Annotated in this window: 48 protein-coding genes and 1 pseudogene (1 of these 49 only partly in view); 32 read left to right on the forward strand and 17 right to left on the reverse strand. The window is 46.0% G+C overall.

Annotated elements, in window-relative coordinates:
• Nucleotides 1-108: 108 nt before the first annotated feature.
• Nucleotides 109-453, reverse strand: a complete 345-nt coding sequence (locus JOE49_RS07275) for a DUF805 domain-containing protein (protein ID WP_209940816.1) — start codon at nucleotides 451-453, stop codon at nucleotides 109-111.
• Nucleotides 454-882: 429 nt separating this feature from the next.
• Here JOE49_RS07275 and abnB point away from each other — a divergent pair, with 429 nt between their 5' ends.
• From abnB to JOE49_RS07290, 3 genes are all read left to right on the forward strand, one after another.
• Nucleotides 883-3318 carry an arabinan endo-1,5-alpha-L-arabinosidase AbnB gene (gene abnB / locus JOE49_RS07280; RefSeq protein WP_209940817.1) on the forward strand — a complete coding sequence of 812 codons (2436 nt, stop codon included), beginning with the start codon at nucleotides 883-885 and terminating at the stop codon, nucleotides 3316-3318.
• A 395-nt stretch (nucleotides 3319-3713) separates the two neighbouring features.
• A complete protein-coding gene (locus JOE49_RS07285; protein ID WP_007428290.1) occupies nucleotides 3714-3914 on the forward strand; it encodes a cold-shock protein in 201 nt (66 codons plus the stop codon).
• Between the two features lie 131 nt (nucleotides 3915-4045).
• A complete protein-coding gene (locus tag JOE49_RS07290) occupies nucleotides 4046-4261 on the forward strand; it encodes a cold-shock protein (RefSeq protein WP_013308357.1) in 216 nt (71 codons plus the stop codon).
• A 109-nt stretch (nucleotides 4262-4370) separates the two neighbouring features.
• On the opposite strand, the gene JOE49_RS07295 is transcribed toward JOE49_RS07290, so the two are convergent.
• Nucleotides 4371-5189: an alpha/beta fold hydrolase gene (locus tag JOE49_RS07295; protein WP_023986607.1), complete on the reverse strand. Its 819-nt coding sequence runs from the start codon at nucleotides 5187-5189 to the stop codon at nucleotides 4371-4373.
• Nucleotides 5190-5376: 187 nt separating this feature from the next.
• On the opposite strand from JOE49_RS07295, the gene JOE49_RS07300 reads away from it, so the two are divergent.
• Nucleotides 5377-5709 carry a hypothetical protein gene (locus tag JOE49_RS07300; RefSeq protein ID WP_013308359.1) on the forward strand — a complete coding sequence of 111 codons (333 nt, stop codon included), beginning with the start codon at nucleotides 5377-5379 and terminating at the stop codon, nucleotides 5707-5709.
• 51 nt (nucleotides 5710-5760) lie between these two features.
• Here the strand turns inward: JOE49_RS07300 and JOE49_RS07305 are convergent, their stop codons facing one another.
• Together JOE49_RS07305 and JOE49_RS07310 are read right to left on the reverse strand one after the other, a co-directional pair.
• Complete coding sequence (locus JOE49_RS07305; protein WP_071559460.1) at nucleotides 5761-6306, reverse strand: GNAT family N-acetyltransferase; 546 nt, start codon at nucleotides 6304-6306, stop codon at nucleotides 5761-5763.
• 260 nt (nucleotides 6307-6566) lie between these two features.
• The gene (locus tag JOE49_RS07310; RefSeq protein WP_209940818.1) at nucleotides 6567-7112 is read right to left on the reverse strand and encodes a hypothetical protein; all 546 of its coding nucleotides are present in this window, start codon (nucleotides 7110-7112) and stop codon (nucleotides 6567-6569) included.
• 213 nt (nucleotides 7113-7325) lie between these two features.
• Between JOE49_RS07310 and JOE49_RS07315 the strand changes: the two genes are divergently transcribed.
• From JOE49_RS07315 to JOE49_RS07340, 6 genes are all read left to right on the forward strand, one after another.
• A complete protein-coding gene (locus JOE49_RS07315; protein WP_028541952.1) occupies nucleotides 7326-7739 on the forward strand; it encodes a GntR family transcriptional regulator in 414 nt (137 codons plus the stop codon).
• Complete coding sequence (locus tag JOE49_RS07320) at nucleotides 7736-8449, forward strand: ABC transporter ATP-binding protein (RefSeq protein WP_023986611.1); 714 nt, start codon at nucleotides 7736-7738, stop codon at nucleotides 8447-8449. Before JOE49_RS07315 ends, JOE49_RS07320 begins: the two co-directional genes overlap by 4 nt.
• A complete protein-coding gene (locus tag JOE49_RS07325; protein ID WP_209940819.1) occupies nucleotides 8446-9213 on the forward strand; it encodes an ABC transporter permease subunit in 768 nt (255 codons plus the stop codon). The genes JOE49_RS07320 and JOE49_RS07325 overlap by 4 nt, the downstream gene beginning before the upstream one ends.
• 40 nt (nucleotides 9214-9253) lie before the next feature.
• Nucleotides 9254-9739 (forward strand): CcdC protein domain-containing protein, encoded by a 486-nt coding sequence (locus JOE49_RS07330; protein ID WP_209940820.1) that lies wholly within the window; start codon nucleotides 9254-9256, stop codon nucleotides 9737-9739.
• Nucleotides 9740-10074: 335 nt separating this feature from the next.
• Nucleotides 10075-11295, forward strand: a complete 1221-nt coding sequence (locus JOE49_RS07335) for a stalk domain-containing protein (protein ID WP_209940821.1) — start codon at nucleotides 10075-10077, stop codon at nucleotides 11293-11295.
• A 94-nt stretch (nucleotides 11296-11389) separates the two neighbouring features.
• Nucleotides 11390-12067: a hypothetical protein gene (locus tag JOE49_RS07340; protein ID WP_209940822.1), complete on the forward strand. Its 678-nt coding sequence runs from the start codon at nucleotides 11390-11392 to the stop codon at nucleotides 12065-12067.
• A gap of 93 nt (nucleotides 12068-12160) precedes the next feature.
• On the opposite strand, the gene JOE49_RS07345 is transcribed toward JOE49_RS07340, so the two are convergent.
• The 3 genes from JOE49_RS07345 to JOE49_RS07355 all read right to left on the reverse strand — a co-directional run bounded on the left by JOE49_RS07345 (nucleotide 12161) and on the right by JOE49_RS07355 (nucleotide 18956).
• Nucleotides 12161-13165 (reverse strand): LacI family DNA-binding transcriptional regulator, encoded by a 1005-nt coding sequence (locus JOE49_RS07345; RefSeq protein WP_209940823.1) that lies wholly within the window; start codon nucleotides 13163-13165, stop codon nucleotides 12161-12163.
• 162 nt (nucleotides 13166-13327) lie between these two features.
• On the reverse strand, nucleotides 13328-16768 hold the full coding sequence (locus JOE49_RS07350; RefSeq protein WP_209943554.1) for a GH36-type glycosyl hydrolase domain-containing protein: 3441 nt from the start codon (nucleotides 16766-16768) through the stop codon (nucleotides 13328-13330).
• Between the two features lie 25 nt (nucleotides 16769-16793).
• Nucleotides 16794-18956, reverse strand: a complete 2163-nt coding sequence (locus tag JOE49_RS07355) for a glycoside hydrolase family 3 N-terminal domain-containing protein (RefSeq protein WP_209943556.1) — start codon at nucleotides 18954-18956, stop codon at nucleotides 16794-16796.
• A gap of 602 nt (nucleotides 18957-19558) precedes the next feature.
• On the opposite strand from JOE49_RS07355, the gene JOE49_RS07360 reads away from it, so the two are divergent.
• From JOE49_RS07360 to JOE49_RS07370, 3 genes are read left to right on the forward strand one after another with little or no spacing between them, the layout of a single operon-like run.
• Entirely contained in the window at nucleotides 19559-20812 is a 1254-nt protein-coding gene (locus JOE49_RS07360; RefSeq protein WP_160789038.1) for a sugar ABC transporter substrate-binding protein, read from the forward strand.
• Nucleotides 20813-20848: 36 nt separating this feature from the next.
• On the forward strand, nucleotides 20849-21733 hold the full coding sequence (locus tag JOE49_RS07365) for a carbohydrate ABC transporter permease (protein WP_209940824.1): 885 nt from the start codon (nucleotides 20849-20851) through the stop codon (nucleotides 21731-21733).
• Nucleotides 21734-21751: 18 nt separating this feature from the next.
• Nucleotides 21752-22606, forward strand: coding sequence for a carbohydrate ABC transporter permease (locus JOE49_RS07370; protein WP_023986622.1), 855 nt, complete (start codon nucleotides 21752-21754; stop codon nucleotides 22604-22606).
• A 96-nt stretch (nucleotides 22607-22702) separates the two neighbouring features.
• Here the strand turns inward: JOE49_RS07370 and JOE49_RS07375 are convergent, their stop codons facing one another.
• The gene (locus JOE49_RS07375) at nucleotides 22703-23290 is read right to left on the reverse strand and encodes an RNA polymerase sigma factor (protein ID WP_209940825.1); all 588 of its coding nucleotides are present in this window, start codon (nucleotides 23288-23290) and stop codon (nucleotides 22703-22705) included.
• A gap of 216 nt (nucleotides 23291-23506) precedes the next feature.
• Between JOE49_RS07375 and JOE49_RS07380 the strand changes: the two genes are divergently transcribed.
• The 11 genes from JOE49_RS07380 (at nucleotide 23507) to JOE49_RS07430 (ending at nucleotide 37187) form a co-directional block, all read left to right on the forward strand.
• A complete protein-coding gene (locus tag JOE49_RS07380) occupies nucleotides 23507-25249 on the forward strand; it encodes an ABC transporter ATP-binding protein (RefSeq protein ID WP_209940826.1) in 1743 nt (580 codons plus the stop codon).
• 104 nt (nucleotides 25250-25353) lie between these two features.
• The gene (locus JOE49_RS07385; protein ID WP_080561119.1) at nucleotides 25354-25539 is read left to right on the forward strand and encodes a CLI_3235 family bacteriocin precursor; all 186 of its coding nucleotides are present in this window, start codon (nucleotides 25354-25356) and stop codon (nucleotides 25537-25539) included.
• Nucleotides 25540-25610: 71 nt separating this feature from the next.
• Nucleotides 25611-27065, forward strand: coding sequence for a Cys-rich peptide radical SAM maturase CcpM (gene ccpM / locus JOE49_RS07390; protein ID WP_245248351.1), 1455 nt, complete (start codon nucleotides 25611-25613; stop codon nucleotides 27063-27065).
• 11 nt (nucleotides 27066-27076) lie between these two features.
• Nucleotides 27077-28201, forward strand: a complete 1125-nt coding sequence (locus JOE49_RS07395; protein WP_028541962.1) for a TIGR04066 family peptide maturation system protein — start codon at nucleotides 27077-27079, stop codon at nucleotides 28199-28201.
• Between the two features lie 13 nt (nucleotides 28202-28214).
• Entirely contained in the window at nucleotides 28215-28490 is a 276-nt protein-coding gene (locus JOE49_RS07400; protein WP_023986627.1) for a peptide maturation system acyl carrier-related protein, read from the forward strand.
• A gap of 122 nt (nucleotides 28491-28612) precedes the next feature.
• Nucleotides 28613-29395 carry a muscle M-line assembly protein unc-89 Uncoordinated protein 89 gene (locus tag JOE49_RS07405; RefSeq protein WP_209940827.1) on the forward strand — a complete coding sequence of 261 codons (783 nt, stop codon included), beginning with the start codon at nucleotides 28613-28615 and terminating at the stop codon, nucleotides 29393-29395.
• 148 nt (nucleotides 29396-29543) lie between these two features.
• A complete protein-coding gene (locus tag JOE49_RS07410; protein ID WP_209940828.1) occupies nucleotides 29544-31130 on the forward strand; it encodes a S8 family serine peptidase in 1587 nt (528 codons plus the stop codon).
• 305 nt (nucleotides 31131-31435) lie between these two features.
• On the forward strand, nucleotides 31436-32950 hold the full coding sequence (arfA, locus tag JOE49_RS07415; protein WP_023986630.1) for an arabinosylfuranosidase ArfA: 1515 nt from the start codon (nucleotides 31436-31438) through the stop codon (nucleotides 32948-32950).
• Between the two features lie 420 nt (nucleotides 32951-33370).
• Nucleotides 33371-35266 carry an HSP90 family protein gene (locus tag JOE49_RS07420; RefSeq protein ID WP_209940829.1) on the forward strand — a complete coding sequence of 632 codons (1896 nt, stop codon included), beginning with the start codon at nucleotides 33371-33373 and terminating at the stop codon, nucleotides 35264-35266.
• A 24-nt stretch (nucleotides 35267-35290) separates the two neighbouring features.
• Entirely contained in the window at nucleotides 35291-36352 is a 1062-nt protein-coding gene (locus JOE49_RS07425) for a hypothetical protein (protein WP_160789031.1), read from the forward strand.
• An 88-nt stretch (nucleotides 36353-36440) separates the two neighbouring features.
• Nucleotides 36441-37187, forward strand: a complete 747-nt coding sequence (locus tag JOE49_RS07430) for a glycerophosphodiester phosphodiesterase family protein (protein ID WP_160789030.1) — start codon at nucleotides 36441-36443, stop codon at nucleotides 37185-37187.
• A gap of 167 nt (nucleotides 37188-37354) precedes the next feature.
• On the opposite strand, the gene JOE49_RS07435 is transcribed toward JOE49_RS07430, so the two are convergent.
• The 5 genes from JOE49_RS07435 to JOE49_RS07455 all read right to left on the reverse strand — a co-directional run bounded on the left by JOE49_RS07435 (nucleotide 37355) and on the right by JOE49_RS07455 (nucleotide 43088).
• Nucleotides 37355-38182, reverse strand: coding sequence for a class I SAM-dependent methyltransferase (locus tag JOE49_RS07435; RefSeq protein WP_209940830.1), 828 nt, complete (start codon nucleotides 38180-38182; stop codon nucleotides 37355-37357).
• 144 nt (nucleotides 38183-38326) lie between these two features.
• Complete coding sequence (gene galU, locus JOE49_RS07440) at nucleotides 38327-39208, reverse strand: UTP--glucose-1-phosphate uridylyltransferase GalU (protein ID WP_023986636.1); 882 nt, start codon at nucleotides 39206-39208, stop codon at nucleotides 38327-38329.
• On the reverse strand, nucleotides 39205-39627 hold the full coding sequence (locus tag JOE49_RS07445) for a GtrA family protein (RefSeq protein ID WP_209940831.1): 423 nt from the start codon (nucleotides 39625-39627) through the stop codon (nucleotides 39205-39207). The genes galU and JOE49_RS07445 overlap by 4 nt, the downstream gene beginning before the upstream one ends.
• A gap of 3 nt (nucleotides 39628-39630) precedes the next feature.
• Nucleotides 39631-40722 (reverse strand): glycosyltransferase family 2 protein, encoded by a 1092-nt coding sequence (locus JOE49_RS07450; protein ID WP_209940832.1) that lies wholly within the window; start codon nucleotides 40720-40722, stop codon nucleotides 39631-39633.
• A gap of 17 nt (nucleotides 40723-40739) precedes the next feature.
• Nucleotides 40740-43088, reverse strand: coding sequence for a glycosyltransferase family 39 protein (locus tag JOE49_RS07455; protein ID WP_028541970.1), 2349 nt, complete (start codon nucleotides 43086-43088; stop codon nucleotides 40740-40742).
• Between the two features lie 287 nt (nucleotides 43089-43375).
• Between JOE49_RS07455 and JOE49_RS07460 the strand changes: the two genes are divergently transcribed.
• Together JOE49_RS07460 and JOE49_RS07465 are read left to right on the forward strand one after the other, a co-directional pair.
• Nucleotides 43376-44062, forward strand: coding sequence for a response regulator transcription factor (locus JOE49_RS07460; RefSeq protein WP_069080764.1), 687 nt, complete (start codon nucleotides 43376-43378; stop codon nucleotides 44060-44062).
• Entirely contained in the window at nucleotides 44059-45549 is a 1491-nt protein-coding gene (locus JOE49_RS07465; protein ID WP_209940833.1) for a sensor histidine kinase, read from the forward strand. The genes JOE49_RS07460 and JOE49_RS07465 overlap by 4 nt, the downstream gene beginning before the upstream one ends.
• Nucleotides 45550-45632: 83 nt before the next feature.
• Here JOE49_RS07465 and JOE49_RS07470 read toward each other — a convergent pair.
• A pseudogene (locus JOE49_RS07470) lies at nucleotides 45633-49926 on the reverse strand (S8 family serine peptidase).
• 362 nt (nucleotides 49927-50288) lie between these two features.
• Between JOE49_RS07470 and JOE49_RS07475 the strand changes: the two are divergent.
• On the forward strand, nucleotides 50289-51224 hold the full coding sequence (locus tag JOE49_RS07475) for a manganese-dependent inorganic pyrophosphatase (RefSeq protein ID WP_269321404.1): 936 nt from the start codon (nucleotides 50289-50291) through the stop codon (nucleotides 51222-51224).
• Nucleotides 51225-51284: 60 nt separating this feature from the next.
• Here the strand turns inward: JOE49_RS07475 and JOE49_RS07480 are convergent, their stop codons facing one another.
• From JOE49_RS07480 to JOE49_RS07490, 3 genes are all read right to left on the reverse strand, one after another.
• Nucleotides 51285-52208, reverse strand: a complete 924-nt coding sequence (locus JOE49_RS07480) for an alpha/beta hydrolase (protein WP_209940834.1) — start codon at nucleotides 52206-52208, stop codon at nucleotides 51285-51287.
• On the reverse strand, nucleotides 52193-52735 hold the full coding sequence (locus JOE49_RS07485; protein ID WP_023986644.1) for a MarR family winged helix-turn-helix transcriptional regulator: 543 nt from the start codon (nucleotides 52733-52735) through the stop codon (nucleotides 52193-52195). Before JOE49_RS07485 ends, JOE49_RS07480 begins: the two co-directional genes overlap by 16 nt.
• A gap of 110 nt (nucleotides 52736-52845) precedes the next feature.
• Entirely contained in the window at nucleotides 52846-53808 is a 963-nt protein-coding gene (locus tag JOE49_RS07490; RefSeq protein ID WP_209940835.1) for an ATP-dependent DNA ligase, read from the reverse strand.
• A 315-nt stretch (nucleotides 53809-54123) separates the two neighbouring features.
• Between JOE49_RS07490 and JOE49_RS07495 the strand changes: the two genes are divergently transcribed.
• The 5 genes from JOE49_RS07495 to JOE49_RS07515 all read left to right on the forward strand — a co-directional run.
• Nucleotides 54124-54399: a GNAT family N-acetyltransferase gene (locus tag JOE49_RS07495; RefSeq protein WP_013308402.1), complete on the forward strand. Its 276-nt coding sequence runs from the start codon at nucleotides 54124-54126 to the stop codon at nucleotides 54397-54399.
• Nucleotides 54400-54689: 290 nt separating this feature from the next.
• Nucleotides 54690-55256: a DUF420 domain-containing protein gene (locus JOE49_RS07500; protein WP_013308403.1), complete on the forward strand. Its 567-nt coding sequence runs from the start codon at nucleotides 54690-54692 to the stop codon at nucleotides 55254-55256.
• Nucleotides 55257-55439: 183 nt separating this feature from the next.
• Nucleotides 55440-56714 carry an extracellular solute-binding protein gene (locus JOE49_RS07505; RefSeq protein ID WP_160788959.1) on the forward strand — a complete coding sequence of 425 codons (1275 nt, stop codon included), beginning with the start codon at nucleotides 55440-55442 and terminating at the stop codon, nucleotides 56712-56714.
• Between the two features lie 63 nt (nucleotides 56715-56777).
• Nucleotides 56778-57659, forward strand: a complete 882-nt coding sequence (locus tag JOE49_RS07510; protein ID WP_013308405.1) for a carbohydrate ABC transporter permease — start codon at nucleotides 56778-56780, stop codon at nucleotides 57657-57659.
• Nucleotides 57659-57671, forward strand: partial view of a carbohydrate ABC transporter permease gene (locus JOE49_RS07515; RefSeq protein WP_023986649.1) — the beginning only. Its footprint extends 878 nt past the window's final position; only the first 13 of its 891 coding nucleotides appear in the window; it begins with the start codon at nucleotides 57659-57661; its stop codon lies off the right edge, out of view. Before JOE49_RS07510 ends, JOE49_RS07515 begins: the two co-directional genes overlap by 1 nt.

Consider the following 57671-nt stretch of genomic DNA (forward strand, 5'->3'; position numbering starts at 1 on the left):
GCAGGGGTCTCCAGATAAACTTACTGCTGAAATTTCGATGGGGGAGATACAGATATGAAAAAAAACCTCTTTCACTTTTGTGAAAGAGGTTTTAGACATCTACAACCATTACAATTTAGGGTTTTTCCCATACTTATTGTCGCCAGGCTGACTGTCTTGGCAGAAGAATACAATCAAAATAATTGACCCTACCAGAGGAATCAGACTGATTAGAATCCACCATCCGCTTCTACCTGTGTCATGCAGTCTACGGGCCATAACGGCCAAGGATGGCAACAGGACAGCAAGAGAATAAATCAAAGTCAATATCGGAGTTAAACCCAAAAGACTATCGATCAGACTGATTACAAAGCTAACGATTGCACTAAATAGAACAAACATCCAATATTCTGTACGTCTTGCTCTACCTTGGAATCCTACATAGTTTTTTAATGCATTTAAATACCATTGCATATATTTTTCACCTCCTTATAAAATCTAAACGGTTCTAAACAGTATCCGTAAAATTGTCCTTTTAGGTATATCGGCAGGAAACATATAAAATTTTACTTGTAAAATTATAACTTTAAACTAGAAATTTACGCAATACATTTATTAATGTTAATAATTCGATGAATAATTTATAAAAATATAAAATTACATATTGAATTTTCCATATCCATTGAATAATATAGAGGTACGGTTAACCGCCAGGTTTGAAACGTCCTTCTTAACAGAAGGTGATTTTATTTTCAAATCAAGTGAAAGCGCTTTAATGATGAATAGGAGGGATGAGCAACATTAAATTCGAGGCTGAAGAAGTTAATACAAACATAATCCTGACCGCTTTCTCAATATTTTTTTATGTTATCAGGGATGTTCAAAACGAGAGGAGATTGATTTATGAAGCAATCATTTGTTCGTAAAGTAACGGCAGCTTCACTGGCAGGTGCGCTGTTGTTGCCTGCTTCTTTGGTAGGCGCCGAGCAAACACTCAATTCAGATACAGATGGAATTCAAAATGTGGGGCAAACTTCCCTTCAAGCTCAAGACCTAGAAAACTTTTCAATTCAAAGTAAAAAGGCTGTCTCTTTCAAGGAGACTTCCGTACATGATCCATCCATCCTGAAAGTGAAAGACACATTTTACATTTTCGGCTCACATCTGGCGGCTGCCAAGTCCAAAGACCTCATGAATTGGGATACGATTGCTACAGGAGTGGCGAATGGTAATACATTGATTCCCAACGTCAAAGAAGAATTAAAGGAAGCACTGGATTGGGCACAGACAGACACCCTGTGGGCAGCTGATGTCATTCAACTGGCAGATGGCAAGTTCTATATGTATTATAACGCTTGCAAGGGTGACTCACCGCGTTCAGCAATGGGCCTAGCAGTTGCTGATAAAATTGAAGGGCCTTATAAGAATAAAGGCATTTTTCTAAAATCCGGCATGTGGGACCAACCGAGTGAGGATGGGACGATCTATGACGCAACCAAGCATCCAAATGCCGTAGACCCGGACACCTTTTATGATAAGAACGGCAAACTGTGGATGGTATATGGCTCTTACTCAGGAGGCATCTTCATTATGCAGATGGATGAAAAAACAGGGAAGCCGCTCCCTGGTCAAGGCTACGGTAAAAAGCTGACAGGCGGTAATCATGCTCGTATGGAAGGGCCGTACATACAATACAGTCCGCAAACGGACTACTATTACTTGTTCCTGTCCTATGGTGGATTGTCAGCGGATGGCGGATACAACTTGCGGGTGGCTCGGTCCAAAACACCGGATGGTCCTTTCTACGATGCTGAAGGCAATGATATGATCAAGGTCAAGGCGAATCCGGATAAACCACTTTTTGATGACGCTTCCATTGAACCATATGGTGTCAAACTGATAGGTAATTACCTGATTCCAAGAGAAATTGGTGATCCGGGTACTGGACTGGGTGCAGGTTATGTGTCACCCGGACACAACTCGGCTTATTATGATCCCAAGACGAAAAAGCATTTTGTCATTTTCCATTCCCGTTTCCCGGGGAGAGGCGAACAGTTTGAAGTGCGGGTACATGAAATGTTCATGAACGCTGACGGTTGGCCTGTGGTTGCTCCTTATCGTTATTCGGGAGATGAAGATTCACTGAAAAAGCTGTCAGAAAAGGATGTCCTCGGTCAATATTCGTATGTAAATCACGGGAAGGAAATTTCGGCAAATATTAAGCAAGCCGTTAACGTCAGTCTGGATAGTGGCGGCAAGCTGTCTGGTGGAGTGAACGGTACATGGAAGTTGGGGGCAGGCAATCAGTTGGAAATTACAGCAGAGGGCACGAAGTACAAAGGTGTATTCCTGCGGCACCGTGATCCAGACACAGGTGCCAAGACGCTTGCTTTTACCGCGTTGTCCTCCAAGGGGGTTGCGGTATGGGGTTCGCTAAAGCCTGACCTGAAGGCCAGCAAGATTGTAGCTGCTGTGCAGAAGGATCTGAGCCTGGGCGATACGAGCAATGTTCTTTATAATCTGACGCTACCTACTCAAGCAGCACAAGATACCACTATTTCATGGGAATCCACCCACCCGGAGAATATTTCTGTGACAGGTGAAGTATACCGTCCAGAAGCCGGTTCTCAGCCAGTAACAGTTACATTGACAGCGACCATCAAAAAGGACAAAGCCACAGCTAAGAAAAACTTTACAGCCATTGTTCCCGGGCAGGCCCGAGGTCCTCAGCTCGCACGCTATTCGTGGAGTGAAGATCAAGGAACTTCGGTTGTCGACAGCACATACAATCAATTCGATGGTAAGACCTATGGTGGTGCTGCATGGGATAAAGACGGGAAGTTTGGCGGTGCGCTTGTCCTAAACGGTAAGGATGGTTACGTGCAACTACCAAATACAGTAACAGATGCGAAGGATTTTACCTTTTCCGCTTGGGTGAACTGGAAGGGCGGTGCAGCTTGGCAACGGATTTTTGACTTCGGCAACGGCCAAGCCCGGCATATGTTTCTTACCCCTTCCCAAGGAAACGGTGTGCTCCAGTTTACAATCCATGAGGGTACGGATCAAAGCTTGCTTTCCAAATCATCATTACCTCTAAACCAGTGGACGCATGTAGCGGTTACACTGGAAGGGAATACAGGAAAGCTGTATGTAAATGGTGAGGAAGTAGCCGTTAATGACAGCATTACCTTTAATCCCAATGAGTTGCTGACGAGTGAGGCTTATCTCGGCAAAAGCCGTTTTGCCGCCGATGCTTACTTTAACGGCAGCCTGGATGAAGTTCAATTGTATAACAAAGCGCTGACAGCAGAGGAAATTAAAGCACTGGCGGAGTTGTAATTCAAATGAACTAAAATGAGCAAATAAACGCAGGAGATGGGCTTTTAGTAAGAAGTTCGTCTCCTGCGCAATGTTTTGTATATTTATTTCTTGATTGCTGGTATAATAGGAAGCAACTGCGGATATAATGTTTTAAGTAGGCGTTAATGACTCACTCCCGCCGAATGAACACAGCTTTGAAGCAGCAATAGAAGACATAAGCACTCTGCATAAATTAAATTCACCAGTGCTTGCGTTTTCAATACACTTATGGTAATATGAGTATATTGAAATTGTGACCTGAGATTCACATATTGTAGAGGGTTATTGTTTTAGGTTGAAATAACCTTGTGCAATATGTGAATTTTTATTTGTCAAAAATAAAGGTCATATAAATACATTTTGGAGGTAATTCCATGCAAACAGGTACAGTTAAATGGTTTAACGCAGAAAAAGGTTTCGGTTTCATCGAGGTTGAAGGTGGAAGCGACGTATTCGTACATTTCTCCGCAATCCAAGGCGAAGGTTTCAAATCTTTGGACGAAGGCCAACGCGTAGAATTCAACGTAGTTGAAGGAAACCGTGGACCACAAGCTGAGAACGTTGTAAAACTGTAATTTAAAATTACAGCCTACTTCAGATGCCCCGAACATAGCGTTTGGGGCATTTGTTTTTATCTGTTCACAAGACCGTTTTTGAACTGATTACATCTTATCGCTTTATAAATCATGAAGAAAGAGGGATGTTTATGTACAATTCACGGAAAAAGCCAATGGATGAGATTCCTGAGGAAATTACAACTGTCTGGAATTGCGCCAGCGATACATGTAACGGCTGGATGCGGGATAACTTCGCTTTTTCTGTCGAGCCGACATGCCCCATTTGCGGTTCTGCCATGGTGAAGGGCGAGAAAAAGCTGGCTGTTTTAAATAATACGAGCTTTAATCATACCAAACAATCCTAAACGGATAAATGTTTGTAGTGAAAGATGCCCCATAGCCATTAACGGCGCTGAGGCGTCTTTTTTGTTTTTTATAAATATGAATTATACATAAGAATGAACAGGTTTTCAATTATGGTGTGGAGGATGGGGCTAGTATGCTCAGTAAGATAGAATTAAATTCGGGTAGCGCTTCGTAAAATACACCGTGCCCGCTTCGTTCGAAAGGAATAAGCTTTGATCCGGCAATTCCTTTTTGAGTTTGGACAGCCAGGGGGAAAGGACAGACCCGATCCAGCTTGCCGTGTAGAATCCAAGTAGGCACGTGTATACATGGTAGGTCAGCGCGCAAATCAGAGTCACGCAGTGAATACAAAGTACAAGCCATGCTATGAACTGTAGCCGCGAAACCCTGATCACGTAACCAATCGCGTAAGCTCTGGCTAACGGGATTAGCAAACAACATCTCGCCAAAAGAAGTTACCAGTTGTGGACGATCTGTATAGGCTTGTTTGATGAGTTTATCTACCTCTGTGACAGGAGTACCGTAAGGGAAGTCGCTGGTTGGGGTGAATCGGGGCGTAGCTGCTCCGATCAAGATCAATTGATTGACGCCAAATCCCCGGTGCCTGCTCATGTAGCGTGTGACCACAGCTCCCCCCATCGAAAAACCGATCAGCCGTACCTGGTTTAACTGAAGCGCCTGCATAACAGCCAGCAGATCGTCCGCCAATCGATCATAATTGTATCCATGCCATGGTCGATCAGACTTGCCGAACCCCCTAAGATCAACCTGAATACAGCGATACCCGTAAGCAGGCAACAAGGCGGCCTGATATTCGTACATTCGGTGATCCAGCGGCCAGCCGTGAACCATCAGAACAGGGATGCCTTCTCCAATATCCTCGACATACAGCTTCACGCCGCGTTCCACCTCAATATAATATCCCATCGTGTTCACCCCTTTAGAAATCACGAAATTTCATTCTCTCTCACATATATGTAGCCAGGGCTTAGCTCATTCGAAAAAGGGATGAGACTGTCACGATATAAGCATATATTATGTTAAAAAATGTATGTCATCCTAGATAGGGATGGGATATAATTATGGAATGAAACAGCATCGGGAGAGTGGAACAATGACACCATCAAAAACATTAAAATGGATTACAGGCGGATTGGAGCTGTTTTTAGCTATTCCCGTTTTGGGCGGGCTGCTCGTCGTAAATTCCGCGTATACTATATTGTTCTTTATGCTGATTTTCCACATTGTTACGTTGGTGCTATCGGTGACGAATAGAGAGTCTTATTATGGATCTATTTTAGGGATCGTGACCTCGGTTATTGGATGGATTCCGATTGTGGGCTGGTTGATGCATTTGATCTCAGGCATATTTTTGATGATTACCGCAGCCCAGCAGCCGCGTGATCAGTATCGTAATCGCAATCCTTATGATGATTATCGCTACTAGGGGATGTGTGGCGATACAAAGATGAAAGATCCTGTTGAACAGGGTCTTTTTTTATTTATGAAATCTCCCCATGATTATGGTGTTGTAGTATTTGCCATCTGAAAGAACCTTATCGTTTTTTAATAACCCTTCGATCTCAAATCCATGTTTTTTATAGAGCTCAATGGCTTTATCATTCGTTTCCAAAACTTGTAGAGTTATTTTCTTGATGCCATTGGAGTCAGCCCAAGAAATAGATTTTTTTAAAAGATTCGTCCCGATCCCATAACCCCAAAAATCCTTTAGTACGCATACGCCAAATTCAACTTTATGAGAGAATCTGCTCAGAACATGGCCCTCACATCTTGAAAAGCCGACGATTTTATCATGAACTACCGCAACTAAAAATAGGTTTCTGTTATTCTCTGTATCTGATTCAATGAGCTGTTCAAAACCGGATGTACTTATAAACGCTTCTCCCTTCTCTCTGTCTAAATTTTCAGTCTCTCCATCAATCAGCAAACGGATTTCAGACAAATTCTTCGCATCTTGAATCATGGCAGATCTGATCGTATAGCTCATTCCTCGTATATCAAATTCCTGTTTATTTATTTTCATTACATTCTCCTTATTATGAATTTTAGTGAAAAATGACCTCTGGATCATGTTAGTCTACCACATATTATCTTGTTTACATGACAAATAAGCTTGTCCCCTCCTGTTGTATCAGCAGCAGGGGACAAGCTTATTGATTTCTCAATCCGTACAGGGAAGCCGGATTGAGATTTATTATACATGGGTGGATGTGCCAGATTAACAAATGGTTCTTATGAATGCGACTTATTGAGCTACGGCTTCTTGGAAAACGGGAGCTGTAGCTATTTCTGCTTAGCAGGAGCCTTGGCTGCACCACCTTGAGCAGGAGCTTTACCTGCATCCGCTTTACCGCCATCTACTGGTGGTTTGGAGGGTTTTACGCCATTCACCATATCTGTCATCATTTTTTTTAGATTAGAGACACGTTGGTTATATTCAGTTGCCGTAATCTTGCCGTTTTGTTTTTCCGTAGCCAGTTTCGCTTTCATATCTGAAACCATCACATCAATAACGGAATTTACGCTCACACCTTGTGCTTTGGCGATTGTAGCAAGGGATTTACCTGCTTTCAACTGTGTATCCAACTGACTGGAGGACAATTTCAATAATTTCAGGAGAGCTTTGTTCTCAGCATAGTTTCCTCCTGCCATTTTAGGGCCGTTAGCATCTCCGGGGTTACCCTTAGGTGCTTGTGCTTTGTCTGCAATGGGAGCCTTCTCAGGTGTAGTTGAAGCAGCGTGGGCTGCGCTTGTGGAGTATAGTGCACCGCCTCCTAAAAATGCCAAGGCCATCGTTCCAGCCAAAATTGCTTTCTTGGTGCTCTTCATCTTCATTTTCCACCTTTCGGTTATGGTTTGTTTGGTACGTGATACATCATAAGGCATCAACTTGAATGCTATCTGAGTGCAAGCTGAGCATTTACTGAATGAAATTTGGAGAGCATGACTAACATTTTAGTAAGATGGTACTTGTATTACGTGTATTAAGTGATATAATACACTACAGGCACGATAGATGCAGCCGATTAGGGGGAAACACCCATGGAAGAACAACGGGTTGGCTCGTTCCGATTTTTAATTGACTTCAGCCAGCCATTATATGAGCAAATATTAAATCAAGTACGAAGCTCCATTGCTAAAGGGGAGATCGAAATGGGAAGCAAAATGCCATCTGTTCGTGATCTGGCGCAGGAACTACGCATGAATCCGAATACTGTGATGCGGGCGTATCAGGAGCTGGAGCGGGACGGATTGACTGAGAAGCGGCGCGGGTTAGGCACTTATGTTACTTCGTCCAGTGAACGGATTGCCAGCTTTAGGGAACAATTGGCTATAACGTATATAGATCAGTTTCTCGGACAGATGAGCAGTCTGGGGTTATCGTGGGAAGATGTACAGCAGTATATAAGAAGCAAACAGGACGGAAATGACGAGGAAGGAGGCGAAGGGGCATGACGGAATCTATTGTGGTTGCGAGTCATCTGACGAAGCAATATGAAAGTAAAAAAGCGCTGGACCACTTGGATGTCGTCATTCCGGCGGGACGCATTGTAGGGGTGCTTGGACCCAATGGCTGTGGGAAGTCCAGCTTCTTTCGAGCAATCACCGGATTAATTCGGCCAGATGGGGGCGAGCTTCAGGTATTGGGGCAAAAGCCAGGTTGGGAAACCAATCGTGGCATATCCTATCTGCCTGACCGGGCTCGCTGGTACCCTAATCATACGGTGCAGCAGACACTGGAGTGGGGGGAATCCTTTTTGCCTGGCTTCAATATAAAAGATGCCTATAAACTTGCTGATCATATGGACGTAGAGTTGGAGTTGAAAATGGCCGGGTTGAGTCGCGGACAGGAGGCACGTGTGCTACTGATTTTATGTCTGGCGCGTGAGGTTCCGCTCATGATCCTGGATGAACCGTTTGCGGGCATTGATGTCCTCTCCAGAGAAGCGATCGTGGCCGGGATTATTGATTATTTGGAGGGTCGCCAGCAGTCTATACTCATTAGCACGCATGATATTCAGGAAGTGGAAGGCTTGTTTGACTACACGGTCATGATGGACCGCGGACGGGTCATATGGTCTGGTGATTCGGATGATCTGCGTGCAGAGCATGGCTCGCTGAATCAGGTGTTCCGCAATTTGTACAAAAAGGAGTGGAAGGCGTGAATTCATCAGGGCTGTTCAAAGATTTGATACGCCATGAATTTCGAAATAAAGGAAGCTGGAGAAAGCAGAGCCGCAATCGACTACCGAGATCGTGGAGACTTGTGTATTTCTCATTATTTCTAATTGCGGCGTTCGTTATTTCCTTGTATTTCGCGCTTCATAACCAACTCGAATTGACAAGGCTGTGGTATGTCACCCTGGGTTTGCCGTACATGATCATTTTCATGGGTGCGGGAAGTCTGAGAAGAGAATGGGAGAATGACACCTACGGATGGTGGCTGACTCTGCCCTATCCGCGTATGTGGCTGATTAGCGCCAAATGGATTGCTGCTATTTTACAAGCCGTGGTCGTGACCTTGTCCCTGTTTGTGGTAGGTTCTCTGTACGCGCTGTTCATCTCATCCACCATCCAGCCTTATACGTTTGCGGATGCAGCGTCCTTTATTATAGCTGGATTGAACTGGTTTGTGATGATTATCGCCTTCACACCGTTGGTTATTGCGCTGGGTCTGCTGACGGCCAGTACCAAATACAGCACCTTGCGGCCGATTAGCCCGATACTCTGGATTCTTTTGATGGGTGGCGGGAGTGTCTTTTATTGGTCAGGCGATCAGGGGCTTTATGAGCAGTTTGACCATGTTCAAACAGGACAATGGTTTTCTTTTACCTGGCATTTCCCGATTGCGGTGCTGATCAGTTGGGTTGCTGCATATGTATTAATCCGCTTGAGCGCTTATCTACTGGAGAAAAAACTGTCGATTTAGGCTAGCGTATCTATAGGATCTATGAGGAAGGAGTTTCACCATGACGACGATATTTATATATGCATTGTTGGCTGTTTTGGTGGGGCTGATGATCTGGTTGAGAACCAAAAGACGAGGGGGGCCGGTAAAAGGAAACGGAATCCGGATTCTGCTCCCCTTGTTTATCGCGTTCCCGCTTATGATGATATCTGTGTACCAATTAATGCATATTCCCGGCCAAACGTACGCGCCCCCCGCCTTTTGGGAACTGCTGGTTGCCGGGCTATTAGGGGCTCTGTTTGGCTATGTTATTTTGCTGCATACGGCGTATGAAAGACGGGATGACGGTCTTATTTATCCCAAGCCGAACCAATATTTTAAATATATTATTATCGCTATTATCTTGATTCGCGTTGTTTTGACCCAGTACCTCAGTAGTCTGGGTACGTCTGAAGTTAGTATGCTGGCGATTACGATGGCGCTGGTGTATATCTCAATCTGGCGAATCGGGAGCTTTATCAAGTTTCGGAGAACGTTATCCGTATAACAATAGCAATGGGGTTAACAGCGGCTTACTATTCAAAAAGCGTTTATTCGCTTGGTGATAGGAGCCGCTTTTTTTGAGTTTCGGCAATTAGCAAGTTATCACACATTGTTATTGCTCCCCATATCCTTTATTCTAAGGCTTGTGGCTTGCATTGTAGCAGTACAATTATAAATTTTTGAAAGGAGGGTTATTGAGGTTTCAAAAGATTTAAATGGGGTTTAAAGTTAGATAGGCGGGGAAAAGTTGCTTTTTGCGATTAGGTGTAACTATATAAGTTACATAAAAGAAAATTGTCTTCCATATTTTATTTTATAGGTTGAGAGGGGTTCACATTCATGAAAAAACATACGGTTACTGCTGCACTCGCTGGTTTGCTTGTTCTGTCTTCTGCTGTACCGGCTTTAGCAGCCGAGGTAAAACCTACTACGGGTATTCAGGTTTGGGTAGATGGCAAGAAGGAGGCTTACAAAATTGCGCCTATCGTGAGAAATAAGCAGGTCTTAATTCCCTTGAGACAATTGGCCTCCAGTTTGGGGATTCCAATGGATGCCAAGCATATTACGTTCAATACGGCGCGACAAAGCACGACTATCCGATATGATCAGGCGACGGTTGTATTGGTGTCAGGCAGTCCGGAAGCGCAAATCAACGGGATTAAGGTACCGCTATCCACCTCGACCCTATTGACCAAACAAGGGGTAACTTATGTACCGGTTGATGTCGTCAAAGAAGCATGGGGCAAGCAAGTGATTTGGGACCCGGCCAGCCAAACGGTGCAAATCGGGGTGAGTAATAAGAATAAGGTCGTTGAAATCGTGAAAAGCTTTGAAACCGGAGATACGAAAGCGGCCGAGACCTGGATCAGCAAAGATCAGTACATTCAGCACAATCTGAGCTTTGCTAGCGGAAGAGATGCGTTGCTGCAAGGGATTAGCCAGTCGAAGGGAGCCAATGTACAGGTTGAAATCCAACGTGTAATTCAGGATGGCAATTATGTAGCGGTTCATTATAAAGAGTCCATTGCAGGAAAAACGAGCATTGTTTTTGATATTTTCCGCTTCGATAGCAATGGTAAAATCGTTGAGCACTGGGACAATATTCAGGACTCGGCTCCAGCTAATCCAAGCGGACGTACAATGATTGACGGAACAACACAGATCACGGATCTCAACCAGACCGAGACGAACAAAATGTTAATCCGCAAGTTTGTGGATGATATCCTGGTTGGCAAGAACCGCGCCGCACTGGAAAGCTACTATAACGGTGATCATTACATCCAGCATAATCCTCTTTTTGGTGACGGTGTATCCAATTTGAAGCAAGCATTTTCCGCAGCGGGAAGCCAAGGAGCTTCTTTTGGATATGGTCAGGTTCACATGGTTATTGGAGAAGGCAACTTCGTGCTGGTTGTGAGTGAATTGACATCATCTAAGGGAACTTCAGCCGCTGTCTATGATCTGTTCCGGGTAGAGAACGGTAAGGTAGCAGAACATTGGGACGTAGTTCAGGAGGTTCCAGCTAAAACAGAGTGGAAAAATACAAACGGCAAGTTTTAAGAAAAAGTGCGTTTGTGGTATGGCCTGATTGCACGCTTTCCCAACCGTCCTGTTCCTGTTAAAATGATGCAAACATATAACAGGAGGTTGAACGATGGAAGGCTTGAAGCAGCGTGTGGGCTGCCTGCATGCACATCACTCGAACATAGCCTATGTGGAACGAGCTTTTGCTTCTTATGAGGTGGAGCTGATACATTTTGTGGACCCTGGGCTTATGCGCCGGATCTCGTCAGACCCGCATTTTTCTGCGGACGATGCCAGTCGCAAGGTAGAAGAGCAACTAAGCTGGATTGCCCAAAGCGACATAGACGTTATTTTGATAACGTGCACGAATTATATCGTTTTGGCAGAAAAGGCTCAATTGACCATGTCTACACCAGTAATTGCGCTGGATGAGCCCTTTTTTCATGAGATATGCGATGATTTGCTGCCACGGACCTTGGTATTCACGAATCCGGCTACTGTAGAGGGAACGATGAAGCGTCTTTATCATACGGCTGCTCTGTTAGGCAAACCAGATATCTCTTCTTGGATAGAGGTTAAGGTGGTGGAGGACGCTTTTCAACTGATTATGCAGGGACGTGAAGACGAGTATAAGGAATTGCTGGTCCGTTCGCTGTATGAGCTGAGGAAGGCTGATCCAAGCAGAGGTCTGGCTGTAGCACAGTTGTCTATGGTTGATGCTGCGTTACAGGTGGAGCTGGAGACGGGGGAAATGATTGGCAATCCCTTACGGTCGTTGACGAATTTAATTGAGGATTTGTTAGGTTAAAAAAGTATAACTAAAAGAACTTCCAACCCGTGTTCTGGGACTATGGAAGTTCTTTTTTTGAGGCTGGCGAACAGGTTACTTCTGCGTTGTTCATCACAGATTCTGTTGATCTGGGGTGATGAATGCTGCGCCTGCCGATTCTCTTTGGACAAGCGTAACGTATAAACGTTCATGCTCCACGTCTTCCCCCGCAATGATTTTGAGAACTTGTTCGGCAGCTACAGCGCCCCATTTACGTTTGGAATAGTCAATCGTTGTCAGACGGGGCTGAATATATTGCGCCAGCTCGATATTATCAAAGCCGACGATATGAATATCCTTGCCAATCGTCAGCTCTGACTGAGCCATTCGATTGTAAAAGCCCACTGCCATTTCATCATTGAGACAAAATACGGCTACAGGTTCCGAACCCGGGCTAACTTGTTGCTGCAAAATGATTTCAGCCGCCTGTTCGCCACCCGATTTCTCAAAATCGCCGTCAATTTCGATCATTTCAGCGATGCCGCTACGCTCAATGGTCTGCTTGACTGCCTGCATCCGTTGCCATGAATCGTAAGAACCTTCTGGTCCGGTAACCACATATAGCTTACGGTGTCCCAATTCCAATAAATGTTCGATTGCGAGAGCGGCGCCCGCTTTGTTATCCAGCAGCACCTGGTTAATGTTAGGATGATTCAGTTCACGGTCCAATACGACAATTTTATGTCCTCGCTCGGCGTAGTTCAGTAGCTCCTGACTATCAAACGTCTGATCCAGCACAATGGCGCCGTCGATCATGCGTTCCGGCAGCATTCGGTGAGATTGCTTACCGCTGCATACGATGAGATCATAGCCCTTGCGGTTTAAAATTTCCTTGATGCCATACAGTAAATCTCCATAAACGTCTCCACGAAAATCAGTCAGGAAAACGCCAATAATTTTGGTCTGCCTTTTCTTGAGATTACGTGCGGCGGCATTGGGCACATAGTTAAGCTCTTTGGCAATCGCTAAAATACGTGCGCAAGTTTCTTCTGTTACCTTATCGCTACCATTTAAGGCATATGAAACGGTAGATATGGAAACGCCCGCCTGTTTGGCGATATCTTTAATGCTGACCACATCGTGACCTCCTTGTCGTCCGTCTTATAATTGCTATTGTATATTCATTATTAACCACATATCTATTCCAAATGTCGTAGTCCTACACATAAGCAGCAAAGGGCGATCCCGCAAGATCGCCATCCCTTTGTTGCCTATACCAGATTTAGCATCAAAAACTCTTTATAAAATAATCTCCAGACGGTGTACACCGTCATGTTCTGCTAAGGCCTGCTCGAAAATCTCACGTTTGATGCGCAAGGCACCAGAGCGGTAGCGATTATCATCGGCTGGCACGCTTTCCAGTGGTGTCCCGTTCAATACTGCACGGCCTTGCTCACTACCAGTACGCTCTTGCAGCATGCGGTAGACGAAGGTAATTGGTTTTCCTGCAAAGGAAAATTCAAATTCCAATCCGTCGAGATGATCCGGCAGCACAGGGTCCAGGATCAGGTCTTCGCTCGACTGACGAATACCAAGGACATTCGATATGAGCTGATTCATGTAGATTCCCGGACCGCTGGAATAGATTCTCCAGCCGCCTTTGACGGGGATGGCTCCTTCACGCAGTTCACCAAACCGTTCCTGGGCTTCATAGCGGGTGTTAAATTTACCGTCCGAGCTACTGAAATAGGCGTTGCTTTGACGCCATTCGGCATTCGGTACGGACGCACGGATGCCGACCGGATTGATGAGCTTCAAGCTGTGCCAAGCGTCATCCTTGCGTCCCAACTTGGCCATCGCTTCCGCAAAGCGGATATGGGCATGCACATATTGCAGCCCGACCTCACGTCCAAAGTTGGCCGCTTGCTCTGCACGCTTGAAGTGCGAGCTCACACCGCCATCATACTGTGCAGGGCGGTTCATCAGACGCACACCATCCGGGCAGAGGAACTGCTCACGGATGAGCTGCTCATGAGCCAATGCTTGCTCAGGCGTGAGCAGCTGACTGATCATGCTGCGTGTCATTGGCAGCAACCGATAATGGATTCCTGTCTCGGTGTCAGACGGATGGAGCATCAGCTTAGGTTGACCGGGCTCTTCCATATACACGAAGCCCGGAATAATTCCGCTCTCCAGCATGTAGCGGTTAAAGTCTTTACGGATGCCATTAGCCATTTGATGTAGATCTTGTGCGATCTTGTCGGCTTCGCTTACTACACCCGCGGGGGCCTGCTCCAAAGCAGCAGCAAAGTTACTAATAACTTGGTAGGTGAGTGCAACCGTCCAGCTGCTCGCCATGTATTGCTTCAGCTGAGCATTGGCTGGCTGGAGGGTATCATCCCAATCGCCGTCGCCATAGGCAGACAAATACGTATCATGAAGGAAATTCTCCCGAATATATTCGATTTCCTTCAGGGCATGTTCCATGAGAGTCGCGGTCTGCTTGGTATAATCGAAAGTATGCCGATGGGTGTAAGGTACATTTTCTCCCAGAATACTGTAATCACGGGTAGCGGTCAAATAGTCGCCCAGTACCTTGAGCGGCCAGACGATAATATCCCCATGGCTTTCTTCTTGCTGCACGTGAGTATAGTTGTCAAACATAAACCATTGCGGCCAGTTTCCGCTGTCCTCGTACTGATGGCTGAAAACAGTCAGTAGAATGGAACGAACCTCGTCGAACTTTTGCGTAGCTGAGAAATATTCCACAGGCCCCTGACACACATCACGTGTTCCCCAGGCTGCACCGCCGTATTGCTCCAGACCGTGAGGCACAGAGTAGTGAACGAGCATATTGTGGGTGTACCACCAAGCCACTGCGTTCACACGGAATAGCTCGCTCGTTTCGTGTTGACCCAGCGACAGATGGAAACCGTTCATAAGCTCGGCAAAATATTCCCGATAGCGCTCGCGCTCATCTTCAAAGGAAGCGTGACGCTCTTTGTGCGTTGATTCTTGCCCGGCTGAAGGCCCATTCAGCCAACCCTGCACGGTGCAGGTCCATTCGCTGCTGTCACCCAGCTCCAGCACGACTAGGGACGCATCAGCGGAAGCTGTACCCTGTAGCAGTACGTGAGCGTCGCTCACCTGCTGTAATGGAGCGCCCTCGACGTGCATTCGGTACAGCAGGTCTGGATAGGCTTCGGCACTCAGGGAAGCAGAGTCTGCCCGGAAGAGCAGGGCGTCACCTTCACGTTCCATATGAAACGGAAGCTCATATTCGTTCACATGCATAGACATTTGCTGAGTGATGAGGAACGGATAGGTTTTGCCGCTTACCGCACGCATATGAAGCCGTACTTCTGGGCTATCGGCATTTGTATGGTTTGTAATAATGAATGTATCGTCAGCCGTTTTGTAGTACCAGCGCACATAATTAAAGCCAATCTCGAACAGGGAAGGCATCGTGAGCAGGCGGTATTTCCCTTGGACTCCGACATAGATACGCTGGCCGGATGTCTTGGGAATATTGAGCGCATTACGCGCGTTGGTGATCATTTTGTTGAAGTTTGTATTGCCGATCACGAGCTGGGAGTTGAACACCCCGTACATATAGGAGGTGGTTGTAATGGTTTCTTCCTTGCCTCCTGCGTAATGCCCGCCCATTAAAATGTGCCCATGGGGACGCTCTACACGAAGCTCTTTGGATTTGAGTACGACATGCTCATAGCTGTCCGTGAAAAAGGAAAGTAGTTCATCTCCATCCCGTTCTTCTTCCTGCCGTTTCGGGAAAAGTTGATTCACTTCGGCAGCGGTTAAGTCCAGTGTGCGCAGCGGCTCACCGATGGTTTGAGCTGGAGCCACACGCCCTGCCTGAAGATCACTTGTCGCGTGTGCCGGTATACTGGTCTCGGAAGCGTCCGCTAGAACGGCAGCTACTTCGTTGCGTGCCTTTGTCACCAGCTCCTGATACTCTAGCTTTGTCACTGCGGCTGGATGATTGGGCTGGAACAGACCGTAAAAAGTAAAGCGAGCTTCCCCGGCAAGTTTCACCCGCTCAGATTGCAACGCGGTATAGGCGAATTCATATTGGTACACTTCATTGGCGAGCGAGTCACGATGGAGTGCTTCCGGCTCATTCGTTTCTTTGTACGAAAGTCCAAAGAACTGAAATCCGTCAGTCGAGTAACCAACAGTGCGGGTTAACGAACCTTGTTGAATGTATGGGAACGCCTGACTTTGAGGCTGGTTTTGACGTGAGCAAACGGTGTAGCCTCTTTGTTCATCATGGTAGACGGTGTGGTCAATATATTGAGACAAATAAGCTTCATTACTGCGCACAGCGGCGGTATCGGCAATGCCAATATCCTGACCGTACACGACATCTGCTTCCACGTCATCGCCCTGTAGGGTTACATCCCAGAACCATACTCCCAGGCGGCTTAGCGTGAAGGTCACCTGATAGCCTACACCAGCGGTGAAACCTTCCCAAATAATCTGCTGATCCGTTTGTCGGATGACTCCCGGTGAGCGAACTCCAAGCAGGGGAGTGATACTTACACCGGACGGACGGTACAATCTCAAGTACAGATTGTTCAAGGAACCGTCGACTGAATTGGTCAACAGCTGGTTGATCATCGTTGAGCCGTGGGCGATCTTATACACATCACCGCTGCTCAAGAAGGTAAAAGACAGGTCGCCGGCCCGCAGCAAAATATTTTGATCCAGACTTGTATTCATCATAGGGAACGCCTCACTTTCCTGTTTATTTCACTAACCGAAAACGGATTTCACTAGTATCTCGGCTGTTAGGTCCTGTAAAGACGGCAAATTCACCGCTATCACTGCTGAAGCTCAAATCTGCATGATGATAGCGTAGCTGAGGCTCGGTCAATGCAAATTCCACTTCCCGGCTTTCGCCTGGGGCAAGAAGGACTTTGCAGAAATCTTTCAGTTCTTTCATTGGACGAACCGTATCGCCGCTGATATCACGAACATAGAACTGGACGGTTTCCTCGACCGGACGTGTTCCTGTGTTCGTTACCTGCACTTTAATGGTCAGTTCCTGACCGGGTATAAGGGTATCGCCGGAAAGCTGTACGCTGTCATAGGCTACATCGGTGTAACTCAGTCCATAGCCGAACGGGAATAAAGGTTCGTTTGGTAGGTCTAGATATTGGGACACGTAGCGTTCTTTTGTATTCGGATCTAACTGCGGGCGTCCCGTATTAAAATGATTGTAATACACGGGCACCTGTCCCACCGATTGCGGGAAGGACATGGTCAGACGACCCGTAGGTTCGGCATCACCGTACAACAAATCGGCAATCGCCGCGCCGCCTTCACCACCAGGGAACCAGGCTTCCAATACGGCGTCTGCTTCTTCAATGACACCGTGCAGATCCAACGGACGACCATTAAATAATACGGCTACCATAGGCTTGTTCAGCGTCTTCAGGCGCTTCACCAGTTCCAACTGGGCTTGTGGCAGGCGAATATTGGAACGGCTGCCTGCTTCACCACTCATATCGGAGCGCTCACCAAGCGCCAACACGATAACCTCTGCTTGGCTGGCTGCTTGCAGAGCTTCCGCATATTGCTCCTCAGTTATATCGTCGATAGAGCAACCTGCCGCAACCGTGAGCAGCGAGGAGGATATTTTCGATTGGAATCCGTCGACAACGCGAATAGCTTCCTCCTGCGAACCACTCCACGACCAAGAGCCCAAGATATCACCGCTCTCTGCAAAAGGTCCGATCAACGCAATATGCTGATTGCGATTCAATGGAAGAACGGAATCATTTTTGAGCAACACGCAAGATTTAATAGCTAATTCTTTGGCAACCGTACGGTGAGCTTCGCAGAACACAACTTCACGTTCACGCTCAGGGTCTGCGCCGCGTAGCGGATTTTCGAACAAGCCCAGCTTTTGCTTGAGCTTCAATATACGCATCACGGCTTCATCAATGAGCGCTTCATCCAGTTGTCCGCTGCGAACCAGCTCAGGCAGATTCCCGTTATAGCAGGAGGTCATCATTTCAATATCTACGCCAGCCAGCAGTGCTTTCATCGCTGCCTCGCGCTCATCCTCGGCGATGCCGTGAGGGATAAGCTCCTTGATGGCGGCCCAATCCGAGATGAGTACACCATCAAAGCCCCATTCATCACGAAGCAAATCACGCATCAGGCGCTTATTGCCCGTTGCGGCTACGCCTTCTACGGTATTGAAGGACGTCATCACCATTTCGCAGCCTTCATCTAAAGCAGCTTTGTAGGAGGGGAGATAATACTCTCGCAGCTGCCATGCGGATACATCTACAGTGTTGTAATCCCGTCCGCCTTCGCCAGCTCCATATGCGGCAAAATGCTTCACGCATGCGGCCACCCGGTCGGTATCGTTCGTCAGATCTTTACCCTGAAACCCGCGCACAAACGCACGAGCAAATTCGCTGTTGAGGTAAGGGTCTTCCCCTGTAGATTCCATCACACGGCCCCAGCGCGGGTCACGCACTAGATCGACCATAGGAGCGAATGTGACGTGAACACCGGATACAGCCGCCTCGCGGGCTGCAATGGTAGCGCTCTCTTCTGCAAGTTGCATATCCCATGAGCAACCAATGGCCAGCGGGATAGGGAAAATCGTTTTGAAGCCGTGTACAATATCTGCCATAATTAAAAGCGGAATACCCAGACGATTTTTACTCAAATGAGCCTGCTGAACACGAATCGCTTCCTTGGCCCCTGCGATACCAAGCACGGAACCGACGTTATGGACATTTTTCTCTGTGATGCCGAGAGAAGCCATGGGGCCAGTAATTTGACTATCCGTTCCCGCTTCTTCAAAGAAGGCACCCACAAGCTGTAGCAGTTGATCGACTTTTTCTTCAAGCGTCATGTTTTCTAAATAGGAATTCAGGTGTTGTTCCATCATAATCCTCCATAAGCTGTATTGTTGGTGGACAGCTCTTTTTTTTCAGATTCATGAGATTTTTTGGATAAAATTGATTCAAAAAAGTGCTGAACAGGCTAATAGCTAGTATAGAAGCATAATATTCTGTCGTATTATTAATCGAAACGTTTCTATTGTTGAACTCAGTTGGATTATATACGCTTTCAAATGGAGAGTCAAATCCAATTCAGGGGGTTTTTATAGGCTAAATAACGTAATAAAGATGATATAAACGAAAAAAAGTCGGGATTCTGAGCGAATAAAATATAATATTCCTATTGAATACGGTTTCAATTTGTTCTATAATGACTATCGAAACGTTTCTATTGACGGGTATGGTCCTTGTGCTTTGAACATAAGTGTTATAGCGGTATGCTTTAATCGCTATGTATTTACATGCATCAGGATTTTGCAAGATTCGATTCCAGTCGCTCCAAAATGCAATATATAGATGAACGAGACCATTTCGTTCTATATATTGTTCATTGGAAGTCGCTTATTGTATTTTCGCAAAATCCTCGTATTTGAATCCGTTATCATATTGCATGATCGGTAAACCGATCATCTCGGGAGGAATTCGTATGATGAAAAGAACGTTGGGGATCATTTTGGCAAGCACCTTATTACTGGGGGGCGCGCTGGTAGGTTGTTCATCCAAGGATGATTCGTCCGGTAAAGATGCGAACGGCAAGACGACCATCACCTTATGGGGTATGGGAGCGGAAGGAAAGCTGTTGCCTGAAATTGTGAAAGATTTTGAGAAAGAAAATCCAGATATTCACGTCGATGTACAGGCGTTACCTTGGGATAATGCTCACGATAAATTACTAACGGCTGTTGCCTCGAAGTCTGGTCCAGATGTGGTCCAATTGGGCACGTCATGGGTACCGGAGCTTGCAGCTGCGGGCGCATTGACGGACATTACTCCTTATGTCAGCAAGTATCCTGAACTGGAATCGAAGAATTTCTTCGAGGGTGCTGTAGGTACGACAAAATTTGAAGGGAAACCGGTCGGTGTGCCTTGGTACACTGAAACGAGAGTTTTGTTCTATCGTTCCGACCTACTGAAACAAGTCGGATATAATGAAGCACCTAAAACGTGGGAAGAGCTTTCCGATGCTGCCCAAAAGCTGGCGGCTCGGGGCAAAGGCAAATATGGTATCTCCTTTAGTGCAAAGGAGCAGTCTATGGGCTTTATGTTTGCTCTCCAGAACGGTTCCAAACTGGTTGACGAGCAGGGCAATCCGCTGTTCAACCAACCACCGTTTGTAGATGCTGTGAAGTATTTGAATACCTTTTTCCAAAACGGCTCTAACGCAGTGGATATTGGAATTGACTCTGTTCAAGGTTTACAAGGTGATGGTATCGTTCCAATGTTTATCAGCGGTCCTTTTATGATTAAAGAAATCAAGAGCAAGGCACCAGAACTGGAAGGTAAATGGAATATAGCGGAGCTTCCTGGCAAAGTAAACAACCTGTCCGTTTTGGGTGGAGCGAACCTTTCAATTATGCAATTCAGCAAGCACCCAGAGGAGTCGGCCAAATTCATGGCTTACATGAGCAAACCAGAAACGCAGCTAAAATGGATGGAACTGTCCAGTAACTTGCCTGCGGCTACTAAATCGTGGGAAGACGCCAAGCTTAAGAGTGATCCGATGCTTCAAACGATTCGTAAACAGCTGGATCATTCCGCAGCATTGCCGCAACTGGCAGCATGGGAAGAGGTTTCTCAACAATTCATCAAGAGCTTTGAGCGTGTTTACCGTGGTCAAGCCGACGTACAGAAGGAAATGGATGACTTTAATCAGCAGGCTGCAAGTATTATGAAAAAATAATGATCCATATCCGCCATTGTCAAAGGGAGTGAAGGCATGAAAGGAAGCTCGCAGAAGCTTGCGCCATACTTGTTTATCGGTCCCTCCATCATCCTGTTGACGCTGTTTTCGCTGTTGCCGATTCTACTGGCGCTCGTAATCAGCTTCACGGATATGGATCTGTCAGGACTCGTTAATTATAATAGTATTCGCTTTATAGGTCTGGAAAATTATACAAACGTACTAATGGACCCTTCCTTTATAAAGTCCCTTGGTAATACCCTGTTCTTCGTCATCATCGGTGTTCCGTTGGTGCTGATATTTTCGCTTAGCATCGCGATTCTGATTAACATGGGTAAATCACGTGCTTTCAAAGTATTCCGCGTTGTGTTCTATCTACCGTCCGTAACGAATGTGGTTGCAGTCGCAGTCGTTTGGAGCTACCTGTATAATCCGACGCTTGGATTATTCAACTATGTACTTGGTATGATGAATTTAGGTCCCGTCCCATGGCTGACCGATCCAACAGTAGCGAAAATTTCGCTGATTGTGTTAGCGGTTTGGCGGGGCATCGGCTTAAACATGATTATTTTTATTGCGGCTATTAAAGGGATTCCGGGCTCTTATTATGAAGCGGCACAGCTTGACGGGGCCAATACATGGCAGCAAATTCGTTATATTACGCTTCCGCAGCTTCGTTACGCTATTTTCTTCGTGTCCATCACGACGATGATTGGCTGGCTGCAATTTTTCGAGGAACCGTTTGTCATGACTAAAGGGAAACCGCTCGATGGCACGCTGACAGCATCCCTGTTCATTTACAATAACGGCTTCCAATTTAGTAAATTCGGGTATGCCGCGGCGGGATCGTTCATTCTGTTCTTCGCGATCATCGCGGTGACGCTGATTCAGTTCCGTTTGCAGAATAAAGCGGAGTCCTGATAGAGAGAGGTGATGAACGTGAAAACAGCTGTTCAGCAAGCCCGCGCCAATACGCGCAGTGGTGAAAAAACATTTCAATGGTTCGTGGCGATTCTCCTGACCGTGGGAGGTCTGTTGATGGTGCTGCCTTTTGCGTGGATGATATTATCCTCCTTTAAGACAGAGGGTGAGGTAACCAAAATTCCTCCGACCATCTGGCCGCAGCATTTTACACTGGATAATTTTAAATTACTATTCGATAGCATGGCTTTTGGAACCTATCTGACGAATACGCTGATCATTGTTTTAGCTTCCTTCTTCGGATTATTCCTGAATGCCATGGCAGGTTATGGCTTTGCCAAATTCCAATTTAAAGGCAAAGGGTTTCTATTCTACCTGGTACTGGCAACGATGATGATTCCAGGTCAAGTGACGATGATTCCCGTCTACTTGATCCTGAACCAGATGGGATTGACCAATTCCATGCTGGGGATTGTCCTTCCTGGATTGGTAGGCGCGTTCGCGATCTTCCTGTTCCGGCAGTTTATGTCCGATATCCCGGAAGAACTGCTGGAGGCGACACGTCTTGATGGAGCAGGGGAGTTCCGTACTTTTCTGCAAATCGTATTGCCTATCTCGACACCAATTCTGGCAGTACAGGCCATTTTAACCTTTATCGGTGGATGGAATAGCTTCCTGTGGCCGCTCATTATTGCGAACGATGAGAAGCTGTACACCTTGTCCGTCGGGCTGTCACTGCTCAAGGGGCAGAACGAAAGTCAATTTGCTCTTCAAATGGCAGGCTCGACCTTCATGGTCGTTCCGATCATGATTATCTTCATTGTTTTCCAAAAGTATATTATTGAGAACTATACGATTTCGGGGATTAAGTAATAGTGTAGTGTGAATACAAGTCATAGTCACAAGAACGAACAGCGAAGCTTCTCTTTGGGAGAGGGGCTCCGCTGTTTTTGCTGTACATAGATATATTTATATATGAGTTAGACAATATTGATGGGATAATGTACGAAGTTTTCTTTTCAGTCTGTAGATTCGAGTCGTTGTAGCCGTAACCGAAATATTATATTTGGTAGCGAGCAAGGGCACAGCTAGTTGTCGACAAAAGTAGTCTTCATAGAGTGTATATTCATTGTTGGAAAGCTGCATTAGAATATTAACGATAACCGTATCCACATCTCCCAATCTACGATTTTCCCACTCCTCCTCTACCGAATTTGAAAAACTACAGATTTTCTCACATTCAAGCGTAGTTTCATGCTTTTTTTGTGTATAGTAGCACCTAAATGATTTATATATAAGATTTTTAGCCGTAAGGTACAGCCAACCCTTTACATTGGGGTGATGTTTGAGCTTGAGCAATTGCTGTCTTGCCGCTACAAAAGTATCTTGTGTACATTCTTCTGCCATAAATGTAAAGCAAGACTGATTCTTGATTAAATGCATACAGAAACGATATACCTCACTCAGATAAAGTTCACAAATTTTTCTGTAAAAGCATCTGGAACTACCTCTGCACTGATCCCCTTTGCAACAGTCGATAACCATCGTAGTCGGCATTGTTCAAGCCCCCTTTGGACGGATAAAAAAATAAATGATTTTTGTATGTGCCAATCATATACATTAATTCCAATTTTCAAGAATGACATAAATCATATTTAATCTCGTAAATGTGGAATTACTAGAACAGTTAAAAGATATTTTAAAGTGATTTTGATTCTGATACGGAATTAGTTAATAGGGGGAGAGGGTGCACCTGGTGAAAGGGGGGGAAGGATGAAAGAATCCATAGTATATAAACGTTTGGCAGCAACATTTAGACCTTATCTGAAGACGGTCACTATCATTTTGATATGTCTCATCCTATCAGCGGGCTTGAATATATTATTGCCTTTAACAAGCAAGATTATTGTGGATCAAGGTCTCCTGAAAGGGAATATGCAGGCTGTAATCCTGTACACTTCTGCTGCGTTTTTAATCGTTTGCTTGGATAAGCTGCTGAATGTGTGTAAAGAAACCTTTCGGGCAGGCTTAAGCGCACAGGTTACCTTTTCATTATTTGAAAAGGCGTATCTGCATCTGACAAGAGTACGAATGAGTTATTTTAACCGAACCAATGAAGCGGAGCTGCTGAACCAAATTGGCACGGATGTAGGCAATGTATCGAGGATCACAGATAGTGGAGTATTTTTTGTCATTATGCAGGCTTTCAGCATGATTGGTGGTTTATGTGGTTTGCTGCTCATTAACTGGAAAATGACTGTAATCGTGCTGTGCTTTTTACCCATCAAATATGTTGTGGTGAAGTATTTTGTGAAGCGTAGAAAAAAACTGGTGGGGGATTTAATTGAAGGCAGTAGTGATTTTGCCCAGTGGTTTGGGGAATCTGTCGGGGGCATGAAGGAGCAGCGAATGTTTGGTCTTATTCCACATAAGCATCAGCAGTTCTCATCCAAGCAGCGTCGAATTGTAGAATCAGAACGGAAATTATCACTTCTGGACGCATGGAATATCGCTTCGGAATCTATTTTAATTCAGCTTCTAATGATGTTTTTGTACGTTGTGGGTGCTAATCTTATCTTTCGTTTACAGCTTACTGTAGGTGGGATTTTTGCCTTTGTTTCTTACAGTGCTTATGTTACCACTCCTGTTTTCGCTATTTTAAACATTGGCTACATGCTGGCTGAAGTCGTTCCCTCCGCCATTCGATATTATCAGTTCTTGGATTGGGCAGAGGAAGAAACATCTAATTCAGTCACTCCAGCGTCTATACTAACTGAGCCGCCATTCGAAGATCACATTGCATTTCATAATGTTTCTTTTTCCTATACCAAGGATGAACCCGTACTGCCCCACGTGAGCTTTAGGATTGCCCGAGGGGAAAAAGTAGCTATCATTGGAGCAAATGGGGCAGGGAAGTCTACGTTGCTGGATCTGATTATGAGATTCAGCCAGCCTGATCAAGGGATAATCACTTATGACGGCATTGACATCCAAAGCTATGAGATAGATGAGTATCGAAGTCAAATAGCTTTGGTCAGTCAGCAGGTGTATTTATTTGATACTACTATTTTTGGCAATATCCGCATAGGCACAGAAGTCACTAATGATGCAATAGAGGCCATTATCGCGGAGGTTGGTCTGGAAGAATTGGTTCAGAACTCGGCAGATGACTTCCCTATAGGCTCGAATGGCTCCAGATTGTCGGGTGGGCAAAGACAGAAAATTGCTATGGCCCGGGCATTGATCAGGGAAGCGCCATTGTTTATTCTCGACGAGGTGACCTCCAATCTAGACACAGCAGCTAGGCTAAATGTTCAGCAATTGTTGAAGACCCGGTTGCGTGAAAAGACCGTAATCATCGTTACACATCGCAGCGAGATACTAGCGCATGTTGATAGAGTTATTTTGTTGGAGAACGGCGAACCAGCCCAAATAGGATCACACTCCCATTTTATGACCTGTCATGCAGAATACAGAGGATGGGTATTAGGGGAAGAAGAGGTCCCCATAAAATGATGAAAAAAACAAACGCTTTCATAGTGTGATTTAACACCATGTACGGAATTAGTATAGGTGAACACCTTTTTAAATCATATCATGAATGGGAGGAGTAGTTTAACATGCGTAAGCTTGTGAAAAGAAGCACGAATGTAGGCGACACGATTGAGGCATTTGGCTGTGGTTGTTCCTGTTATTGTCCTTGCTCCTGTTATTGCGCAGGCAGTTTGACTCGAAGCTCCAATACATCGCGAGAAAGTGACGGTTCTTATCGCAGAGATAATGGAACTGGAATTGGTAATTATTAAGCTTGTACCTGTATGGAGGAGCCTGGACATTCCAGGCTTCTGTCCACATCAAAACAGAGTAGGTGTGAATCATGAACGTGTGCCAACCCTTTATATACACATTTCAAACGAGACTCCACCATTATGTATATGATGTAAATACTAATTTAATTTTGCGGATTAAAGAGGAGGCTTATCATTTTCTGAATTCGCATTCCAGCTTCGACCTGGATCAGATGGAGGCTACACCGAAACTGCAGCAGTATATCCGTGACTTGTTGGATAACGGATTTTTATCTTCACAGCGTCCGCAGATTATGAATCATCCCAAGACAAAGCACTTGGAGCATATGCTTCAGCATCAGCTGAAGACCCTCACCTTACAGGTAACTCAAAATTGCAATCTTAGATGCTCTTACTGCGTTTATTCAGGAGGATATGACAATCGAGGTCATACGAGTCTGATGATGGATTTTGAGACGGCGCGCAAGTGTATTGATTTTGTCATTGATAGGTCAGTAGACAGTGACCGTTTGGATTTTGGTTTTTATGGGGGAGAGCCGCTTATTAATTTTCCGTTGGTCAAGAAGTGTGTGGAATATATCAAGGAGCAGGTAGCGTATAGAGATGTAGGCTTTCATTTGACGACCAATGGTACGCTGCTTAATGACGATATTTTGGCCTTTCTGGATGAACATCGTTTTGTGCTTACGATCAGTCTGGACGGAGATCAAGAGAATCATGACAGAAACAGACGATTTGCTGTTAACGGGCGGGGGACCTTCGATACGATTATTGCCAATGTGGATAAAATTAAGAGAAATTACCCGGACCTCTTTGAATGGATTAATTTTAATGTGGTGCTGGATACCCGTAATGATTTTGGATGTATCAATGATTTTTATACGAATTATGAAACCTTCGAAAGTCTGTACAGTGTACGGTCGTCCTACATTAACGATGCTTATGTGAAGGATGAAATTTTGTACAGAAATGAATTTATTGAGCAGAGAGGCTATGAGGTAGTTAAAATGATGCTTTCCAAGTTTGGAAGAGTAGATGAAAATCATGTCTCCAAGCTGATTAAGGACTATTATATTCAGATGTATTTCCGAATGTTTCATTATAGAAAGCCTTCTGCGGGAATGCCGATAGAAGCGCATCATGGTGGACCCTGTGTGCCTGGTGTACAGCGATTGTTTGCGGATGTGCATGGAAATCTCTATCCATGTGAACGGGTCAGTGAGCAGTCGGAGGTGGTGCAGATTGGAAAAGTGGACACAGGCTTTGAAGTGGATAAAATCAGCCAGATTTTGAATGTAGGGACAATCACGGAGGATGCATGTAAAAACTGTTGGAATTTCCGTTTTTGTACGCTGTGTGTTGCTGTAGCAGATGATTTGCATACCTTGTCCAAAGAAAAGAAGCTGAGTCATTGTTCGGTAGTCAAAAATGATATTAGGCATACCTTACTTGATTATTGCATGATGAATGAGCTGGGCTATGATTTCTCCGAGGATACGATTCTCGATTTTGAAAAAGCATGAGGGGTGTCTCCATGACCAATAAATTAATCATTTTTCCGTTTGATTATGAAACGATAGCCCTGGTTAGGAACTTGAATCTATTAGGAAGTTATGAGGAAGTTGTACTTATTTCTTTTCAAGGGTCGGGTATGATCGGGAAAGATGCCTGTGTAACGGACAAGGGGGAAGTGACAGGCTTCATAGTGAAGCCGGAGTCTTGTTTGGAGCAAGAAATGGAGCGTTGTGATGCTATATTACTGGTGAAATCCAATTTCAAGCTGGATGTAGCTGAGGTGTATCTTCCCGTGATCCAGAAGGCTGGACAACTTGGCAAAAAAGTCATGTGTAATTTCACTTTGCCAGACTCATGTATGGAATTTATCGAACCCTGTGAGGAGCAAGATGACAAGCTGATTTTAAAAAATACATTTGATGTACGCACGAAAGATATTTTACCGCCTGACCCGGGCTCTGTTATTCATGATTTTTTTACACCGGTTCTGTTTGTATTAGGGCTGAACGAGCGAACGCATAAGCTTAATTTGCAGCTTAACCTTCGGCAGAAGCTTGAAGCACAAGGATATCGGGTGTCGCAAATCACATCTAATGGATGCGGGGAGCTGATTGGTGCACATTCTTTTCCACAGTTTATGTTTGAGAGCGGTATGACGGAAACCCAGAAGATTATCATGTTTAATCGGTATTTGAAAAAAATAGAGCAGAGCGAAAAGCCTGATCTAATACTCGTGGGCATTCCAGGTGGGATTGTTCCCTTTAACAATACGTTCACGAATTATTTTGGAGTAACCTCATTTTTGGTATCCCGCGCTGTTAGAGCGGATGGCCTAATCTGTTGTCTTCACTATGATGAATACAATATAAAATATTTGGAGCATGTGAAACAGTACATGGAAAACCGTTTTTCCTCTTCATTATTAGGATATGCCATATGTAACAATGTATTCGACAGTTACTCTTCTTCCACAGTCAATATGCAATATGCATCTGTTGATCATCGTTTCGTGGAAGAGAAAAAGCAGGAGTTTTCCAATTATTCCGTGCCTGTACTCCATCTGTCCAACGATGAAGATATGAATAGGCTGACGAAGGATATTTTACATTATTTTTCGGTTGATCATCACGTAGTTCAGTTGTAATGGAGGGAAGAACATGAACTTTACTCAAGATGTAACGGGAACAGGAATGAAACTGGAAAATATATTTTGGAAGCTTTTTAAAATAAAAGCGGGTGAGATAAATAAAGAGGCTACATTACTGGGTCCTGATATGGGGTTGTTCCCCAGAGATCTGGTATATCTATTATTTGAAGTGGAAAAAAGCTTTGCTATCCTAATTCCGGAAGAGCGTATAGTGGGAGGGGGGTTGCTTACATATAACAGCTTGTATGAGACGATAAAGGACTGCTTAACAGTGGAAAAGGAATGAAGGATTTGTGAAAATGATGATAAAACATACAAAAACATACAAAAAAATCCGATATACCTCTAGAATCACTTATTTCAGGATTTTGAAAAATCCTCATTTAGAAGAGAATTGGAGGTTTTAGGATGAATGTATCATTTACATCATCTCACCAATCGCCGTTCCGCACCGCAGATAACAACCGACTTGAACTACGGCATTCCCTTTCCGCTCAGGCTGAAAGGAAGGGTATAGGCAAGCCACAAAACAAGGTTATTCAACAATTGACAGAACAAAAGCAAAATTTGATGGAGAGGCGTTCGGACTATTTAAGTAATGCTCTCAAGCGTGGTCTCGGTCCGGAAGCTGTAAAAGCTGAAATGGAAGAGATAGATAAGCAGATTCAGCAAATTGACGAGAACATTCAAAAGCAGTCACTGGAAGAGCAAAAAAAGGCTTTAGGCATGGATGAGGAAAGTGAAAAAGAAGCTCAGAAAGGCAAAAAGGAAGAATATACGCCTAAGACTGCTGAGGAGCAGCAGCAAAGATTGATCACCTATACAATGCATAGTGTTGTATCTGCAAACAATGAGTTGAAGAGTGCCAAAATAGCCAAAACGGCACAAATCACATTGGGAAGCGAGGCTAAGGGGTGGGAAAACGCTAACCCTGCAAAATCAGCGGCTTTGCGTGAAAAGGCAGAAGGACTTAATGGAAAGATCATGGAAATCGCTGCGAATATTAATGAGCGTATCAGCGAAGCAGTGAATAACGAACCGATGATTACAGATCGGGTTGAACCTAAGGATGAGCAGGAGGCGAATGCAGAGGCAGGCAGGGTGTGGACTGAACAAGAGCTCAATGCCTATCTGGACTCGGCTAAAGACGGGGCGAAGACTGCAGGCACGAAGGTAAATATTGCAGTCTGATCCGGCTATCATGTACATGGTTCGCTAAATTAGGAGGGTGCTTTCAGACGAACGCTATCGTTCGCAGAGGCACCCTCCGCTTACTCTAATGGAACGGAACAGAGCCGTGAGATTCATTTCACAATCCGAAGAGACAGGGGGAGAAAAAATGAATGGCAAGATCCATGTAGCCATTATTGACGACGGGGTTAATGCTGGCTTTTTAAACACCCAATTATTATATAACGTCGAAATAGCTCATGGAGACGTAGAAGATGGACGCACCTTAAATCACGGTACGATATGTGCAGCTATTGTACAAACGTATTTTCCAGATGCGATCATCAGCAGTGTAAAAATAATGAACCATAGAAAAGGAAATGCAGCTCAGCTTTGTGCTGCGCTGGATTGGTGTGTAAAGCATGGTGTACAGGTAGCCAATATCAGCCTGGGAAGTATAAATTATCGAGATCGAGGCATGCTGCGGGAAGCTGTAAATAATGCAGCTATGGCGGGATTAATTATGGTATGTGCAGCACAAAATGGAGGACTTCTTACTTATCCGGCTTCCTTTGCCAATGTGATTGGTGTGCGCTGCGATCATAGCGGTATACTCACAGCAGGACAATATACATATGATGCTGAGAAAGCATTCTCAAGTGGTATCGATTTTACCGCTTTTGCCAAGCATGAGCTGATAGGTGCAGCTGGAGAGGCTGTACAATGTCCCAACAGCAATAGCTATGCCACTCCATTCGTTACAGCACAGGTATGTAAAGTTTTGCAGAAGTCCAAGCGTGTTCCTTCCATAGAAAAGCTAAAACATATTTTACATAAGTATAGTTATCATCCGCTACAGGATACCATATTACCCGTAATGCGTTACAAAAATCCGGATTGGATACGGCGCGCCTATGTGTTTATAGAGGATTGTGCAATTAGTTCGAAAGCACCCTATTATTTTGAGACCCAATGTGAAGCTCAACTCCCTGGCGACAAAATTGCTGCGATCTTCGAACAAGCCATCCTGCGGGAGCGAGAACAACAGGACACAGCGCTCGAAGGTGGACAACGGGTATACGGCCTTACAGATACGATTGTCTTGCTAGGGGAAATGGAGCCAGTGAGTTTGCAGGAAGTGGAGCAATTGGCTTCACGTTATGGAAAAAATGTCGTCTATATTTCTAAAAATCAACGACATATCCCCGCACTGAATTTTTCGTCTTGCTATTTGCGCTGGTGGCAGCAAGAGGGGGGGCTCTTTATGACGCGGGAGAAGGCAATCGCAATAGAGGATTCTCGCATTCCGCTTATTTGTATTTATTATGACAAGGACATTGACATTATTTATTTTTTGCATGAGTTGAGAGGGCAATTTGCCCGGGATGGATATCAAAGCTGGATCGCGGTGGACCAGTCCGCGGCAGTGTTGCATGATATGGAGTATACGCTCCCTTCGAATGCAAGCAATGGATTACAGGAACTGTTATATAATGCGGGTACAATGGCATATAACGCTTATACGGATATTGCTATTTTGTGTGTAGAGGCTACGAATATTACGCATTGCACCAAAGAACGAGTTTTATTAGACGTTGATATTGAGCTTTCTATCCTGGTGAAAGCGGAAACTGAACGTATTTATATATCTATACGGACAGAGCAGGGATATTTGAAAGAAGGGGTCCTCTCGAATTTAAACGTGGGCGATATAGGTGGTATTTATACATATTTAGAACAACTGTTGGTAGACTGATATTCACTATTTAAAACAGACTGCAAGATATGGAAGTAGGCACTATTTTGAACCCACCTGTAATCCGTTATTCTATTTAGCAAAGTGGTTATTCACTCAATAAGTTTGTTTATAAAACGAAATATTTTGAAGTACGTAACCAATTGCTTATCGTTTATCATTAACGTTAATAAATATATTAAGTATTTAATAATAATGTTGACTATAATAAATATGGTGTGTTATATTAAAACCGTAAATAAAACGGCTTCTTAGTTTTGGTGGTACAACGGATTTTATTTTCGCATTCAGAGAGGATGGTTTAGGTGGCAGCAGCTGTAAAAGCAAAGATGATTGTAGACAAATCTTTTCGTATTGCTGAAGTCGATAAACGCATTTATGGCTCTTTTGTAGAGCATCTCGGGCGTGCCGTATATGGCGGCATTTACGAGCCTACTCATTCAACTAGTGATGAAAGCGGTTTCCGAAATGATGTTAAAGAGTTGGTAAAACAGCTTGATGTTCCTATTATACGCTATCCGGGAGGAAACTTTGTATCCGGTTACAATTGGGAGGACGGTGTCGGCCCTGTCGCGTCCAGACCTAGACAGTTGGAGCTGGCGTGGAGAACGGTCGAGCCGAATGAAGTGGGTACGAATGAATTTTTCAAGTGGGCCAAGGATGTAGGTTCCGAAGTCATGATGGCGGTTAATCTGGGTACGCGCGGAATTGATGCTGCGCGTAATCTGGTGGAATATTGCAACCACACAGGTGGCTCCTATTGGAGTGATCTACGTCGTAGTCACGGTGTAGAGCAACCACATAAGATTAAAACCTGGTGTCTTGGTAACGAGATGGATGGCCCATGGCAAATTGGTCACAAGACAGCAGAAGAATATGGTCGTCTGGCTGTAGAATCTGCAAAAGCCATGAAGCTGATCGATCCTGACATTGAGCTTGTATCCTGTGGCAGCTCCAGTTCTACGATGCCGACGTTCCCGGAATGGGAAGCAACCACGCTGGATCATACCTATGAGGTAGCCGACTATATTTCCTTGCACCAATACTACGGAAATCATGACAATGATACGGCTAATTATCTGGCACGCTCTATGGATATGGATCATTTTATTCATACGGTCATTTCGACTTGTGACTATATCAAAGCAAAGAAACGCAGCAAGAAAAAAATGATGCTCAGCTTTGACGAATGGAACGTGTGGTATCACTCCAATGATGCGGACAAAAAAATTGATCCGTGGTCTGTGGCACCACCGCAGCTTGAGGATATCTATAACTTTGAGGATGCATTGTTGGTAGGCAGCATGTTGATTACGTTCCTGCGCCACGCGGATCGTGTGAAAATGGCTTGCCTCGCCCAACTGGTCAACGTTATTGCGCCAATCATGACCGAGAATAACGGAAAGGCGTGGAAACAAACGATTTTCTATCCGTATTTGCATGCCTCCCGTTATGGTCGTGGGATATCGTTGATGCCTGTGGTGGACTCGGAAAAATACGATTCCAAGGACTTCACAGACATTCCTTATCTGGACAGCGCTGTAGTTTATGATGAAGAGGGAGACGCACTGACTGTCTTTGCAGTGAACCGTCATTTGTCTGAATCGCTGGAGTTGACAGTAGATGTACGCAGTTTTGAAGGCTACCGCATTGTCGAGCATACTGTATTGGAGCACGATGATCTTAAAGCGACCAACAGTCCAGCCGGTGAAAAAGTTACGCCTCACAACGGCGGCAACGCCAAGCTTGAAGACGGAATTGTAAAAGCTCATTTGGGCAAAGCATCGTGGAACGTTATCCGTCTCGCTAAGTCTCATTAATTCTCTTCTGCAAAAGGTACAGCTTCGACTGTATCTAAATAAGCTCGCATTCTCTCTTGTAAGAGTATTACAAGAGCGGCAATGCGAGCTTTTTGCGTAAAATGAGCCATTTGTCCCTCCATAGATATAGGTTTCTAAGAGAAGGGTCAATTTTAAATAAATATTATGTTTATTACTAAATTTAACTAGACAAAGATGATCCTTATTCACTAAGTGCTCATACTCCGTACATTTTTATGAAGTTAATTAGACCCAGTGCCATACTTCCTAGGTGAAAAAAGACCCTATTATATCGTTGTCAACGTATTGATATCTGAAATGCAGGGTGTGCAATCCGACTTAAATCCACGTTATACTTTAAAAGATAGTCTGTTTAAATCCAAATGGTGGTTGTAGCATTTCGAGAAGGGAATGATCTGTATGAGTCAGACAGACCAATATCGTTTTCAAGTGAACTTGGGCGGTATGATTGATATTTTAGCCAATCATTTATATAGCAGTCCACGAGTGTTTATACGTGAGGTTCTGCAAAATGCAACAGATGCGATCACGGCTCGCAAGGAGCTGCGGAAGGTTGTTGCTGAAAGTAAAGTACTGAAAGAAGACAAGGCTCTTGGAGATACAGCTTCTGAGAGTAACGACTATGAAGGTAAAGTCATCGTGGAGTTATCTGGTTCTGGGGAGCATCAGGTATTGATGATTCAGGATAACGGCATTGGATTGTCAGAAGAAGACATTCACCGTTTTTTGTCGATTATCGGTCAGTCTTCCAAGAAGGGAGCCGATTTGCTGGCTTCTGAGACTTCGTTTATCGGACGCTTTGGGATTGGGTTACTATCCTGCTTTATGGTGAGCGATGAAATTGTAGTGCTGACCCGCTCGGTGAAGGAAGGCATCTCCATGGAATGGAGAGGGAAGCCGGATGGGACGTATACGATTCGTCGATTGGAAACCGAGCTGCCTGTAGGGACGCAAATTTATTTGCGCTGCAAGCCGGGAAGTGAGTTTTATTATGAGCCAGCGCACGTAGAGGAGTCTTTAATCTATTATGGTGCGTTGCTGCCGTATCCGGTCATGCTGTCTGTAGACGGGGAGACCAAGCGCGTCAATCTTCCATCGACGAGCTGGATGCAGGATCCCGAACAATTGCGGAGTCGCCGTAGTGAGGTGCTGGATTTAGGCTATCGCCTGATGGGCGAGCGCTTCAGTGATTTTATACCGTTGCGGACGGCATCAGGCAGAACAGGCGGGATTGCATTCATTTTGCCTCGCAGTGTTAATCTGAACAGCAAGCGGCTGCATCGGGTGTATCTGAAGCATATGCTGGTGTCGGACAAGGCGGAAAATGTTTTGCCGGAATGGGCATTCTTCATTAAAAGCCTAATTTGGACAGATGAATTGCAACCAACGGCATCACGTGAGTATTTTTATGAAAATGAGCAGCTTGACGATGTTCGTTCTGAACTGGGTACCTGTATTCGGGAAGAACTGCTACGCATGGCGCAGTATGAGCCAGACCGCTTGCAGCACTGGATTCGTTTGCATGAGCTGTCCATGAAGGCGCTCGCCGTGGAGGATGATGAATTTTTGCGGATAATGTACCGTTGGTTTTCCTTCGAAAGTACATTTGGTCGGCGTGAGCTGAAAGAACTGATCCGAGAGGCGGACGGACGTCCGTTGCATTACACATCGACAGTAGATGAGTATCGTCAGATTACGCATGTGGCGGCGGCGCAATCCATGTTGGTGATCAATGGCGGCTATATTTATGATTCAGACATTTTGGAAAAGCTGCATTGGATTGACTCTAACCTACAAACAGAGCGTCTTAGCCCTGAGGAAGTATCTCTTTCATTTACCGGGCTAACACAGAAAGAGCGCGAGAATTATTACGGTGTGCTACGTGTCATGGATGCTGCTTTGCAGCCGATGCGTTGCCGCGCTGAGTTGAAGCGTTTTGAGCCTGCGAGTTTGCCAGTGTTGTATACCATTTCCCAGGATGCACTGACCTTGCGCTCCATGGAAAACACGGTTGAGGAGACAACCTCACTTTTTTCCAATGTGCTTGATAGTCTGAAAGCAGGAGTCCAGCAGAATTCGGGTTATTCCACCTTATACTTTAATCTGAACAACCCAGTGGTGGCGCGGATTCTTGAAGCTACCGATACGCAGATGGTCACGGCTGCTACAGAAATGATGTATGTGAATGCGCTTATGATGGGGCACTACCCGATGAACCGCAGTGAGTTGGGACTGATGAATCGGAGTGTACTACATTTTATCAATTGGGGATTAGGGAACGGACAAAATTCGTAATTACGTAATTATAGGGGGAGCCAAATGGAAGATACGATATATGATTTGATGGAGCAGGCGCAGGATCTGCCAGGAGGGGCGGCAAAGCTGGCGCTTCTGGAAGAAGCAGTCCGCTTGGCAGATACTTCCGGATTGAAGGAACTCGCTTATGAAATCCGGGGAGAGATTGTAGACTGCGCTATTTTTAACGGATATCCATTGAAGTCGCTGATTGCTTTTTCGTGGCAGTTGGGCCAATTTGATCAAAATCCAGAGGAATACGACGCAGATGAGCTGTTGTGGAATTACAAATGGATACTCGGTAAGGTATGCAGCTTTTCCAATATATCGAAGACTCAAATAGAAGATCTGGCGGAGGATATGCGCAGACGTTATGCCGAATACGGGTATAATGAGCGTCCATATTACTATTATAAGTTCCGCATTGCGATGGACATGGGTGAACTGGATGAAGCACGGCGGTATCTGGATACCTTCCGCTTGATTGAGTCGGACAGTATGAGTGATTGTGAGGCCTGTGAGCAGAGCCAGATGGTACGGTTCTATTACTTGACTGGAGAAAACGAGCAGGCGCTTGCCGTGGCAAAACCGATTTTGTCGGGACGGATGAAATGTGCAGAAGTACCACATGTGACGCTCTCGCAGGTGCTGTTGCCGCTTTATCGTCAAGGCGAGGTTGATCAGGCAAAGGACAATCATCGCAAAGGCTATCGCCTAATTCGGGATGACCGCGACTTCCTAAAAACGATAGCGGAGCATATCGAATATTTGGCGATTGCTGATCCGGTTCAAGGAATCGAAGTAGTAGAGCGTCATCTACATATGGCGCTGGACTATGAGAGCGGGCTGGAGCAGATGTATTTTTACGCGACGATGGTGAGTCTGCTACAAAAGTTGGATACTTCGGGAGAAAAACGATTGATCCGGTTGCCGGCTTCCTTAGAATGGGGTAAAGAGGATCGCACATTGACAGAAATCATTGCGTATTTTAGGCCACTGGCAGAGTCAGCGGCGGCTGATTTTGATCGACGGAACGGGAATACGTTTTATTCCGATTGGATCAGGAAAATTGTTCAAACGGCATAGAAGAAGTGGTAGCTGTGACGAATATTTTATACAGCCCAAACAATGAGCAGGTATAATGTTCCTGTGAAATGACAGGAGGGGTTATGTTGTGACTGTAACCGAAAAGGTGATTAATTTCGCACACCGCGGAGCTTCAGGTGTATGTCCTGAGAATACGATGGCGGCATTCCGCCACGCCTTGGAACTGGGAGCAACAGGTATAGAAACGGATGTGCAGCGTACCCAAGATGGGCATCTGGTGCTGATTCACGATGAGTCGCTGGAGCGTACGACAGGTTGCTCACTGGATGTAAGGGATATTACGCTGGAAGAATTAAATAAACTGGATGCGGGCAGTTGGTTTGATGAGAAATTCCGAGGTGAGCGGGTCCCGATGTTGGATGAGCTACTGGAACTAGCCCAGTCCTCGAATACAATTATTAATTTAGAGTTGAAAAACAGCATTTATCTCTATCCGGGTATGGAGGAAGAGGTCATTGCTGCCGTGAAGCGTTTTGGGTTGGAACAGAGGGTAATCATATCCAGCTTCAATCACGAATCGCTGGCGCTCTGTGCGCAGCTTGCTCCTGAAATCAAGACGGGGGCGCTGTATATCGAAATTATGGTTCGTCCATCCAAGTATGCAACCCAATTCGGAGTAACAGCACTCCATGCCTACAAACAAGTTGTTACGCCAGAAGCTGTATCAGAGGCTTTGGCATTAGGCGTCGTATACCACCCATGGACGGTGAATGAGCCAGAAGAAATGAAGCGTCTGCTGGAGGCCGGGGTGAACGGCATCATCACGGACTATCCTGACCGGTTGGCGCACTTATTGGCTGTTCGCTCTTCCTAAGTCGAAGACGCATCGGAACTGTGACTAAGGGTTTGCAAGCATATGACTGTGGCTATCTATTGAAGCAAAAAAGACTCTCCTGTACACACTCGTTTTTACGAGGCGAGGGAGAGTCTTTTTTGCCCTAAGCCGAAGAGCGTATCATCCACGATGACCTTGATTCCTTTCTACTTGATGCCGAGCCGCATACGATAGCTGAACAGGATGTCTAGTGTTCTGCCCTGAAAATGATTCTCTACCAGCTTCACGAAGCGGGCTATATCGACGTCAAGCACTCGATTGCCAAGTTTGAAGAGACTTTGAATACCCCCTTGGCTGAGAGCGAGCCCTGTATAACGAGCTGCGTCACACTGCTCACGGTTATGGAAGACAATCTCCCGGGTATATCGGAATTGTCCGCTGCGGTGCAGATTAGCTAAATGCTGATCCTTGCTCCATTTATGAGCTTGTTGCTCTACTGGGGCTTCCTGTTCCAAAAGGGTATCCGCTTTGGTGATAAGCTCTGTATAAGCTTGCTCTATCTGCCATTGCAGCACCGGAGGCCAGTCACAGTCAAAGGCCGCGAACACGCCGCCCTGAGCCAAGACCCTGCCCGCTTCCTGAAGCGTGCTCTCGGGGTCCATCCAGTGAAAGGATTGAGAGCAGGTGATGACGTCTACAGTTCCGTCCTCAAAGGGCAGGTTGTTGGAGAACCCGCTTTTGAAGGAAATGGTTCCTGCCATTGTCGTTCCTGCTGTCTCCAGCTTGTGCAGGGCTTTTCGTCTCATGTCCGGGTTAGGCTCGATACCGACGATTTGCTGAGCGGCGTTTTCCCATATGAAAGTTGAAAGTCCTGTACCGCAGCCAATATCGGCAACTAGCTCTATGTTTCGCTCCAGATAGCGGCTGATGATTTCCACGACGAGTGACGGTGCTTCCGGGCGGTGCTGATCGTAGTTGTCGGCAAAACCGTTGAAACGATCCACATTACTTTGCAGATTTCCCTCAGGTATCATGGGTTCTTTTCCTCCTTAGTATCGACCGGGCGGCCGTGTAGACTCAAATGCTGCTGTACTCCTATAGTGTACAATTTTACATGTTCATCCATCTACTCTCGTGATTTCACAGCACCCGTCGGATTTCGGAGGGAGGAAATCCCCCTATTTTATCATTGAAGCAAGCGCCCACTCGCGCATCATGGAGTCAAGCATTGGACGCAAATCTTCGCGTTGCATACCCATGTGGAGCACGGCTTCCAGATATCCAGCTTTATCTCCAATATCATAACGTGTGCCTTCCAGTTCTAATGCGAGCAGTTGGTTCTGCAACGCTACTTGATGAAGAGCATCCGTCAATTGGTATTCGCCGCCCGCTCCAGTGGACAGGTTTTCCAGTATAGAGAAAATGGAAGGCTCTAATACATACCGACCAATGACTGCCTGCCGCGAAGGGGCATCTGCCGGAGATGGTTTTTCAACAAGTCCGCCGACTTCGTGAATGAGACCGTTCTGGTGAGTGGAGTCAATAATGCCGTATTTACTCACATCTTGTTCTTCCACTGTGCGCACGCCGACCACTTGCTTGCCAGTCGCTTCGTAAACATCCATCATTTGACGAATCGCCGGGGTGGAGGAATTCATAATATCATCGCCCAGCAACACGGCAAAGGGCTCATCGCCAATGAACTGACGAGCGCAGCTTACCGCGTGTCCCAAGCCGAGGGGTTCTTTTTGACGGATATAGTGAATGACTGCTTTACCCCCGATGCTTTGAACTTCACGTAGGAGATCATATTTACCCTTGCTCTCCAGTACCTGCTCCAATTCCACAGACTTGTCAAAATGATCCTCGATGGCTTTTTTATTACGCCCCGTTACGATAATGATGCTCTCAATTCCGGACTTGATGGCTTCTTCTACGATATATTGAATAGCCGGCTTGTCTACGATGGGAAGCATCTCTTTCGGTAAAGCTTTCGTAGCTGGTAGAAAACGGGTTCCTAATCCGGCGGCTGGAATAACAGCTTTTGTAATTTTTCTCATAGAAACTCACTTTCCTTTCGGGATGGGGAACCGAATACCCAGTATCGGCTCCCGATATAATTGATGATCATTCCGGCTGCGGTCGCGATCAGCTTGCCTAAAGCAAGCGGCAACTCGGTTCCAGTGTGAAGCACTTGCAGTAATAAGGAGGTTATCCCCAATACGATGAGGTTAATGATGATGAATTTAGGTAATTGACCCTTATTAGTGTTGTTTGATAGTTGTTTGTTGAATGTCCATTTGCTGTTCAAAATATAACTGTTGGCTGTGCCGCAGCTGTACGAAATGACCTGCGCTACAATGACCGGCACCCCGACCCAAGCCAGCAGCATAAAAATGATATAATCTACACCCGTATTCACCAGACCTACGATGCCAAATCGGATCATAGGAAGCAGCTGGGCCATGCGACTTTTCATGGGTTAGGCTCCATGACCGGATTTGGGTCCGGTATATACCGCACTGTTGCCGCGCACTGTGCGTCCTGTCGAAATCAGGCTCTCACGGGCTCCTTGCATGTACAGGGAGCCACGGGGTTCAGGGACTTTCATAGCATGCGTTGGACCGTTTTCGTATTGTCCACCCAGATGCTCACGGACAATGTAAAGCGGACGTGCTTTGGTTTCGTCATAAATGCGTCCAACATATTCACCCATAATACCGAGAATGATCAGGATCACCCCGTCGAAGATCAGGCTGATGCTAATCATAGACGACCAGCCCTTCATCACATAGGAGTCGGTGAAAAAGTTGAGAAACAGTACGTACATCAGATACAGGAAGCCGGACATGGATAGAAGTGCACCGATATACCCTGCCAGCTTGAGCGGTTTAATCGAAAAGGATGTGATCCCGTCCAGACTGAGCTTGATCATTCGTTTCAACGGATATTTGGTTTCGCCTGCGAGCCGCTCGTCGCGCTCATATTCTACAGCAGTTTGTTTGAAACCGATCCAGCTGACCAGTCCACGAACGAATCGGTTATTTTCCGGTAGCCGTTTCAATTCTTCTATGACCTTGCGATCCATTAGGCGGAAGTCCCCGGTGTCGACCGGGATATTAATATCCGTTGATGCTTTAAGTACACGGTAGAAGAGGCTGGCAGACCATTTCTTGAAGCGAGTCTCGCCATTGCGTTTGAGTCGTTTGGCGTAGACCACTTCATAGCCTTCCTTCCACTTGTTAGCCATCTCAACAATCAGTTCCGGCGGGTCCTGGAGGTCGGCGTCAATGACGACGACCGCCTCCCCCACCGCATAATCCATCCCGGCAGTAATCGCTAGCTGATGACCAAAATTGCGAGAGAAATCAATCAATACAATGGTGTCATCTCTGAGGCTGAATTCCTTGATCAATTGGACGCTGCGGTCCGAACTTCCATCATTTACGAAGATCAGCTCGTAGGGCTCACCCATCGAGCCCATAACTTGTTTCAGCCTCCGGTAGGTTTCCGTAATAACGGCTTCCTCGTTGTACATCGGAATAACAATGGAATAACGGATGGGTTCACTCATTCGTAGTTCCTCCTCATTTATAATGTGATTTCGTATAAAGTACCGCTTCCGCCACGTTCGTCTCCGCCAGGGCCACCTTGACCATCCTGGGCGTTTGCATTGCTGTTCGTGGTGTCGCTTCCGCTCTCGGTTGCTTTAACGTCTGTACTTGTTTCGCCTGTTGTTGTTTTCCATTCATCTGAAGGAATCACTTTGCCGTGTTCTTTGATCCATGCAGTGACTTCAGAGTTACCGCCGTCTGGTCCGCCACCTCCACCAGAAATCATGAAGTACTTCACTTGGCCGCTTTCGACCAGCGCCTTGATTTTATCGACGGTATAGACTGGATCGGAAGATACAAAACCGTTCATAATAATTACTTTTTGTCCGGCCTCGACCAGGTAAGGAGCAGCCGTTGAATAATTACTTGCTGCAAAAAGGTAGGTTTCACCTGTGTTATTTTTTTGCAAGTAGCTCAACGTTTTTTGATCTAAACTTTGGCTACCGTTGGGTCCCCCCATTCCTCTGGAACGGGTAGAAGGTTTTTGTTCCGTGTCTGTACTTGTTTGTGTGCCTGAAGTATTACCGTCAGGGCTGGAATTCTCTGCATTATTGGTCTGGTTATTCGTTTGAGTTCCTTCGGCTTGTTGTCCATTGGCGCTCTGACCTCTATTGCGATCATTGCCTCCCGGCATTCCACCACCACCGCCAAATTGAGTGGGTCCGGCTTGTGGAATCATGCTGTTCCCCCCGTAGATGATCGGTGTCAATGCCCAGTATGCAGGACCGATAAACATAGCGAGTACACTTGCAATGATGGCGAATCTTGTGAACTTCTCAGATTTCATTCGTGCTACTATCAGCAGCACCGTGCCGATGATCCCTAGGATCAATACCGCGATGGACCAGCCGCTGCCAATGGTATCGTTGTAATTTTGCAAAACAAACCAGCTAAATACCGAGGTTGCCAATACTGCTGCGGGTAACAGCCAGGAGAGCCAGTTGGAACGCTCACGATACTGCTTCCACAATTCTACGAATCCTGCTCCAAAGAGCGCTGCAATTGGTGGCGCGAGCATAATCAGGTAATAATGATGAAAGAATCCTGCTACGCTGAAAAACGCAGCTACGGGAATCAACCAGGCCAGCCAGAAGATGACCTCTTTGTGTTTTTGTGTGATATTACGACGTCGAATGCTTGCAAGCAGACCGATGGAAGCAATCAATGCGAATGGAAGCAGCCAGCTGGCTTGACCTGACAGGGAAGATTGGAACAACCGCAAAGGTCCTTTTTCGCCAGTGCCGAACATGCCGCCACCGGAATTTCCTCCCGGTCCACCGCCTGGACCACCCTGGCCATTTTGCCCGTCTCCAGGACCACCTTGTCCGTTGCCGCCAAATCCACCCGGTGGCATTTGACCACCTGCACCGAATCCGCCTGCTGCCATGTTGTTGGCACCAGAGTCATCCGTAGTGGTAGTGCTGTCCGATGTTGTAGTCGTCTGAGCTTGATCTGTGTTCGTATCGCTGCTATTCGTTGTAGCGTTATTGTTCCGATCCGTGCGTTCACCGCCACGATTGCCACCTGTACCCTGATCTCCTGTCAGACGGGACAGGCCGTTATAACCAAAGGCCAAATTCAGCACAGAGTTCGTACCGCTACTTCCCATATAAGGGCGTTCATCTGCCGGAGTGGAGTCCACTACGACTGCCCAGGAGAGCGATACGATCAGGAGGACAACTGCTGATCCTACCAGTGTTACTGCTTTTCGCTTCCAGTTAAACTTGGAGGCCAGCAGATAGAACAGACCCAATGCCGGAACGATCATATAGGCTTGCAACATTTTTTCGTTAAAGGCGATGCCTACGACTGCGAAAGCAGCAAGGATCAGCCCGGTTTTGCTATTTCTAATGCCTCTGAACAATAGCCATGTTGCGAGCAACAGTGTGAAAACCAACATAGCGTCGATGTTATTCGTGCGGCTAACCGCTACGGCTATCGGTGTCGTTGCCATGGCGAAGGCGGCCAATCGTGCGGCCATCGTACCAAAGCTCGGTTTGACGAGTAAGTAAACGAGCAAGACTGATCCGACCTGAGCCAGCGCCTGTGGCAAGATAACGCTCCATCCGTGAAGCCCGAATATATAGGCGCTCAGTGTCTGAATCCAGAAAACCACAGGCGGTTTGTCTACCGTTACCGATCCGGCAGAATCAAGTGAGGCGAAAAAGAAGTTGTGAAAGCTCTGTAGCATGCTTGCTACGGCCGTCGTGTAATAGGTGTTTACATATTTGTCTTGCCAGATGTTGTATCCGTTCAAAAATGCGGATATCAGCATAATGATGATCAGGGGGATGTCCGCCCTGGTCTTAAACCATTTCTTAATCATGTTCATTCCACTCCCTGTGAAAATTCTTTGTATTTATTCCGTTGTTCTAGCCGCTATCTTCAGGACTGCGGAATGACCAGTCGCTTCTGATCTTGGCCCGGTGAACTACCGGCTTGCTATTATCATGCCATACGTACCTTAATGGGTTCTGAGCGCTCCCTGAACGTTAGCTGAAAGCTGAGCAGAGGTACTTTTTTTGCGACAGGATTCAGGTATATTAGATACAGGTAAAAATGAACTGACTTTTTTATGAGAAAAATGCGGCCACATGAAAGGGAAGATTAATAATGAATCCAATACACGGAGTTAAAATTATGCTGGCAGATGATGAGCCTCATATTTTGCAATTTTTAGAGCTTGGACTGATTAATGAAGGATATGAAGTCAGAACCGCCGAGAACGGGAGTAAAGCGATCGATTTGGCAAGAGAGTTTCGTCCGCATGTAGCGGTGCTGGATGTGATGATGCCGGAAATGAACGGTTTTGAGGTGTGCCAAAGTCTCAAGGAGACGGAGGATAACATCGCGGTCATTATGCTGACCGCCAAGGATGATGTAGACGATCGGGTAAAGGGATTAAAACTCGGCGCGGATGATTATGTCGTAAAGCCCTTCAGTTTTAATGAGCTGCTGGCTCGCATTGAAGCGCGCTTGCGCAATCAGTTCCCCGATCTGCTGGGGGAAGTGGTTCACGGCCCCTTTCAAGTGGATGATCGACGCAAGGAAATTCGTTATCAGAGTCAGGTGCTGGAGCTGTCGCCTACCGAATATGAACTATTGAAGTTTCTGGTGCTTAATCACGGGATTGTGCTGAGTAAAAGTCGTATTCTGGACCGGGTATGGGGGTACGATTTTGGAGGCGAGGATAATATTGTTGAGGTGTACATTCGCTCCTTACGTGAAAAACTCAAAGACAAGGAGCACCGGGTCATTCGTACGCTGCGCGGTGTGGGCTACCGGGTGGATCTGCTATGAAGGCGGGCGGGAAAAGTCGGAGAAAATATGCACTTCGTTCTCTCCGGTCCCAGCTTTTGGCTAGAACGTTACTCATTTTGGCTTTGCTGCTCGTATTGATTGGTTTTCTACAATATTTTCTGATGAAAGATTTTCTGTATCGCAGTCGGGCAGAAGCTATGGATACGCAGTTAAATTCAATTCCTGCCGATTTATTGATTAAGGATTCGCAGGAGCAGAGTGGGGTAACCGCTCCCCAAGAACAAACCAATCGGAGGAATAATCGACCGGGGCCGTTTTTGTTTTGGCCGGATATGTCGCTCGCTTCTATAGATACAGACGGCACTTTCCAGAGCTTGTCCAACGAAAACGGACTTAAGCCGCCACGTCTCACCACTGAGCAATATCATGCAATGCAGCAGAGCAAACGCATGCGCCACGGCTATCAATTAATCACGGATGCTCAGGGGAAAGAGCAACTGGTTGTATTCCGTCCGCTCGGTCCACCTGACCGTTCGTCCGGTTTACTTCAAATGGGCGTATCCACGACTTCTATGCAAGAGCAATTGATTAACCAGCTCCGCACCTTTATTTTATTGTCTCTGATTGCGCTTGCGATTGGGTTGGCGCTTATGCTTCCTGTGCTGAGCCGCACGTTGGTGCCCCTTTCCAGGATGGTCGAGGCAGTCAAACGTATTGATGCGGGCAATCTGGCCGAGCGCTTTGACGCTGAGCAGGGGCAGTATGAGGTGGATCGTTTGGCGGTTTCATTTAACGGGATGCTGGAACGGCTGGAGCATTCTTTTGCTGCCGAACGGGAATTGCAGATGCAGATGAGACGATTTATTGCGGATGCTTCCCATGAACTGCGCACCCCGCTCACGTCTATTCACGGCTTCTTGGAAGTGCTGCTTCGTGGGGCAGCATCTAATCCGAAGCAGCTTCAGTCGGCACTAGAAAGTATGTATGGTGAATCCAAGCGGATGAATAAACTTGTCTCTGATTTACTATTGTTGGCTAAACTGGATCGAACACCGGAGTTGAAGCTGGAAGACATATCACTAGATGCGTTGCTGCTGGAAATGAAACCGCAGCTCCTTATGCTGGCAGGTACACGTAAAGTGGTTTTTGATATGACGGCAGGTATACGGGTATTGGCAGAGGGGGATAAAATCAAGCAGGTAGTGCTCAACTTGTTTCACAATGCTGTTCAGCATACCGATATGGAAAGAGGTGTGATCCAGGTAAACCTGTCTGCAGGTAAGAAGTTGGTGGATATCCAAATTCGTGATAACGGACCAGGCATGAGTAAAGAACAGCTGGAGCGGATATTTGAGCGTTTTTATCGTGGAGATGAATCGCGTACACGTAGCTCAGGCGGGGCGGGCCTTGGTCTGGCCATTACACAGTCTATCGTAGAAGCACACGGCGGGAACATTACGGCCGAAAGCACACCGGGAACGGGAAGTGTATTCAAAGTAACGTTACCTTTAGCGGGAACAGTATAGTATTTAAGATTATGGCGTAACATAAAAATAGCCCCCCGAACCGCAGCTTTGGTTATAACACGGCTCGGGAGGCTTTTCTATTGTTAGTTAATCAGCGAAGCTTTCTGTAAAAGCACATGCAGCACCTTGGCAGATGCCTCACGGGTTGTAGGTGCATTCGGCTGGAAGTAGGAGGAGCCTTTAATCGCTTCTCCGTTGATGATACCTGCTGCACTTACTTTTTCAATACTGTCCTTGGCATAGCCTGCAAAGGATGAAGCATCATGGTACGGTGTACGTGCAGGGCCATCGACTGCTGCTTTGATTTGAAGCAGATCTACAGCTTTACCCAGCACGACAGCAATTTCTTGACGACTGATATTAGCGTTCGGATCAAACTTGTCGCTGCTGCGACCCGTAATCAATCCAGCTTCATAAGCGGCTGCTACATCGCCGGAGTACCAACTACCTGCCGGGATATCACTGAATGGTGCAGCAGTACCCGGTGTCAGGCCGAGTGCCCGAGTTACCAGGGCTGCAAATTCTGCACGTGTCACGTTCTTCTTCGGTGAGAAAGTCGTTTCGGTCGTGCCGTTAATCAGCAACTTGTTCGCCAGCGATTGAATTTCGGATTGGGCATACGACGATGAAATATCTTCAAAGCTAACGGGACGTGTCGCCGCTGCATACGTCGAGAAGCCCGGTCGGCTTACCTTGACGACGGTAGATCCATCAGCCTGCTTGGTGAAGACGGATGGAACGGGATAGACATTTCCGTTTGCCGTATAAAGTACACCGGCTGTATTGGAATCAATTTGACCAGGTACGGTAAAGGATCTGCTTATGAACTGTCCTGGAGCAACTTTGAGCGATTGACTCTTGCCACCAGTGACAACATTAGCTTCAAACCCTACCGGGATGCCGATCACATTGGAGCCTTTCAGCTTACTTGTAAAAGTGCCACTCGCCTCTCTCTGGCTGCTGATTATCACTTCAATGCCTGCACCAGCAGGAACATTTTTCAGAGCGGATACTGGCAAAGCCAGAGAAGAGCCTGTATTGCTTACAATCAAGCTGCTTCCTGCTGCAGCCTTGCCCAACGTTACCAGTTGTGTGGAAGTGAGCGATGCTTTCGTCGTTTGGCCTGCTTGGCTAGTAGCCGACAGTACAATAGCTGTCGGGCTGGAACCTGCTGCTGTCACGGCACCCTGTAAATCTGCATCGGTTACTGTCAGCGACTGTACATTATTGTTCAATGCAACGGCTGTAGTGACAGTTTTAACAGCCTGCCCTTGTTTCACAACGCTTTGAAGTGAAGGTGCAGATGTAGAGACAGGAGTGGATGTGTTCGTTGCAGCAGAAGGTGTAGTATTGCTTCTGCCGCCACCTCCACCACCGCCGCCTCCAACACTACCGCTGGATGCGGCGCTATTATCCACACGGATAGCTTTAGTGGCGGTGAAGAGTTTAGGACCTTTAGTAGTGCTCTCGACTTCGCCTTTTGCATTCAACTCCGGAGCGCTGACTTCCAGCTTGTATACGCCGTCCTTCAAATGCTGAATCACGGGCTGACCGTTAGCATCCAAAACAGATTTTCCATTGTCATCTAATTCGGCGTAACTTCCGTCAATGCCCTTGAAGGAGTAGACGCCTTGTTTGAGGCGTGCATTGTCACCTTGTTCCTTGGAGGTCGTAATTCCATCGATCAGACCGATTAACTTGTCATCTACGCCGTACACATAGAGCGCGATCAGGTTCGTTTTATCCGTAGTCAGGCGGAATGCCAAATCTGTTGAGCGTTGAGCACCTGTACGACTCGGATAAATAATTGGGTTGGTGACACTCAAGTCCTGCAAGCCAAAGCCAGTTGTAGGATTTTCTTTGCCGACATGAACGACGAACGGCAGATGAAGTGTTGGCAGTCCGGCGCTTTTTAGAATAACCTCCCCTTCATATACACCTGTGGCTGCACCCGAATTTGGTTGTACAGACAGGAAGAACGGTTGCGATTTACCGGGTTCTGCTGAGATAGCTCCATTCGCGCCGATACCTTGCAACTGAACGGAAAGGTTGCTTACATCTGGCGTGGAGATTGGCTTCTTGGGATCTGAGGTTACAATATCATGTAAAATATAGCTCGCCTCATACTGTACAGAGTTAGTGGACAGGTTTTTGAGTTGAAGCTGAATCTGCTTCGCATCACTACCAGGTCGTAACACCCCGAAGCTGGCGGAAGGATTGTAATTCACAACCTCCTGCCGATTAAAGTTCTTGTCGAGAATCGTGATCTTTTCAACAGTTTCCAGCAGAGCGGGAGTCTGAATCGCATTAGCGATGTTTACTAGGCCTGCACCTTGGGAATACACATCATATTGGATTTTATCCTCATTGAAGAGTGTAACCGAAGTGTTGGCGAGCGCAGCGCGGATATCAAACGGTGTCCAGTTTGGATGCTGTTGCTTCAGCAGCACAGCAAGTCCAGCCACATGCGGAGACGCCATACTTGTACCGTTGCTACGACTGTAAGCTTGCTCATAAGATGCATCTGGATAGAACTTGGCGAAGGCGGGGTAGGTTGACAAAATGCCAACCCCCGGTGCGCTCACGTCTGGTTTGATGCTAAGCAGTTCATCTCCGTTCGGTCCGCGGGAGCTAAATCCGGCCATCGTATTGCCTGCATTATCTGTACGAATATAATCTGCTCCAAAGGAAACGGAGAACTTCTCTCCCGCGTTGTCTACGATTTGTTTAGCCAGCGCACGACCTTCCTTACCTTTCATGTCAAAGGTGGGAATAAAGTCAAAGCTATCGCCTAGGTTAACGTTCACATAATTGTCTAAGTCTGAAATAGAGGCTGTTAAATCTGCCTGCGTGGTATCACTCGTTTTTGCTTGTCCATTAAAAACGATTACAGCCTTCGCACCGTTTTTTTTTCGCATTTGCGATTTTATCCACGAATGCCAAGTTGCCGCGTGAAACGAGGACGATTTTTCCTGCTACGTCTTTCCCTTCAAAATCATCAGGTTGTCCCAGATTCGCATATACGAGCTCATAAGGGGCAGTTCCCAAAATGGAGGCAAAGTCTTCTCTGCCTGTCTCCCAGCCCATCAAATTAAAATCATAATGTACATAAGCATCATCAGTTACGGTCTTTTTCAATTCACCGTTAGCCTCCCAATAGGAGTCACGGGTGACCGAAGCTGTACCCGAGAAGCTTTTGCTCGGCGAAGTGGCTGCACCGACGGAAATCGCCAACTGTGATGTTGCGGGAGAACCCATGGAATAAAAATAGGGGCCTTCCTGTGCCGCATTACCATTCGCTATGACCGCGACTACGCCGGAAAGTACAGCATTATTAATAGCGATGGAGTCGGGGGAGTTCGGGTCCTTTTCGGAATCCGAGCCCAGCGACAGGTTAATGACGTTCATACCATCTTTGACAGCGCGTTCAATGCCATCAATGACCTGTGCGGAGGAACCGGAGGAGCGTCCCGTCTTGGTATTGCGTCCAAGCACTTTATACACGTATAAGTCCGATTTATAGGCAATACCCTTTTGCACAATATCCGAGGATTTATTTGCGGCTTTACCGGCAATTGTGCCGGAGACGTGAGTACCATGTGTCGTTCCGCTAAAACCTGTGCCGTATGGGTCATTTTCTTTTTCAAGGAACGGTTCCTCGTAAGGGTCGTTGTCTTGTTCAAAAGAGTCATATCCGCCTTTATAGGCTTCTTTCAAATCCGGATGCTCATAATCGATACCAGTATCAATAACCCCGACCTTGATTCCCTCGCCATTCAATCCTTTGGCCCAGGCTTCAGGAACACCAATCTGGTCCAGCGGTGCGTTATCATAAGTGGCTTCACTGGCTGTAAGTGTTGGCGGGTCCTGTACGGGGATGGAATAATACGTTTTGTTTTCATGAATGGATTTTACACCTGACAGTTTAGCCAGTTCTGGAATCTTATTGGCTGGTAGTGTGACCTCCAAGCCGTTAAGCACCGTGTTGTACTGGTAATTCACCTGAAGAGAAATACCATGCTCAGCGGCTTGGTCTACGAACGTAGTTTGCTCGGTGGCAATCGCGGATTCCGCTTTTTGCTCAGATTGAGCTGTGAAAGCTTGGAAGCCTGAACGTGCCGCATACTTGTCCACGGCTAAGGGCTCACCATCAAGCTGTACGATGACTCTGACCTGGCGGGAAGAATCTGTGCTTAGCTCTGGCGAAATGAAGGCCGGAGCCGCCTCAATAGTCAATGCTTGCTGAGCTTCCAAAAATGAGTTGATTTGCAGATCTGCGGTAGCAGCAGAACTGACAGACGGCAGAGACAAGCTTACCGTCAAGGCAAGAGCGAGTGATACGACAGGTATTTTTTGCAAAATGATCGGCTTTTTCAAAGATTTCCCTCTTTTCAATCAAAATATGATATGTCTACATACTAGGATTTGAAGCCACTGCCGTTGTTCTCACGCCTCCCTTAATATCTAAAATAATAGAATTGACCACTGGTGACTAACTTGCCAGTTTTGAGGCATATCTTACCATATTGGTGGGATATATTACTATATGTTTTTTATATTTTTAGAAAAAATAAGGGTAACATCACATATAGATTCCATGGAAATGTTATGAATTTACTAGATTATTTTTGAAAACAATCGAAGGGGAATGGGAGAATGCGAGATTTAATGATATAATCTGCATTGGAATTGTTGAGGTTTCACAATCATGTAAAATGCCTAAGGCAAAGGAGTCGATTATGTTGGCAAAAACATTGATTTTCGGGCATAAAAATCCGGATACGGATACCATTTGCTCAGCTATTGCTTATGCAGACTTAAAAACCAAACTGGGCGCGGACGTAGAGCCGGTTCGTCTGGGCGAGGTAAACGGGGAAACGCAGTATGCACTGGATTATTTCAAAGTGAGCGCGCCACGTCTAGTTGAGCAGGTTGCTGCTGAAACGGACAACGTCATTTTGGTCGATCATAATGAGCGCCAGCAAAGCGCCGCTGATATTGACAAAGTACGTGTAACTGAAGTCATCGACCATCACCGGATCGCTAACTTTGAAACAAGCCAGCCGTTATACTTCCGCGCTGAGCCAGTGGGTTGCACAGCCACCATTTTGAACAAGCTCTACAAGGAAAATGGTGTAGCGATTCCGAAAGAAATCGCAGGTCTAATGTTGTCCGCGATTATTTCCGATTCCCTGTTGTTCAAATCCCCAACCTGCACGGATCAAGACGTGGCTGCTGCTCGTGAACTGGCTGAAATTGCTGGTGTGGATGCAGATCGTTACGGATTTGACTTGCTTAAAGCGGGGGCTGATTTGAGTGGTCACACCATTGAACAGTTAGTAAGTCTGGATGCCAAAGAATTTCAGATGAATGGTCGCAAAGTGGAAATTGCTCAAGTGAACGCAGTAGACGTCAACGATGTGCTATCGCGTCAAGCTGACCTAGAAGTTGCATTATCCCAAACCATTGAGGCCAAAAATCTCGATCTGTTCCTGTTCGTTGTAACAGACATTGTGAACAGTGATTCCATTGGTATTGCCCTGGGAAGCCAAGCACAAGCGGTTGAGAAAGCCTATAATGTACAGTTGGATGACAACAAGGCTGTTCTAAAAGGCGTTGTATCGCGAAAATCGCAAATTGTGCCTGTATTGACTGACGCTTTTAACAGTTTGTAAGGATAAAAAATAAGCCTCCTGAACCCCTGCATAATGGCAGTGGAAGCAGGAGGCTTATTTTTATTTCTTCAGTTCTGCCAGGACGTCTCCGATGCGGAATTCAAATGCCAATTTCAACTGATCGCTCATCAGGTGCCAGGCGTTTTCAGCTACAGCGAGATCGCCGCTATGGGTAAATGCATGTGCGGCACCCATGTATTTTTTATACGTCACGGGCACATCTGCTTCAATCAGCCGTTTGGCGTACGACTCGGCTTCGTCAGCCAAGGAGTCCAACTCCGCGGTTATGATCAGAGCAGGAGGGAGATTATGTAGTGATTCTGCAAAAATGGGGGAAACTAACGGATTCCGCGCCTCCTCTGGTGAGTGCAGGTAGCTTTCATTAAAGATCTTTGCTACTCGTGGCGGAATCGCTTTCTCGAATTGGGGCTTCAATTTGGGATCTGTAGCAATATCTAATGGTGGGTAATCCAGTACCTGATATATAATCGGAAATTCCTTGCGATCCCGGGCCATAAGACACAGCGCTGCCGCTAGATTACCACCTGCACTGTGTCCCCCGACCGCAATGCGTTGAGGATCTACGTTGAGCACATCAGGATGCTCGTACAACCATTGGGTCACATCATAGCTTTCCTGTAGCGGGATAGGGAATTTATGCTCCGGGGCCAAGCGATAATCGACATTAACGACAACGCAATTCGCACGTTCAGCAATGACCGGACACCAGGGATCATCCATTTCGGCGCTGCCCATTACAAAGCCGCTGCCATGGAAATTCACAAATACAGGGAGTGGATCAGCAGACCGGTGAGAAGGTTCATATACAATCACCCTGGAGTCACCAACAGAGGTGGGAATGATCCTTTCTTTCCGATGTACTTTGGGAGAATGCGAAGGTTTGAAATCGGACGCAGCTACCATTCTGCCAGCCGATATGCGGGCAAGTTTGACGAACAGTTTTTGTCTCAGTCTTCGCACCATTTTTCTCTCTCCTCTCTGGAGTCGGTTAGACGCGAACCTTTGACATCTTCAAACGCAGAACGTACGCGTGACAAATAGGTTTGGAACTGACAGATTTCCGACTCACTAAAGTCTGACATCAGACGTGAAGCCAGCCCTACGAAAAAGGGGTCCATCTGTTGAATTTTACTTCTTCCTTTATCGTTCAGGGACACGAACACTCCCCGCTTGTCATTGGGATCGTCATATTTATTAATGAATCCCTCTTGTTCGAGAGAAATAACCATAGAACTGATTGCTGCCCGGCTTACCCCCATCTTTTCAGCCAAAGCAGAAGGAGATGACATTTCATCTCTTTGCGCTGAAAGTACACAAAGCGCGATATATTGCCCGTAGGACAGACCAAATTCACGCGAACGTTTTTCCATGTTTTTACGTATTTCATACGTTATGGAAAATAAATCTACCAAAACACCAATCGGTTTATTGCCACCTGGAAAGAGATTATAGGCCAGTTGACGAATTTCGGAGTCCAAAAAAAAGAACATGCGATCCACCTCGATGTAGTTAATTAGTTAACTGTAATTTAATTAACCACTGGTTGCAATGATTTATACAAACTTTGTTCCGCATTTTTTGAAAATATATCTGTAAAACGTCACATCCAGGGGCCGATACACTGATCGGGTCTCTGATTCACAAAGGCTTGTATGGAGGGCTGACGCAGGGTACGTCCTTCTTGCCACCGCCATTCAATATATTGAACCTTGGCGGTATACATGGGTTTCACCCAAAATGCGTCCTGATGCCGATCCGGTTTATTGCTAAAAGGTCGCTCCGATATGGTATGTGGTAGCAGGCGCTCGGTAAGTTGACGCCAATCTTCCCGAGTCAGCTTACCCGTCCCCACATGCCCGATATAGCGCAGCATTCCTTGTTTATCATATTGGCCCAGCAACACAGCATTGATAATGCCTCCGTTTAGGGTATAGCCACCGATAACGGCAATGATATCGCCATAATTTTTGACCTTGAGCCATCGTCCGTCCTTTCCGCCCAATGTGTACGGACTATCCAGCTTTTTACACACAATGCCTTCCATTCCTTGGCTGCACATGACCTGAAATAGAGCTTGTCCATCAGGATGAGCGGGAGCTAGTTGAATCCGTTCATTCGGTATGATGATCTGATGCAGCAGTTCAAGCCTTTCCTGTAACGGTTTAAGATGAACCCACTCCCCGTTCAGATAAACAATATCAAACAACATGTAAGTAGCGGGTACAGCTTCATAGGCTGACTGAACTCGATCCGTCCGACGAATCAGATCCCGTCGCATAATTTCATGGAACGATGGCTTACCGTCGGCACCGAGTGCGATCATTTCCCCGTCCAATATGACCGAATCAGCCTTACAGTAGGAGGGGAAGAGAGCAAGCTCCGGGTATAAAAGCGTTCGTTCATGCTGCTTGCGGTTAAACAGGCGTGTGCTGCCCTGGTCGTGATACGTCAAAATTCTCGTACCGTCCCATTTTATTTCATAACGCCAAAGGCCCGGATCTACAGGTACTTTTTCGCTCAGTTCTGGCTCAAACGGGATGACAGGTTTTAATTCCGTACGCAACGCAGCACCTCCCTTGCCTTAATTGGAATAAATATAGTGTCGACGATAGATCTTATTTTATGTGTCAGGATTTTGAAAAATTCGATTCCAGTCGCTCCGAAGTGCAAGATATAGACGAACTAAACCATTTCGATCTATATCTTGTTCATTTGAAGTCGCTTATGGGATTTTTGCAAAATCCTCGTATGTGATGTTTCGCTGATTCCTAAATAGGGGAATGATAAGGATATCTAGCGTCGGCATGAAGTGATTGCAGTAATACGTTAGCATGGAGTTGTAACGGGATTTTCTTCAGTCAGAAAGGAGATTGGTTTCATGAGACAAATTCGCGAGGAGGACCATGCAGTAGTCATGGTGGATGATGGACAGGTAGTTGCAGAAGTAGGCTATAAATCCATAGATGACCACTCATTGGTCATTGACCATACATTTGTATCCGAGCAGTTACGGGGTCAAAAAATCGGCAAGGAGCTCATCGACAGAGTGGTTGATATGGCAAGGAATCAGCATAAAAAGGTTATCCCTGCTTGCTCGTACGCGCTTGCTCTGTTCAAGCGCCATCAGGAATACAGTGACGTATGGCAGCAATGAATATGGATCATCAAGGCTGCTTAATTGCATAACCGACACAACACCGGAGCGGGTAATCAGACCTTCCCGGTGTTTTTTATGTGTGCATAAAGCTTGTAAAATCAATGCATTCTACCGTTGATATAGGGAAGTAAAGGGCTATTTCAAATGTTGAAGCATATTTTCTGACAGATGGCTGTGAAATTGTTCATACTGTTGTCACTTCACAGGCTGTCCATGAGTTCTATATAATATATTATGGTTATGACTACAACAGTAACGAAAACCTGAATTTAACGAAGGAGACGCTCATGATGAATAAAGCGAGTGAGGACAAGCAGTACGTTCCAACGAGCAATCGTAATTTTACAGCCTTGATTATCACCGTTTCCATTATAGCCAACGTGATTATTTTGCTGCTGTTCTTTTCGCCGATCGGATACCAGGGTAGTGTGAGTTTTGATCTCACTATTTTCCCAAGACTGAATGCGATTTTTAACAGCTTCACGTTTATTTTTCTGGTGGCTGCACTGGTTGCTATTTTCAAAAAGAACATTAAGCTTCATAAAACCTTTGTTTTGCTGGCCTTCGCCAGTACCGTTTTATTTTTATTTTCCTACCTGACCTTTCACTACATTTCGCCGGAAACTGCAAAATATGGTGGGGTGGGTATCCTTCGGCCGATCTACTTTACGCTGTTGATTTCGCATAGCATATTGGCTGCGATTATTGTACCGCTAGCACTGTTCACAGTTGTATGGGGATGGACGATGCAGGTAGCAAAACATCGTAAGATTGCGCGCTGGACGATGCCAATTTGGCTATATGTGAGCTTGACTGGGGTACTGGTGTACGTTTTCATGGCCCCATACTATTAATAGATGTGAACCCTTTGCGGGTTGATTTAGGAAAATGGCGTCTCTGCTGAAGAGGCGTCTTTTTTGTATCCAATAAAAGAAAAATTATTCCTTCTAAATTTATTTTATTGAAAAAACGTTCCTTCTTTAGCGGTATTTCTGCTATAATTTGCCTTAATCAACTAAGAACAAGGGGGTCACCATGTGACAAAGAAAGCGAAAGGCAGGTTACGGTTGCTTGTATCTATGCTGGCGCTGGTTGTACTGCTGAGCAGCTGCGGTGGTGGAGGATCAAAGTCGGAAAAGGTTGACGGAGGGAAAGTAACACTGCAATTTTGGACCATTGCACTACAACCTACATTTACCCCGTATTTCAATCGGGTGATTGCCGATTATGAGCAGAAGAACCCCAATGTCAAAATTGACTGGAAGGATTACCCTTATGATGCGGTAACCAACAAGCTGTTGACAAGTATCGCTAGTAACAGCAGTCCGGATGTAGTCAATCTCAATACAGAATTTGCTAGCCAAATGGGCTCCAAGGGTGCTGTTGTTGATATGAATGAGCATTTATCGCCTGAGGAAAAGGCTGCTTATTTCGAGGGTATTTATAATTCCACAGTCATTAACGGTAAAGCTTATGCGCTACCCTGGTATACCGGTACAGAAGTGCTTTACATGAATACAAAGCTGGTCAAAGCCGCCGGACTGGACCCTGCTCATCCGCCCAAAACCCGGGAGGAATTGTCTGAGTGGGGCCGTCAGATCAATAGAAAAATTGGCAAAGCAGGCTATGCTCAGCAACTTGTATCCAAGCTTTTCGCTGTGGACGGCATTCCCATTCTAAATAAAGAAAAGACATCAGCGGCGTTCAATACACCAGAAGCAGTCACCATGATTGATAAGCTAAAAAAACAGATGGAAGATGGCGTTGTACTCAAGGAAGACGCTGACTTCTCACAACAAGTGAAATATTATGCCGGCGAGCAGGTTGCCTTCGAGCTGGCAGGCCCGACGTTCATCAATTTTATCAAAACGGCAGCGCCGGATGTTTATAAGAACACAATTGCTGTTCCTGTCCCAACTGGTAAAGCTGATGTGCGGCTCTCCAACTCCATGGACCTGGTCGTACCTGCTAAGTCTGCACATGTGGACGAAGCAGTGAAATTTGCTGTTTTCTTGACAAACGCAGAGAGTCAAACAGCTTTTTCTAAAGCGGCGAATACACTACCTTCCACGAAAGACTCCATTAAAGATCCATATTTTACTCAGTCTGATAAATCATTAGAAGCACAAGCCAAGGTAGTATCCGCGCAAAGCTTGGATAAGGCGACAGATTATATGGTCGGTGTGCCTAATGCCAAAGATGTGAACAGTGCCATCGCGCGAGCTTTGCAAAATATTGTATTGAACGGCACGGATACGAAGCAGACGCTTACTGCCCTGGAGCAGGAAGTGAACGATATTTTAAAGCAATAGGTTTGACAGGGGAGTAAATGAATACTCCCCTGTTCATTTATCAAAATCAGGTGGTGATGCAGCATGATCAAATGGTTAAGGTCGGAGTCCTTTACGGCCTGGGCCTTTATGACGCCAGGACTGTTATTGCTTGCCGTCTTTGTATTTTGGCCTATTATTTACAGCATCCCGCTGGCATTGACAGACTACTCTGTCATATCAGATACCCATTTTGTCGGCTTGGATAATTTTGAAGCGGCGTTTAAGGACCGTAACTTTCTTATTTCGATTTGGAACTCATTGTTGTACGTGCTCATTGTCCCCTTTCTCCAAATTTTCTCCATCCTGATGGCCGTGCTTGTGAACAGCCGTATCCCGGGAATTAAAATATTTCGTACGTCCTACTACATCCCTGTTGTGACTTCGATGGTAGCTGTAGCCTTAATTTGGAGCTGGCTATTGGGCAATAACAGCGTAGTGAACTACTTGCTCATGCAGGTCGGCTTGATTAGCAAAGACATACACTGGTTATCGGACAGCAACTTGGCCTTGTATGTACTGATGTTCATCACAATGTGGAAGGGACTCGGGTATTATATGATGCTCTATCTGGCTGGATTACAAAATATTCCTCAAGATCTGTACGAAGCCGCTAGAGTCGACGGAGCAAGCCGATGGCGTCTGATTGTTCATATTACTCTTCCACTGTTAAGACCTTACGTTTTGTTCTGTACCCTTATATCACTCATGTCAGCTATTCGTGTATTTGATGAAGTATATGTACTAACCAAGGGTGGACCGGGAACGGCCACGTTGACATCCAGCTTGTATATTTTTCAAAAGGGCATGGAGCAGTTCAATTTTGGATATGCTTCTGCGCTTGGCTTAATTGTCGGTGCAATGATTGCCGTACTTAGTATTATCGTATTCCGATTCAATAGGAAAGGCGGTGTCAATCCCTATTGATGAATCTAAAGG

The sequence above is a fragment of the Paenibacillus sp. PvR133 genome (assembly GCF_017833155.1).
Lineage (GTDB): Bacteria > Bacillota > Bacilli > Paenibacillales > Paenibacillaceae > Paenibacillus > Paenibacillus polymyxa_B.

Excerpts from the sequence above, each read along its gene's own strand:
- JOE49_RS07385 (WP_080561119.1), top strand. The coding sequence starts at position 25,354 with ATGCGTAAGCTTGTGAAAAGAAGCACGAATGTAGGCGACACGATTGAG.
- JOE49_RS07445 (WP_209940831.1), bottom strand. The coding sequence starts at position 39,627 with ATGAAAAGTCGCATGGCCCAGCTGCTTCCTATGATCCGATTTGGCATC.
- JOE49_RS07465 (WP_209940833.1), top strand. The coding sequence starts at position 44,059 with ATGAAGGCGGGCGGGAAAAGTCGGAGAAAATATGCACTTCGTTCTCTC.
- JOE49_RS07315 (WP_028541952.1), top strand. The coding sequence starts at position 7,326 with ATGGAAGAACAACGGGTTGGCTCGTTCCGATTTTTAATTGACTTCAGC.
- JOE49_RS07450 (WP_209940832.1), bottom strand. The coding sequence starts at position 40,722 with ATGAGTGAACCCATCCGTTATTCCATTGTTATTCCGATGTACAACGAG.
- JOE49_RS07340 (WP_209940822.1), top strand. The coding sequence starts at position 11,390 with ATGGAAGGCTTGAAGCAGCGTGTGGGCTGCCTGCATGCACATCACTCG.
- JOE49_RS07395 (WP_028541962.1), top strand. The coding sequence starts at position 27,077 with ATGACCAATAAATTAATCATTTTTCCGTTTGATTATGAAACGATAGCC.
- JOE49_RS07435 (WP_209940830.1), bottom strand. The coding sequence starts at position 38,182 with ATGATACCTGAGGGAAATCTGCAAAGTAATGTGGATCGTTTCAACGGT.
- galU (WP_023986636.1), bottom strand. The coding sequence starts at position 39,208 with ATGAGAAAAATTACAAAAGCTGTTATTCCAGCCGCCGGATTAGGAACC.
- JOE49_RS07405 (WP_209940827.1), top strand. The coding sequence starts at position 28,613 with ATGAATGTATCATTTACATCATCTCACCAATCGCCGTTCCGCACCGCA.
- JOE49_RS07330 (WP_209940820.1), top strand. The coding sequence starts at position 9,254 with ATGACGACGATATTTATATATGCATTGTTGGCTGTTTTGGTGGGGCTG.
- JOE49_RS07485 (WP_023986644.1), bottom strand. The coding sequence starts at position 52,735 with ATGTTCTTTTTTTTGGACTCCGAAATTCGTCAACTGGCCTATAATCTC.
- JOE49_RS07475 (WP_269321404.1), top strand. The coding sequence starts at position 50,289 with ATGTTGGCAAAAACATTGATTTTCGGGCATAAAAATCCGGATACGGAT.
- JOE49_RS07460 (WP_069080764.1), top strand. The coding sequence starts at position 43,376 with ATGAATCCAATACACGGAGTTAAAATTATGCTGGCAGATGATGAGCCT.
- JOE49_RS07365 (WP_209940824.1), top strand. The coding sequence starts at position 20,849 with ATGAAAGGAAGCTCGCAGAAGCTTGCGCCATACTTGTTTATCGGTCCC.
- JOE49_RS07360 (WP_160789038.1), top strand. The coding sequence starts at position 19,559 with ATGATGAAAAGAACGTTGGGGATCATTTTGGCAAGCACCTTATTACTG.
- ccpM (WP_245248351.1), top strand. The coding sequence starts at position 25,611 with ATGAACGTGTGCCAACCCTTTATATACACATTTCAAACGAGACTCCAC.
- JOE49_RS07350 (WP_209943554.1), bottom strand. The coding sequence starts at position 16,768 with ATGAATACAAGTCTGGATCAAAATATTTTGCTGCGGGCCGGCGACCTG.
- JOE49_RS07380 (WP_209940826.1), top strand. The coding sequence starts at position 23,507 with ATGAAAGAATCCATAGTATATAAACGTTTGGCAGCAACATTTAGACCT.
- JOE49_RS07455 (WP_028541970.1), bottom strand. The coding sequence starts at position 43,088 with ATGATTAAGAAATGGTTTAAGACCAGGGCGGACATCCCCCTGATCATC.
- JOE49_RS07495 (WP_013308402.1), top strand. The coding sequence starts at position 54,124 with ATGAGACAAATTCGCGAGGAGGACCATGCAGTAGTCATGGTGGATGAT.
- JOE49_RS07335 (WP_209940821.1), top strand. The coding sequence starts at position 10,075 with ATGAAAAAACATACGGTTACTGCTGCACTCGCTGGTTTGCTTGTTCTG.
- JOE49_RS07305 (WP_071559460.1), bottom strand. The coding sequence starts at position 6,306 with ATGAAAATAAATAAACAGGAATTTGATATACGAGGAATGAGCTATACG.
- JOE49_RS07375 (WP_209940825.1), bottom strand. The coding sequence starts at position 23,290 with ATGCCGACTACGATGGTTATCGACTGTTGCAAAGGGGATCAGTGCAGA.
- JOE49_RS07355 (WP_209943556.1), bottom strand. The coding sequence starts at position 18,956 with ATGGAACAACACCTGAATTCCTATTTAGAAAACATGACGCTTGAAGAA.
- JOE49_RS07275 (WP_209940816.1), bottom strand. The coding sequence starts at position 453 with ATGCAATGGTATTTAAATGCATTAAAAAACTATGTAGGATTCCAAGGT.
- JOE49_RS07320 (WP_023986611.1), top strand. The coding sequence starts at position 7,736 with ATGACGGAATCTATTGTGGTTGCGAGTCATCTGACGAAGCAATATGAA.
- JOE49_RS07400 (WP_023986627.1), top strand. The coding sequence starts at position 28,215 with ATGAACTTTACTCAAGATGTAACGGGAACAGGAATGAAACTGGAAAAT.
- JOE49_RS07500 (WP_013308403.1), top strand. The coding sequence starts at position 54,690 with ATGATGAATAAAGCGAGTGAGGACAAGCAGTACGTTCCAACGAGCAAT.
- abnB (WP_209940817.1), top strand. The coding sequence starts at position 883 with ATGAAGCAATCATTTGTTCGTAAAGTAACGGCAGCTTCACTGGCAGGT.
- JOE49_RS07290 (WP_013308357.1), top strand. The coding sequence starts at position 4,046 with ATGTACAATTCACGGAAAAAGCCAATGGATGAGATTCCTGAGGAAATT.
- JOE49_RS07410 (WP_209940828.1), top strand. The coding sequence starts at position 29,544 with ATGAATGGCAAGATCCATGTAGCCATTATTGACGACGGGGTTAATGCT.
- JOE49_RS07425 (WP_160789031.1), top strand. The coding sequence starts at position 35,291 with ATGGAAGATACGATATATGATTTGATGGAGCAGGCGCAGGATCTGCCA.
- JOE49_RS07510 (WP_013308405.1), top strand. The coding sequence starts at position 56,778 with ATGATCAAATGGTTAAGGTCGGAGTCCTTTACGGCCTGGGCCTTTATG.
- JOE49_RS07285 (WP_007428290.1), top strand. The coding sequence starts at position 3,714 with ATGCAAACAGGTACAGTTAAATGGTTTAACGCAGAAAAAGGTTTCGGT.
- JOE49_RS07295 (WP_023986607.1), bottom strand. The coding sequence starts at position 5,189 with ATGGGATATTATATTGAGGTGGAACGCGGCGTGAAGCTGTATGTCGAG.
- JOE49_RS07480 (WP_209940834.1), bottom strand. The coding sequence starts at position 52,208 with ATGGTGCGAAGACTGAGACAAAAACTGTTCGTCAAACTTGCCCGCATA.
- JOE49_RS07310 (WP_209940818.1), bottom strand. The coding sequence starts at position 7,112 with ATGAAGAGCACCAAGAAAGCAATTTTGGCTGGAACGATGGCCTTGGCA.
- JOE49_RS07420 (WP_209940829.1), top strand. The coding sequence starts at position 33,371 with ATGAGTCAGACAGACCAATATCGTTTTCAAGTGAACTTGGGCGGTATG.
- JOE49_RS07300 (WP_013308359.1), top strand. The coding sequence starts at position 5,377 with ATGACACCATCAAAAACATTAAAATGGATTACAGGCGGATTGGAGCTG.